Origin of the sequence: Variovorax sp. UC122_21, from assembly GCF_044056785.1 — a bacterium.
GTDB lineage: Bacteria > Pseudomonadota > Gammaproteobacteria > Burkholderiales > Burkholderiaceae_C > Variovorax.
On sequence record NZ_CP172004.1, the window covers coordinates 4,490,522 to 4,546,452 of the forward strand.

42 protein-coding genes, 4 tRNA genes and 8 pseudogenes (2 of these 54 running past the window's edge) are annotated in these 55,931 nt (G+C 70.1%); 12 read left to right on the top strand and 42 right to left on the bottom strand.

Going from position 1 to position 55,931, the window contains the following annotated elements; translation table 11 throughout:
• The 3 genes and pseudogenes from ACHMXE_RS33835 to ACHMXE_RS33845 form a co-directional block, all read left to right on the top strand.
• Positions 1–788 (top strand): annotated as a pseudogene (locus ACHMXE_RS33835) (ABC transporter permease); it begins 161 nt to the left of the window's first position.
• Positions 785–2,419, top strand: coding sequence for a dipeptide ABC transporter ATP-binding protein (locus ACHMXE_RS33840; protein ID WP_395348381.1), 1,635 nt, complete (start codon positions 785–787; stop codon positions 2,417–2,419). Before ACHMXE_RS33835 ends, ACHMXE_RS33840 begins: the two are co-directional and overlap by 4 nt.
• A gap of 57 nt (positions 2,420–2,476) precedes the next feature.
• A pseudogene (locus ACHMXE_RS33845) lies at positions 2,477–3,861 on the top strand (amidase).
• A gap of 12 nt (positions 3,862–3,873) precedes the next feature.
• Here ACHMXE_RS33845 and ACHMXE_RS33850 read toward each other — a convergent pair.
• The 5 genes from ACHMXE_RS33850 to ACHMXE_RS33870 all read right to left on the bottom strand — a co-directional run bounded on the left by ACHMXE_RS33850 (position 3,874) and on the right by ACHMXE_RS33870 (position 8,022).
• Positions 3,874–4,107: a hypothetical protein gene (locus ACHMXE_RS33850; RefSeq protein WP_203204985.1), complete on the bottom strand. Its 234-nt coding sequence runs from the start codon at positions 4,105–4,107 to the stop codon at positions 3,874–3,876.
• A 117-nt stretch (positions 4,108–4,224) separates the two neighbouring features.
• Positions 4,225–5,196, bottom strand: coding sequence for a ZIP family metal transporter (locus ACHMXE_RS33855; RefSeq protein ID WP_395348382.1), 972 nt, complete (start codon positions 5,194–5,196; stop codon positions 4,225–4,227).
• A 124-nt stretch (positions 5,197–5,320) separates the two neighbouring features.
• Positions 5,321–6,232 carry a dienelactone hydrolase family protein gene (locus ACHMXE_RS33860; RefSeq protein WP_395348383.1) on the bottom strand — a complete coding sequence of 304 codons (912 nt, stop codon included), beginning with the start codon at positions 6,230–6,232 and terminating at the stop codon, positions 5,321–5,323.
• Positions 6,233–6,364: 132 nt separating this feature from the next.
• Positions 6,365–7,108, bottom strand: a complete 744-nt coding sequence (locus tag ACHMXE_RS33865) for an aspartate/glutamate racemase family protein (RefSeq protein WP_209541201.1) — start codon at positions 7,106–7,108, stop codon at positions 6,365–6,367.
• Positions 7,109–7,134: 26 nt separating this feature from the next.
• The gene (locus ACHMXE_RS33870; RefSeq protein WP_203204981.1) at positions 7,135–8,022 is read right to left on the bottom strand and encodes a transporter substrate-binding domain-containing protein; all 888 of its coding nucleotides are present in this window, start codon (positions 8,020–8,022) and stop codon (positions 7,135–7,137) included.
• A 247-nt stretch (positions 8,023–8,269) separates the two neighbouring features.
• Between ACHMXE_RS33870 and ACHMXE_RS33875 the strand changes: the two are divergent.
• A pseudogene (locus ACHMXE_RS33875) lies at positions 8,270–9,482 on the top strand (D-amino acid dehydrogenase).
• 4 nt (positions 9,483–9,486) lie between these two features.
• Here the strand turns inward: ACHMXE_RS33875 and ACHMXE_RS33880 are convergent.
• From ACHMXE_RS33880 to polA, 4 genes are all read right to left on the bottom strand, one after another.
• Positions 9,487–10,395, bottom strand: a complete 909-nt coding sequence (locus ACHMXE_RS33880; protein WP_395348385.1) for a LysR family transcriptional regulator — start codon at positions 10,393–10,395, stop codon at positions 9,487–9,489.
• A gap of 7 nt (positions 10,396–10,402) precedes the next feature.
• Complete coding sequence (locus tag ACHMXE_RS33885; protein WP_395348387.1) at positions 10,403–11,701, bottom strand: M20/M25/M40 family metallo-hydrolase; 1,299 nt, start codon at positions 11,699–11,701, stop codon at positions 10,403–10,405.
• 72 nt (positions 11,702–11,773) lie between these two features.
• A complete protein-coding gene (locus tag ACHMXE_RS33890) occupies positions 11,774–12,616 on the bottom strand; it encodes a DUF1566 domain-containing protein (RefSeq protein ID WP_395348389.1) in 843 nt (280 codons plus the stop codon).
• 255 nt (positions 12,617–12,871) lie between these two features.
• Entirely contained in the window at positions 12,872–15,697 is a 2,826-nt protein-coding gene (gene polA / locus ACHMXE_RS33895) for a DNA polymerase I (protein WP_395348390.1), read from the bottom strand.
• 107 nt (positions 15,698–15,804) lie between these two features.
• Here polA and ACHMXE_RS33900 point away from each other — a divergent pair, with 107 nt between their 5' ends.
• Genes ACHMXE_RS33900 through ACHMXE_RS33910 form a run of 3 tightly spaced genes read left to right on the top strand, consistent with a single transcriptional unit; the run spans position 15,805 to position 18,128 of the window.
• Positions 15,805–16,176, top strand: a complete 372-nt coding sequence (locus ACHMXE_RS33900; RefSeq protein WP_093349026.1) for a hypothetical protein — start codon at positions 15,805–15,807, stop codon at positions 16,174–16,176.
• Between the two features lie 55 nt (positions 16,177–16,231).
• Positions 16,232–17,287, top strand: coding sequence for a homoserine kinase (locus tag ACHMXE_RS33905; RefSeq protein WP_395348391.1), 1,056 nt, complete (start codon positions 16,232–16,234; stop codon positions 17,285–17,287).
• 10 nt (positions 17,288–17,297) lie between these two features.
• Entirely contained in the window at positions 17,298–18,128 is an 831-nt protein-coding gene (locus ACHMXE_RS33910) for a BPSS1780 family membrane protein (RefSeq protein WP_209541208.1), read from the top strand.
• A gap of 18 nt (positions 18,129–18,146) precedes the next feature.
• Here ACHMXE_RS33910 and ACHMXE_RS33915 read toward each other — a convergent pair whose 3' ends face one another.
• A complete protein-coding gene (locus ACHMXE_RS33915) occupies positions 18,147–20,576 on the bottom strand; it encodes a UvrD-helicase domain-containing protein (protein ID WP_395348393.1) in 2,430 nt (809 codons plus the stop codon).
• A 218-nt stretch (positions 20,577–20,794) separates the two neighbouring features.
• Here ACHMXE_RS33915 and ACHMXE_RS33920 point away from each other — a divergent pair, with 218 nt between their 5' ends.
• Positions 20,795–21,772, top strand: a complete 978-nt coding sequence (locus tag ACHMXE_RS33920; protein ID WP_093349288.1) for a GMP reductase — start codon at positions 20,795–20,797, stop codon at positions 21,770–21,772.
• Between the two features lie 4 nt (positions 21,773–21,776).
• Here the strand turns inward: ACHMXE_RS33920 and ACHMXE_RS33925 are convergent, their stop codons facing one another.
• Entirely contained in the window at positions 21,777–22,646 is an 870-nt protein-coding gene (locus tag ACHMXE_RS33925; RefSeq protein ID WP_395348394.1) for an alpha/beta hydrolase, read from the bottom strand.
• A gap of 96 nt (positions 22,647–22,742) precedes the next feature.
• On the opposite strand from ACHMXE_RS33925, the gene ACHMXE_RS33930 reads away from it, so the two are divergent.
• Positions 22,743–22,818, top strand: a tRNA-Ala gene (locus ACHMXE_RS33930).
• A 59-nt stretch (positions 22,819–22,877) separates the two neighbouring features.
• On the opposite strand, the gene ACHMXE_RS33935 is transcribed toward ACHMXE_RS33930, so the two are convergent.
• A complete protein-coding gene (locus tag ACHMXE_RS33935; RefSeq protein WP_395348395.1) occupies positions 22,878–23,582 on the bottom strand; it encodes an SDR family NAD(P)-dependent oxidoreductase in 705 nt (234 codons plus the stop codon).
• A 158-nt stretch (positions 23,583–23,740) separates the two neighbouring features.
• On the opposite strand from ACHMXE_RS33935, the gene ACHMXE_RS33940 reads away from it, so the two are divergent.
• Positions 23,741–23,816, top strand: a tRNA-Lys gene (locus ACHMXE_RS33940).
• A 115-nt stretch (positions 23,817–23,931) separates the two neighbouring features.
• Here ACHMXE_RS33940 and ACHMXE_RS33945 read toward each other — a convergent pair.
• A complete protein-coding gene (locus ACHMXE_RS33945) occupies positions 23,932–24,264 on the bottom strand; it encodes a hypothetical protein (protein WP_395348397.1) in 333 nt (110 codons plus the stop codon).
• Between the two features lie 341 nt (positions 24,265–24,605).
• On the opposite strand from ACHMXE_RS33945, the gene ACHMXE_RS33950 reads away from it, so the two are divergent.
• A complete protein-coding gene (locus ACHMXE_RS33950) occupies positions 24,606–24,782 on the top strand; it encodes a hypothetical protein (RefSeq protein WP_177239453.1) in 177 nt (58 codons plus the stop codon).
• A 62-nt stretch (positions 24,783–24,844) separates the two neighbouring features.
• Here ACHMXE_RS33950 and ACHMXE_RS33955 read toward each other — a convergent pair whose 3' ends face one another.
• The 4 genes from ACHMXE_RS33955 to ACHMXE_RS33970 form a co-directional block, all read right to left on the bottom strand.
• Entirely contained in the window at positions 24,845–25,408 is a 564-nt protein-coding gene (locus ACHMXE_RS33955; protein ID WP_395348398.1) for an HNH endonuclease, read from the bottom strand.
• 47 nt (positions 25,409–25,455) lie between these two features.
• A tRNA-His gene (locus ACHMXE_RS33960) sits at positions 25,456–25,529 on the bottom strand.
• 23 nt (positions 25,530–25,552) lie between these two features.
• Positions 25,553–25,750 carry a short-chain dehydrogenase gene (locus ACHMXE_RS33965; RefSeq protein WP_395348399.1) on the bottom strand — a complete coding sequence of 66 codons (198 nt, stop codon included), beginning with the start codon at positions 25,748–25,750 and terminating at the stop codon, positions 25,553–25,555.
• A gap of 45 nt (positions 25,751–25,795) precedes the next feature.
• Positions 25,796–25,871, bottom strand: a tRNA-Asp gene (locus ACHMXE_RS33970).
• 704 nt (positions 25,872–26,575) lie between these two features.
• On the opposite strand from ACHMXE_RS33970, the gene ACHMXE_RS33975 reads away from it, so the two are divergent.
• Positions 26,576–26,971: a hypothetical protein gene (locus tag ACHMXE_RS33975; protein WP_209541215.1), complete on the top strand. Its 396-nt coding sequence runs from the start codon at positions 26,576–26,578 to the stop codon at positions 26,969–26,971.
• A 13-nt stretch (positions 26,972–26,984) separates the two neighbouring features.
• Here ACHMXE_RS33975 and ACHMXE_RS33980 read toward each other — a convergent pair whose 3' ends face one another.
• From ACHMXE_RS33980 to ACHMXE_RS34100, 25 genes and pseudogenes are all read right to left on the bottom strand, one after another.
• Complete coding sequence (locus ACHMXE_RS33980) at positions 26,985–27,722, bottom strand: hypothetical protein (protein WP_395348400.1); 738 nt, start codon at positions 27,720–27,722, stop codon at positions 26,985–26,987.
• A gap of 128 nt (positions 27,723–27,850) precedes the next feature.
• Positions 27,851–28,852, bottom strand: coding sequence for an alkaline phosphatase D family protein (locus tag ACHMXE_RS33985; protein WP_395348402.1), 1,002 nt, complete (start codon positions 28,850–28,852; stop codon positions 27,851–27,853).
• Between the two features lie 3,341 nt (positions 28,853–32,193).
• Positions 32,194–33,840: pseudogene (locus ACHMXE_RS33990) on the bottom strand (GMC oxidoreductase); the annotation flags it as partial.
• Positions 33,779–33,937 (bottom strand): annotated as a pseudogene (locus tag ACHMXE_RS33995) (FAD-binding protein); the annotation flags it as partial. The pseudogenes ACHMXE_RS33990 and ACHMXE_RS33995, both read right to left, overlap by 62 nt.
• Before the next feature lie 67 nt (positions 33,938–34,004).
• Positions 34,005–35,762 (bottom strand): hybrid sensor histidine kinase/response regulator, encoded by a 1,758-nt coding sequence (locus ACHMXE_RS34000; protein ID WP_203204963.1) that lies wholly within the window; start codon positions 35,760–35,762, stop codon positions 34,005–34,007.
• Entirely contained in the window at positions 35,759–36,403 is a 645-nt protein-coding gene (locus tag ACHMXE_RS34005) for a response regulator transcription factor (RefSeq protein WP_203204962.1), read from the bottom strand. Before ACHMXE_RS34005 ends, ACHMXE_RS34000 begins: the two co-directional genes overlap by 4 nt.
• Positions 36,404–36,518: 115 nt before the next feature.
• Positions 36,519–36,962: an acyl-CoA thioesterase gene (locus ACHMXE_RS34010; protein ID WP_395348404.1), complete on the bottom strand. Its 444-nt coding sequence runs from the start codon at positions 36,960–36,962 to the stop codon at positions 36,519–36,521.
• Positions 36,963–36,965: 3 nt separating this feature from the next.
• A pseudogene (locus ACHMXE_RS34015) lies at positions 36,966–37,497 on the bottom strand (MarR family winged helix-turn-helix transcriptional regulator).
• On the bottom strand, positions 37,494–38,273 hold the full coding sequence (locus tag ACHMXE_RS34020; RefSeq protein ID WP_203204959.1) for an SDR family NAD(P)-dependent oxidoreductase: 780 nt from the start codon (positions 38,271–38,273) through the stop codon (positions 37,494–37,496). The pseudogene ACHMXE_RS34015 and the gene ACHMXE_RS34020 overlap by 4 nt, the downstream one beginning before the upstream one ends.
• A gap of 62 nt (positions 38,274–38,335) precedes the next feature.
• Positions 38,336–39,916, bottom strand: a complete 1,581-nt coding sequence (locus tag ACHMXE_RS34025; protein WP_395348406.1) for an ATP-dependent acyl-CoA ligase — start codon at positions 39,914–39,916, stop codon at positions 38,336–38,338.
• Complete coding sequence (locus tag ACHMXE_RS34030; protein WP_395348407.1) at positions 39,906–40,646, bottom strand: ABC transporter ATP-binding protein; 741 nt, start codon at positions 40,644–40,646, stop codon at positions 39,906–39,908. The genes ACHMXE_RS34025 and ACHMXE_RS34030 overlap by 11 nt, the downstream gene beginning before the upstream one ends.
• Entirely contained in the window at positions 40,643–42,427 is a 1,785-nt protein-coding gene (locus tag ACHMXE_RS34035) for an ATP-binding cassette domain-containing protein (protein WP_395348409.1), read from the bottom strand. Before ACHMXE_RS34035 ends, ACHMXE_RS34030 begins: the two co-directional genes overlap by 4 nt.
• The gene (locus ACHMXE_RS34040) at positions 42,424–43,479 is read right to left on the bottom strand and encodes a branched-chain amino acid ABC transporter permease (RefSeq protein ID WP_093348977.1); all 1,056 of its coding nucleotides are present in this window, start codon (positions 43,477–43,479) and stop codon (positions 42,424–42,426) included. The genes ACHMXE_RS34035 and ACHMXE_RS34040 overlap by 4 nt, the downstream gene beginning before the upstream one ends.
• Positions 43,480–43,554: 75 nt before the next feature.
• Positions 43,555–44,715, bottom strand: a complete 1,161-nt coding sequence (locus ACHMXE_RS34045; protein ID WP_395348410.1) for an ABC transporter substrate-binding protein — start codon at positions 44,713–44,715, stop codon at positions 43,555–43,557.
• A 47-nt stretch (positions 44,716–44,762) separates the two neighbouring features.
• Entirely contained in the window at positions 44,763–45,236 is a 474-nt protein-coding gene (locus ACHMXE_RS34050; RefSeq protein WP_395348411.1) for an aromatic-ring-hydroxylating dioxygenase subunit beta, read from the bottom strand.
• Positions 45,233–46,564, bottom strand: a complete 1,332-nt coding sequence (locus ACHMXE_RS34055) for an aromatic ring-hydroxylating dioxygenase subunit alpha (RefSeq protein ID WP_395348412.1) — start codon at positions 46,562–46,564, stop codon at positions 45,233–45,235. The genes ACHMXE_RS34050 and ACHMXE_RS34055 overlap by 4 nt, the downstream gene beginning before the upstream one ends.
• 22 nt (positions 46,565–46,586) lie before the next feature.
• Positions 46,587–47,727, bottom strand: a pseudogene (locus ACHMXE_RS34060) (ABC transporter substrate-binding protein).
• 55 nt (positions 47,728–47,782) lie between these two features.
• Positions 47,783–49,021, bottom strand: a complete 1,239-nt coding sequence (locus ACHMXE_RS34065) for an ABC transporter substrate-binding protein (protein ID WP_395348413.1) — start codon at positions 49,019–49,021, stop codon at positions 47,783–47,785.
• Positions 49,022–49,073: 52 nt separating this feature from the next.
• Entirely contained in the window at positions 49,074–49,805 is a 732-nt protein-coding gene (locus ACHMXE_RS34070) for an SDR family NAD(P)-dependent oxidoreductase (RefSeq protein WP_395348414.1), read from the bottom strand.
• Positions 49,802–50,614 (bottom strand): cyclase family protein, encoded by an 813-nt coding sequence (locus ACHMXE_RS34075; RefSeq protein ID WP_395348415.1) that lies wholly within the window; start codon positions 50,612–50,614, stop codon positions 49,802–49,804. The genes ACHMXE_RS34070 and ACHMXE_RS34075 overlap by 4 nt, the downstream gene beginning before the upstream one ends.
• A 28-nt stretch (positions 50,615–50,642) precedes the next feature.
• Complete coding sequence (locus ACHMXE_RS34080) at positions 50,643–51,899, bottom strand: SDR family NAD(P)-dependent oxidoreductase (RefSeq protein ID WP_395348416.1); 1,257 nt, start codon at positions 51,897–51,899, stop codon at positions 50,643–50,645.
• Complete coding sequence (locus tag ACHMXE_RS34085) at positions 51,896–53,065, bottom strand: thiolase family protein (protein WP_395348417.1); 1,170 nt, start codon at positions 53,063–53,065, stop codon at positions 51,896–51,898. Before ACHMXE_RS34085 ends, ACHMXE_RS34080 begins: the two co-directional genes overlap by 4 nt.
• 295 nt (positions 53,066–53,360) lie before the next feature.
• Positions 53,361–54,989, bottom strand: coding sequence for an AMP-binding protein (locus ACHMXE_RS34090; RefSeq protein WP_395348418.1), 1,629 nt, complete (start codon positions 54,987–54,989; stop codon positions 53,361–53,363).
• A 16-nt stretch (positions 54,990–55,005) separates the two neighbouring features.
• Positions 55,006–55,491 (bottom strand): aromatic-ring-hydroxylating dioxygenase subunit beta, encoded by a 486-nt coding sequence (locus tag ACHMXE_RS34095; protein ID WP_209541232.1) that lies wholly within the window; start codon positions 55,489–55,491, stop codon positions 55,006–55,008.
• Positions 55,491–55,931: pseudogene (locus tag ACHMXE_RS34100) on the bottom strand (aromatic ring-hydroxylating dioxygenase subunit alpha); it runs 877 nt beyond the window's last position. The gene ACHMXE_RS34095 and the pseudogene ACHMXE_RS34100 overlap by 1 nt, the downstream one beginning before the upstream one ends.

Sequence of the window (55,931 nt, forward strand, 5' to 3'; positions counted from 1 at the left end):
GCTGCACACCATCGATCCCGAATGCGATGGACCCCGCGAGCTCGCACCTGCCGCCGGGCGCGCGCGCCGAGTTCGTGACGCTCGCGGGCGACAGCTTCGTGCGCTTCTTCCCGCTGGGCACCGACAGCATGGGCCGCGACCTCTGGAGCCGCACGGCCTACGGCGCGCGGATCTCGCTGTCGGTGGGCGTGGCGGTGGCGCTGGGCTCGGTCGCGTTCGGCCTGGTGGTGGGCATGGTCGCGGGCTACTTCCGCCGACTCGACGGTTTCATCATGCGCGTGATGGACGGGATGATGGCCATCCCCGGCATCCTGTTCGCGATCGTGCTGGTGGCCGTGTGGCGGCCCAGCCTGCTGACCGTGATCCTGGCTATCGTGGTGCCCGAGACGCCGCGCGTGGCGCGGCTGGTGCGCTCGGTGGTGCTGTCGGTGCGCGAGGAGCCCTATGTCGAGGCCGCGGTCGCGCTCGACACGCCGACCTGGAAGCTGATGCTGCGCCACATCCTGCCGAACACGGCGGCGCCGCTGATCGTTCAGGGCACCTTCATCTGCGCGGCCGCGATGCTGGTGGAGGCCGTGATGTCCTTCCTCGGCATCGGCCTGCCATCCGATGTGCCGACCTGGGGCAACATCATGTCCGAGGGCCGCACGCACTTCACCTCGCATCCCTCGACCGTGCTGCTGCCGGGCGCCTTCCTCGCGCTCACGGTGCTGGCCGTGAACATGCTCGGCGACGGCCTGCGCGATGCGCTCGATCCCAAGTTCAAACAGCGCGGAGGCCGGGCATGACATCCAGCGTCACTCCCTCTTCCATCGCGCCCTGCCTCTCGGTGCGCGACCTCGCCATCGACCTGCCGGCCGGCGCCGACCGTGCGCATGCGGTGCACGGGATCTCCTTCGACGTGATGCCGGGCCAGGTCGTGTGCCTGCTCGGCGAATCCGGCTCCGGCAAGTCGGTGATCGCGCAGGCCGCGATGGGCCTGCTGCCGGCCTCGCTGCGGCCCTCGGCCGGCTGCATCGAGGTGCAGGGCGAGAACGTGCTGGCGGCCGACGCGAGGCGGCTGCGCGCGCTGCGCGGCGCCCGCATGGCGATGGTGTTCCAGGAGCCGATGACCGCGCTCAACCCGGTGATGCGCTGCGGCGCGCAGGTCGACGAGATCCTGGCCGAGCACACGACGCTGAAGGCCAGCGAGCGACGTCGGCGCGTGCTCGAGATCTTCGAGCGCGTGCGGCTGCCCGAGCCCCAGCGCATCTACGACGCCTATCCGCACCAGCTCTCGGGCGGGCAGCGCCAGCGCATCGTGATCGCCATCGCGCTGATCCTGCGCCCGGCGCTGCTGATCTGCGATGAGCCCACCACCGCGCTCGACGTGACCACGCAGGCCGAGATCCTCGCGCTGATCCGCGAGATGCAGCAGGAGAACGGCACCGCGGTGCTGTTCATCACGCACGACTTCGGCGTGGTGGCGGACATCGCCGACCGCGTGGTGGTGCTGCAGCTCGGCCGGCAGGTCGAGAGCGGGCCGAAGGACGAGGTGCTGCGGCGCCCGAAGGAGGCCTATACGCGCATGCTGCTCGCGGCGGTGCCGCAGCTCGCGCCGGTGCAGCGCCCGCCGGTCGACCGGCAGGCGCCGCTGCTCGATGCGCGTGGCGTCGGCAAGGTCTACCGCAGCGGCTCGTGGCCCGGCAAGCGCCGCTCGGTGCATGCGGCGGCCGACGTGTCGCTGCGGCTGCATGCGGGCGAGACCGTGGGCATCGTGGGCGAATCGGGCTCGGGCAAGTCGACCGTGGCGCGCTGCATCGCGCGGCTGATCGAACCCACCGACGGCGACATCCGCGTGCCCGGGATCGCGCAGCACGGCGGCCGTGCGGAGCGCTCGGCCTTCCGCCGCCTGGTGCAGGTGGTGTTCCAGGATCCCAACCGCTCGCTCAACCCGCGCCGCACCGTGGGCCAGTCGATCGTCGAGGGGCCGGTGAATTTCGGCGTGCCGCACGACCAGGCCTGGCAACGCGCCGAGGCGCTGATGGCACTGGTGCGGCTCAGGCCCGAGGTGCTGCACCGCTATCCGAGCGAGTTCTCGGGCGGCCAGCGCCAGCGCCTGTGCATCGCGCGCGCGCTGGCCTGCGAGCCGCGCGTGCTGATCGCCGACGAGGCCGTGTCGGCGCTCGACGTGTCGGTGCAGGACCAGATCCTCAAGCTGCTGGCCGAGATCCAGCAGCGGCTGTCGATCGGCATCCTGTTCATCACCCACGACCTGCGCGTGGCCAGCCAGATCTGCGATCGCCTGATCGTGATGCACAAGGGCCGCATCGTCGAACAGGGCACGGCGCATGAGGTGCTGCTGTCGCCGCAGGAAGCCTACACGCGCACGCTGCTGGCCGCCGCGCCGGGCCAGGGCTACGCCTTCGGGCGCGGCTGAGCGCCGTCACGCATGACCACCCCGCCCCATTCATCCATCCACAAGGAGACCGAAGACATGACCACACCGCTGCACGAGATGAGCGCCGTCCAGTTGCTCGAGCACTACCGCGACCGCGTGCTGTCGCCCGTCGAAGTGACCCAGGCCGTGCTCGCACGCATCGAGCGCTGGGAGCCGAGCATCCGCGCCACCTACGCGCTCGACGCCGAAGCCGCGCTCGCGGCGGCCCGCGCTTCCGAGGCGCGCTGGGCCCAGGGCCGGCCGCAGGGCGCGCTCGACGGCGTGCCGATCACGCTGAAGGAGAACATCGGCACGCGCGGCACGCCCAAACCGGTAGGCAGCGCCGCGACCGTGCTCGCGCCCGAGACCTCCGACGCCCAGCAGCCGCGCGCGTGCGCGAAGCGGGCGCAGTCATCGTCACCAAGACCACGATGCCCGACTTCGGTTTCCTGGGCGCGGCGCCATCGAGTTTCCATGCGCTCACGCGCAATCCATGGAACCTGGCGCACAACACGGGCGGCTCGAGTTCGGGCGCCGGTGCCGCGGCGGCCGCCGGCTACGGCCCGCTGCACCTGGGCACCGACATCGGCGGCTCGGTGCGCATTCCCGCGAGCTTCTGCGGCGTGTTCGGCCTCAAGCCCAGCCATGGCCGCATTCCGGTCGATCCACCCGCGGCCGCGCGCGTGATCGGTCCGATGACGCGCACCGTGGCCGATGCCGCGCTGCTGATGCAGGTGGTGTCGCAGCCCGATGCGCGCGACTACATGAGCCTGCCGCCGAACGACATCGCGTGGCACCAGCTCGAGCGCAGCGTGAAGGGCCTGCGCATCGGCCTGTGGACCGAAACCATGGGCGGCTGGCCGATCGATGCGGAAGTGAAGGCGGCCGTGCTGGCGGCCGCGCGCCTGTTCGAGCAGGCCGGCGCCATCGTCGAGCCGCTGGCAGACTGGACCACGCCCGAGCTGCGCCTGGGCATGGCGCACTTCTTCACCATGCGCTGCCGCGTCGACCTGGCCGCGATGGCACCCGAGCGCGCGAAGCTGGCGGCCGACTACATCCACCATGCCGCCGAGTTCGCGGCCTCGCACACGCCCGAGGAGGTGTTCCTGTCCTTCACGCGCCTGCAGGCGCTGCGCGCGGCCACCGTGGCGGCCACGCAGCCCTTCGATTTCGTGCTGTCGCCGGTGTCGCCCGGGCTGCCGTTCGCGGCCGAGGCCATCAACAGCGGCTCGCAGAACCTGCTCAAGGATTCGCACTTCACATCGGTGTTCAACCAGTCGGAACAACCGGCCGCGTCGATCAACTGCGGTCATTCGAAGAGCGGCCTGCCGATCGGCCTGCAGATCGCGGGGCGGCGCTTCGACGATCTGGGGGTGCTGCAGATGGCGCGCTTCTACGAGTCGGTGCGCCCGCAGCAGGCGGCCTGGCCGGAGCCGGCCTGACCGCGGCCCGGTTCAGTCGGGCGCGTTCATCACCCGGTCGAACTCCTCGTCGGCCGGCACGTTGTCGGCATCGAGCTCGCTGGCATCGGTGAGGTCGATGCCGGTTTCCTCGGACAGGGAATCGGCGGCCTCAGCGTCGACGGCATCGAAGTCGTCCTCGGGCAGGCCGTCGGCATCGAGGTCCTCGTCGACTTCCTCGGGGATCGGCGCGGGGCGCGCGCTGGTGACGGCGGCTCGGGTGGTCATGGTCTTTTCCTCACGGATGGCTGGGCGAAGCAGGCCCCTATGTTGCGCCGATTTCGCGTCATCCGGAAGACGGTGCGGGTGACGGGACGTATCGCCCGCCCGCACCTGTTCAAACGATCAGTTCTTGTTCGCCTCGGGCTTGGCCTCGCCTTCGTGCGCATGGTCGTGGTCATGCCCTTCCTCGTGCGCATGCGCGGCGTGGTTGTGCCCGTGGTCGTGGCCATGCTCGCCGCTGTGCGCGAGGCGGCTCACGCCCGTGACCAGCGCGATGCCCGCGATCAGCCAGGCGATCTGCCCGAGGGTCTGGCGCATCGGCAGGCGCTTCTGCAGTTGCGGGATCAGGTCGGCCAGCGCGACGTAGACGAAGCTGCTGCCGGCGAGCACGAGGAAGTACGGCAGCCAGCCATGCAGCTGGTCGACCAGCCACCAGCCGGCGATGCCGCCGAGCATGGTCATGGTGCCGGCCAGCGACACCTTCACGAGCGCGGCGCGCTGGTTGGCCGAACTCTGGCGCAGCACCACGAGGTCGCCGATGTGGTGCGGCACCTCGTGCGCGAGCACGGCGAGGGCGGCGACCAGGCCCAGGCGCAGGTCGGCGATGAAGGCCGAGGCGATCAGGATGCCGTCGCCGAAGCAGTGCACGCTGTCGCCGGTGAGCACGGCCCAGCCGCCGGCGCGCGGGCCGTGGTCGTGACCGTGGTGCGCATGGCCGTGGCCGTGCGCGTGGTCGTGATGGCCGTGGTTGTCGTAGATGGGACCGAGCTGCACCTGCTGCTCGGGCGTGTCGCCGCCGTGGTGGTGCTCATGCCCGTGGTGCCACAGCTCGGCCTTGTCGAGCAGGAAGAAGAACACCACGCCGAACAGCAGCACCGCGAACAGCAGCGCGGGCTCGATGCGGCTTTCGAAGGCCTCGGGCAACAGGTGCATAAAGGCGGTGGCGAGCAGCGCGCCCGCCGCCAGGCTCAGCAGGTGCTGCGGATTCACGCCGCCCGAGCCGCTGCGCACGCCCACGCGCAGCAGCAGCGCTGCGAGCCACACGCTGCCGATGCCGGCGACCAGGGTCGCCAAGATGATCACTATCAAGTTCATAGCTGCTTACGCAATAAGGACGCCCGATGCGCCCAGTTCCATTCATTAAAAGCAAAAAGGCCGCCCCTTGCGGGGACGGCCTTCGGCGGGAGCTGGCTCTGGGGTCGTCCTGGGCGCTGATCGCTCAGGCGACACCGTTGGCTTTGAACCAGGCGGTGGCTCGCTGCCATCCGTCGTCGGCCGCGCTCTTGACGTAGCTGGGACGGTAGTCGGCATGGAACGCATGGCCTGCTTCGGGATACACGACGAAGCTCGAAGCCTTGGCAGCCGGAGAGCCATTTGCCAGGGCCGATTTCATCTTATCAACGGTGTCAAGGGGGATACCCTGGTCTTTTCCGCCGTACAGGCCGAGCACCGGCGCCTGCAGGCTGGCGGCGATGTCGACCGGGTGCTTCGGCGTCAGGTCGCTGGCCTGGCCGACCAGCCGGCCGTACCAGGCGACGCCGGCCTTGACCTTGCCGGTGGCGGCGTAGAGCCAGGTGATGCGGCCGCCCCAGCAGAAGCCGGTGATGCCGGCCTTGGAGGTGTCGCCGCCGTTGGCCGCGGCGTACTGCAGCGCGCCGTCGAGGTCGGCCAGCACCTGCGCGTCGGGCACCTTGCTCACGATGTCGGCCTGCAGCTTGGGAATGTCGGTGTAGCCGCGCGGATCGCCCTGGCGCGCATAGAGCTCGGGCGCGATGGCGAGGTAGCCGAGCTTGGCGAAGCGGCGGCAGGTGTCGGCGATGTATTCGTGCACGCCGAAGATCTCCTGCACCACCAGGATCACCGGCAGGCCGGTCTTGTTGGCCGGCGCCGCGGCATAGGCCGGCACCTCGAAGCCGTTGACCGTGTACTTGATCGGGCCGGCCTTCAGGCCGTCGGCCGGGGTGCTGATGGCGGTCTGCGCCATCACCGGCATGACGGCGGCGGCGTAGCCCACGCCGATGGCGGCCTTGAGCGCGGTGCGCCGCGTCGCGCCCTGCTCGGTGCTGTCGCCGGGGCGCAGCGAGTCGAAGTCGGATTGCAGGTCGGAACGGCGGTCGTCGAGTTGGGGCATGAAGAGGGCTCCAGGTGAGGGATCGTCGGACAAGGGGCAGATGCGAAAAAACGCACGCCGCAATGTAGGCGATAACGGCCCGTCCTCCCTGTTCGCGGGGTTGATGACCCCGCGCGGACGCCCTTTTGCCGCTCAGCGCGGTTCGTAGGCCCGGCGCGCCAGCGCCGCCGCCAGCACCTGCGCCGGATCGACCAGCCGCAGCCCCGCCACCGCGCTCGAGCCCGCGAGCCCCAGTGGCACCTCGGTGCAGCCCATGATGATGGTGACCGGCCCGTGGCGCTCGGCCAGCCGCAGCGCGACCTCGGAGAAGCAGCGCTCGGCCAGCGCCATGTCGCCGGCCTTCACGCCCTCGAAGATGCCGCGCGCGATGGTGCGTCGCTCGTCCTCGCTGGGCACGTGGCAGCCCAGGCCGGCCTCGGCCAGCGCCTGCTCGTAGAGGCCGATGCGGTAAGTGCCCTCGGTGGCCATCAGCGCCACCTCGCCCGCGCCCTGCGCCGCCAGGTGCTGCGCGGTCTCGCGCGCCATGTGCAGCAGCTCGACCTGCGGAAAGCGTTCCTGCAGCCGCGCATGCCAGGCATGGGCGGTGTTGCAGGCGATCGCCACCGTGCGGCTGCCGAGCGCCGCCAGCCGGCCCAACGCCTGCAGCATCGGCTCGAGCGGCTGGTGCGCGCCGTTCTCGGCGCTCGACAGCAGCGCGCCGGTGCGGTCGGGCACCGGCACCTGCGCGAGCCAGTGCTCGGGAAAGGACTGGTCGCGCACCGGCTCGCCGCGCGCGCGCATCTGCTGCGCGCAGGCCTGCACGAACAGGCGCACGAAGTCGGCGCCCGCGGCCGGGCCCATGCCGCCCAGGATGCCTACGACCTGCGTGGAGACCATGTCCTCGTGTCCGATCGGCGAGCGGCTCAGGTCGCCGGCTTGTCGCTGAATTCCTTGAGGTTGTCCTTGAGCTGCGGGCTCATCGGCAGGTTCAGCGGCAGGTTCTTCGGCGGGATCGGCGACATGAACCACTTGGTGTAGAGCTTCTCGAACTCCCCGCTCTTCATCATGCCGATGAAGGTGTCGTCGACCAGCTTCTTGAAGGCCGGGTCGTCCTTGGGCAGCATGCAGGCATAGGGCTCGACCTGCAGCGACTCGCCCACCACCTCGTAGTCGGCCGGGTTCTTCGAGTTGGCGATCAGGCCGAACAGCAGGATGTCGTCCATCGCGAAGGCGACGGCGCGGTCGCTCTCCACCAGCAGGAACGCGTCGGCGTGGTCCTTGCCGAGCACGATGTTCATGTCGAGGTTCTTCTCGGTGTTGTACTTGCGCATGACCAACGCGTTGGTGGTGCCGGTGGTGCTGGCCACGGTCTTCTTCGCGAGGTCGGCGTAGTCCTTGATCTTCGAGGACTTCTTCACCAGCAGGCGCGTGCCCGTGTAGAAGTGGTTGACCGCGAAGGACACGTCCTTGCCGCGCGCGGTGTTGTTGGTGGTGGAGCCGCACTCGAGGTCGATGGTGCCGTTGGTGATCAGCGGGATGCGGTTCTGCGAGGTCACGGCCATCAGCTGCACCTGCAGGTTCGGCTTGTTGAGCTTCTTCTTCACCGCCTCGACCACCGCGTTCGACATCTCGACCGCGAAGCCGATCGGCTTGTTGGGGCCGTCGAGGTAGCTGAACGGCACCGACGACTCGCGGTAGGCCAGCGTGATCTTGCCGGACTCGGCGATCTTGGCCAGCGTGTCGGCGGCCTGGGCGCCGGTGGCAGCGAGCAGGACCGTGGCGGCGGCGGCCATCAATGCGGAGAGTTTCATGCGAGCCTTCTTCGAGGGAGGTTGAACAGGAGGACCAGTGTAAGAAAGAGTGACTCAGGACGGCAATTCCAATAGCGGGCTGGGCCATACCCAAAGGTTATGGGCAGGGAAAACCCGGGCGGCGGGGCATGCCCTTTGGCTATGGGCCACGCCTCTTTTTGCATTTCCGCGCCGGCGGCGGCGCGCCTACAGTCGAGGCTCACCTCTTCCCTCCCCTTCCCTCTCTCGTTCCCGAAAGTTGCCTCTCATGCATGTGTGCGTGCTCGGCGCCGGCATCGTGGGCCTGGCCACCGCCTGGCAACTCGAACGCCTGGGCCACCAGGTCAGCGTCGTCGATCGCGCCGCCCCCGGCGCGGGCGCGAGCGGCGGCAACGGCGCGCAGCTCAGCTACTCGTACGTGCAGCCGCTGGCCGATCCCGCGATCTGGCGGCAGTTGCCGAAGCTGCTGCTCGCGCCGAATTCGCCGCTCAAGCTGCGCCCGCAGCTCGATCCGCTGCAATGGCGCTGGGGCCTGGCCTTCCTCGCGGCCTGCAATGCACGCACCTCGCGCGACACCACCGAGAAGCTGCTGGCACTCGCCGCCGAAAGCCGCGCCGGCTTCGAGGCCATGCAGGCCGACGCCGCGCCCGACTGCGACTTCTCGGCCACCGGCAAGCTGGTGCTGTATGCGAGCGAGGCCGCGCTGGCCGGGGCGCGCGCGCAAGTCGAGCTGCAGCGCACCATGGGCAGCGAGCAGCGCATCGTGCGCCCCGACGAGTGCGCGGCCATCGAGCCCGCGCTCGCCGACTACGCGCGCGGCATCGCGGGCGCGGTCTACACGCCCAGCGAATGCGCGGCCGACTGCCTCAAGGTCTGCGCCGAGCTGATGCGGGTGCTCGCGCGCGCGCGGCGTGCGCTTCGAGCTCGGCACCGAGGCCCGCGGCTTCGCGCAGGCCGGCGGTCGCATCGCCGCGGTTCGCACGGCCGCGGGCGACATCGAGGCCGATGCCTTCGTGATGGCACTCGGCACCGCCTCGCACAAGCTGGGTCGCGCGCTCGGCGCCTACCTGCCGGTGTATCCGCTCAAGGGCTACAGCATCACGCTCGACGTCGATCCGGCACCGGGCGCGGCGCCGACCGTGAACGTGACCGACAGCGCGCGCAAGGTGGTGTTCGCGCGCATCGGCTCGCGCCTGCGCGTGGCGGGCATGGCCGAGCTCGTGGGGCACGACGCGCGCATTCCAGCCACCCGCATCCAGACCCTGGCCGAGGCCACGCGCGCCGTGTTCCCGCGCGCGAGCCGGCTGGCCGAGCTGCATCCCTGGACCGGCATGCGCCCGGCCACGCCCACGGGCCTGCCGATCGTCGGCCGGCTCGAGGGCGCGCCCTCGAACATGCTGTTCAACACCGGCCACGGCGCGCTGGGCTTCACGCTGGCCTTCGGGTCGGCGCGTCGCGTCGCTGCCGCGCTGGCCGCCTGAAAAGCTAGACCACCCCCGCCTCGACGATCGCCTGCTGCATGCAGCGCGTGATGCCGCGCACGGCCACCGAATCGGGCCGGCCGGTGAAGCGCAGCGCGCGGATCGGCACCGGGATGTGCGGCTCGAGCGTGAGCACGTCGACCTTGGAGGTATCGGCCGAGCGCGCGGTGCAGCCGTCGACCAGCGCCACGCCCAGGCCGTGGTGCGCCATCGCCAGCGCCGCGTGGTAGGTCTGCACCGTGACCACCGCCTGCTGGAAGCCCACGCCGGCCTGGCGGCAGGCCTGGCTCAGGCTGGTGCCGACGGGGTCGCGGCTGTCGAGGCCGATCACCGGCCGCTCGGCCAGGTCGTGCAGCGCCACCGAGCCGTTGCGCACCAGCATGCGCGGCAGCATGCCCTTGGGCGCGATGCAGACCATGCGGCTGTCGGCCACGGTCTCTTGCGTGAGCGAGGGATGCACGGCCGGGCTGAACGCGAAGCCGACATCGGCTTCCTGCAGCAGCAGCGCCGACATGATCTGCGGCGAATGCAGCGACTCCACGCTGATGGCGTAGCCCGGATGCTTCTCGCGGAAGGCCTTGAGCGCGCGCGGCAGGATCTCGTAGCTCAGCGCCAGCACGCTGAGGATGCGCAGCTCGCCGGTGTCGGCGCCCGCGCGCAGGTTGGCCGCGAGCCGCTGCACCTCGTCGAGCTGCGCGAACAGCCGCTCGATGTGCGGGTACAGCGTGAGCGCCTCGGTGGTGGGCGTGAGCCGCCCCTTGGCGCGCTGGAACAGCGGAAAGCCCAGCTGCAGCTCGGCATGCTGCAGCGTGCGGCTGACGGCCGGCTGCGTGATGTTGATGAGCCGCGCCGCCGCGCTCACGCTGCCGGTGAGCATGATGGCGTTGAAGACCTCGATGTGGCGCAGCCGCATGGCGGGCTCAGCGCACGCTGGTCTTGCCGCGCGCGATGTCCATCACCATGCGCGTGGCCAGGTACAGCCGCGGTTCGATGGAATCGATCAGCACGTACTCGGCATCGGCCGAGTGCGCGCCGAAGCCCTGCAGGCCGAAGCGCTCGATCACCGGCGCCTTGGTCTTGAGCGAGGCGAAGGCCGCGTCGGTGCCGCCGCCGGCGGCCTTGTCGTCGGCACCCAGCGGGCGGCCGAGCTCGTCGCTGTAGATCGCCTGCGCGTGCCTGGCGAGCGCGCGCGAGGCATCGGTGGCCTCGAGCGGCGGACGGCGGCGCTCGAACTTCAGCTCGACCTTGGCCTCGGGAATCAGCTGCTTCTTCACGCGCTCGTTGACCTGCTGCTCGATGCGGTCGTAGTCGGCGACCTTGAGCACGCGCACGTCGGCGCCCGCGGTAGCCGAGGCCGGGATCACGTTGCGGTTGCTGCCCGACTTCGAGATGGTCCAGTTCATCTTGAGGCCGGTGGCCGGGTCGGACAGGTCGCGCATCTGCAGGATCTGATGCGACAGCTCGTAGAGCGCGTTCACGCCGAGCTCGGGCGCCGAACCGGCGTGCGAGGCCTTGCCGCTGACGTTGAGCGTGACCGAGGCGATGCCGGCGGTGGCCAGCGAGAGCTTGTCGTCCTTGACCGAGGCGCCCTCGAAGGAGAGCACCGCGTCGTGCTCGCCGCCCAGGCGCGTGAGCAGCGCGCGCGAGCCGGGCGAGCTGATCTCCTCGTCGCCGTTGATCAGCACCGTGAGCGTGCCGTACTCCTTGAACTTGAGCGCCTGCAGCATCGCCACCGCGTGGAGGATGACGGCCACGCCCTGCTTGTCGTCGGCGATGCCCAGGCCGTAAGCCTTGTCGCCCTCGACGCGGAACGGCTGCCTGTTGAGCATGCCGATGGTGTAGACCGTGTCCATGTGGGCGATCAGCATGATCTTCTTCGTGCCCGTGCCCTTGAAGGTGGCGCGCACCACGCGGCCGATCTTCTCGGGCGTGTCCTCCATGCGGTAGGCCTCGGCGCTCGGGTCGATCAGCTCGACCTCGCCGCCGAGCGCCTTGAGCTTGGCGGCGATCAGGTCGGAGATCTTTTCCAGGCCCTCGAGGTCGCGGCTGCCGGACTCGATGGCCACCAGTTGCGAGAGCGAATCGAGCAGCGGCTGCTTCTGCGCGGCGGCGAGCTCGGCGATGCGCGCGTCAGGCGCGGCGGCGGCCGTGGCGGCGGCACCGGCCAGCAGCATCGGCAGCAGTGCGCGCGCGAAGAAGCGGGAGGGGTGGAAATGCATGTTCTGGTCTCCTGACGATGATGGCGGTCGAACGGCGGATTCAAGCACGGGCGCGGTCGCGACGCGACCCTCTCATTCGCGCACGAGCCGCACGCCGAGATGCATGATGCGTGCCTCGCAGTAGATGGCGCCCTCGCGGCTCAGCACCCAGGCACTGATCGATGCGCGGGCCGTCGATGTCTCCGGGCTCGAGTTGCAGACGGTGGAAGACCACTGGCCCGCGCGCAACGCCTCCTTGCCCTGCGCCGGAAAGTCCGATGGGGGCAGCTCGAAGCGATCGACCTCTCGCTGCGCAAGGCTGTTGACCTCCTTGATGGTGGGCAGGCGCCAGCCGGCCTGCTCGCCGGCGCGCTGCAGCGCCTGCACGTAGTCGTAGCGCTTCGCGCTCCAGGTGCAGCGCTTGCCGTTCCAGGTCTGCGGCTCCTCGCAGCGGCGCCACACCAGGCCGGTGTGGCGGTCCTCGACCGCGCCGCCCGCCACGCCGCGCTCGTCGGGCAGTTCGCGCCAGCGCCCGGCCTTCGGCGCCTCGGGGCCACGCACCAGGCGCACGAAGAGCGGCGGCTCGCGCGACATGTCGGGGTCGCAGTCGTAGACGAAGCCGTTCGCGAAGTTCACGCACCACGGACTCGTGGGATCGCGCATGTCGGAGGTCAGGTAGAGGGCCGGCACGGTGTTCGGAAACCAGCGCGCGTCGATGACCGACTGCTCCGCCAGCGGCCGGTCGGCGCGCACCTCGGGCACGCGTTCCTTACCCAGGTCGACCAGGCCGTGCAGCTCGGCCACGCTGGGCAGGCGCCAGTCGGCGTAGCCGCACAGCCGGCTCGCATTGACCTGCGCCACGTAGGCCACGGCATCGGCGGGCCGGCCGTTGTCGCGCTTGCCCTCCCAGACCAGGCCCGACACGCGGTCGCGCACGCAGGCTGTTCTCGGCTGGCCTGGCACGGGCTCGTAGGCCAGCGGACCAGCGCCCTGCCGGCCGTCCTGCTTGGGAACCAGGGCCAGCGGCCCGGCGTCGGTGCAGGCCTGGGGCGTGGGCCAGCCTTCCTTTCGTCAAGCCCAGGCAGATGCGCACGCCGGTGGGCGGCACCTTGGACGGCACGGGCTGCGCGGCCGCGGGCGACGCGATGCACCCGGTGAGAACGGCCGCCGCGACGAGGGCCCGCGCCAGGCTCAATGCGCCTTGTCCCAGTTCGGTCCCACGCCGATCTCGGCCAGCAGCGGCACCTTGAGATCGGCCACGCTGGCCATGATGCGCGGGATCTCGGTGCGCACCCATTCGACCTCGGCCTCGGGCACCTCGAACACCAGTTCGTCGTGCACCTGCATGATCATCTTCGTGCCGCGCCTCTCGGCATCGAGCACGTCCTGCACCTTGACCATGCTGAGCTTGATGAGGTCGGCCGCCGTGCCCTGCATCGGCGCGTTGATGGCCGCGCGCTCGGCGCCGCCGCGGCGCGGGCCGTTGGGCGAGTTGATCTCGGGCAGGTACAGGCGCCGGCCGAACACGGTCTCGACGTAGCCCTGCTCCTTGGCCGAGGCCTTGGTCTCGTCCATGTAGGCCTTCACGCCCGGGTAGCGCGCGAAGTAGCGCTCGATGTAGGAGGCCGCGGCCTTGGTCTCGATGCCGAGGTTCTTCGCCAGGCCGAAGCTGCTCATGCCGTAGATCAGGCCGAAGTTGATGACCTTGGCATAGCGGCGCTGCTCGCTCGACACCTGGTCGGGCGTGGAGCCGAAGACCTCGGCCGCGGTGGCGCGGTGCACGTCGATGCCTTCGGTGAAGGCGCGCAAGAGCGACTCGTCGCCGCTGATGTGGGCCATGATGCGCAGCTCGATCTGCGAGTAGTCGGCGCTCGCGATCACGCTTCCCGCCGGCGCCACGAAGGCCTCGCGCACGCGCCGACCTTCGGGCGTGCGGATCGGGATGTTCTGCAGGTTGGGGTCGTTGCTCGACAGGCGCCCGGTGACGGCCACCGCCTGCGCGTAGTGCGTGTGCACGCGGCCGGTGCGCGGATTGGCGAGCTGGCCGAGCTTGTCGGTGTAGGTGCCCTTGAGCTTCGACAGGCCGCGATGCTCGAGGATCTTCGCGGGCAGCGGATAGTCCTCGGCCAGCTTCTCGAGCACTTCCTCGTCGGTGCTGGGCGCGCCGCTCGGCGTCTTCTTGACCACCGGCAGGCCGAGCTTGGTGAAGAAGATCTCGCCGATCTGCTTGGGCGAACCGAGGTTGAACGGCTGGCCCGCGATCTCGTAGGCCTCCTGCTCGAGCGCCATGATGCGCGTGCCGAGCTCGTGGCTCTGCGCGGCCAGGGTGGCGCTGTCGATCAGCACGCCGTTGCGCTCGACGCGGTAGAGCGCCTCGCTCGAATCCATCTCGAGCTGGTAGATGAAGCGCAGCTGCTCGTTCGTTTCGAGCTGCGGCCACAGCGTGCCGTGCACGTCGAGCGTCTGGTCGCTGTCCTCGCACGAATACTCGGCGGCCTTGGCGATGTCGACCTGGCTGAACGGGATCTGGTGCGCGCCCTTGCCGCAGAGGTCCTCGTACGAGATGCCGCTGCGGCCCAGGTGGCGCTCGGCCAGGCTGGCCAGTCCGTGCGGCCGGTGCACCTCGAGCACGTAGCTCTGCAGCATGGTGTCGTGCGCGTAGCCCTGCACCTCGATGCCGTGGTTGGCGAACACGTGGCGGTCGTACTTGATGTGCTGGCCCAGCTTCTTCTTCGCGCCGTTCTCGAGCCAGGGCTTGAGTTTGGCGAGCACCTCGTCGATCGGCAGCTGCGCGGGCGCGTCGGGATAGTTGTGCGTGAGCGGTATGTAGGCCGCCTCGCCGGGCTTCACGCTGAAGCTGATGCCGACGATCTGCGCCACCATCTCGTCGAGCGAGGTGGTCTCGGTGTCGATGGCCGCGAGCTCGGCGGCCTCGAGGCGCGCGAGCCAGCCGTCGAACTGCTCCCAGGTGAAGATGGTGTCGTATTGCAGGTTGCTCGCGGGCGCGGCGGCTTCCATCGCGGCGCCTTCCTCCGACGGTTCGTCGAACAGGCCGCTCTGGTCGTCGTTGGCCTTGGCCGCCTTCGAGGCCCTCTTCTTGAGGTTCTCCTCGATCAGCTCGGGCGGAACCGCCTGCGCCTCGAGCGACTTGACGAGGCTCTTGAAGCCGAACTGCTCGTAGAAGGGCTTGAGCGCGTCGGTCTGCGGCGCGCCGACCGGCAGGCCTTCGAGCGAGGGCAGGCCCTCGACATGGCCGGCCAGGTCGCAGTCGGTGCGGATCGTCACGAGCCGGCGGCTCAGCGGCAGCTTGTCGAGCGCCTTGCGCAGGTTCTCGCCGGCCGCGCCCTTGACCTCGGCCGCGCGCTCGACCAGCGCGTCGAGCGAGCCGTATTCGAGCAGCCACTTGGCAGCGGTCTTGGGGCCGACCTTCTCGACGCCGGGCACGTTGTCGACCGAGTCGCCCACCAGCGTCTGGTAGTCGACCATCAGGTTCGGCGGCACGCCGAACTCGGCCGTGACGCCGGCCACGTCGCGCTTCTTGCCGTTCATCGTGTCGATGATGGTGATGTGCTCGTCGACCAACTGGCTCAGGTCCTTGTCGCCGCTGGAGACGATCACCTCGATGCCCTGCGCGGCCGCCATCTTGGCGAGCGTGCCGATCACGTCGTCGGCCTCCACGTCGGGCACGCTGAGCACCGGCCAGCCCAGCAGCTTGACCACCTCGTGGATGGGGTCGATCTGGCTGCGCAGGTCGTCGGGCATCGGCGAGCGGTTGGCCTTGTACTCGGGATACCAGTCGTCGCGGAAGGTCTTGCCGGGGGCGTCGAAGATGCAGGCCGCGTAATCGGCGCGCACCTCGCGCCGCAGCGCCGTCATCATGTTGATCATGCCCCGGATCGCGCCCGTGGCCGGGCTCTTCGGATCGCCGGGCACGGCCCGCAGGTCGGGCATGGCGTGGAAGGCGCGATAGAGGTAGCTCGATCCATCGACGAGCAGCAGCGTTTTCTTGTCGGTCATCGGGGCATTTTGCCTGCCTCCACGCGCCCCCGAATGTCCTTGCGGACCACGCCGCCACGGGCCCTGCGACGACAACCCCGGCACGGCGCGCCGCCTACAATCCATGCATGCCCGACTCCACACTCCTGGTTGCCCGCCGCCTCCTGCTGGCGCTGGCCCTCGCCACCCCCTTCGCCGCCGTGCAAGCGCAGAACGCGCCCGCGGCGGCACCGGCTGCAGCGGATCCCTCGCTACAGAATCAGGAGCAGCAGGCCGACGGTCGGCGCAACCAGAAGATCGAGCACCTGCACACCGAGGACAGCGGCGCCTCGGTCGACGAGGTCCGCTACGGCGGCCGCACGCAGAGCATCAACGTGACGCCCAAGGCCAACATGCCCGGCTACCAGGTGCTGCCGAACGATCCGTCCGGCGCGCGTCCCAACGCGGCCGACGGCCCCGCGGGCACCTCGCCCCGGGTCTGGAACGTCATGAAGTTCTGACCGTGCGACGCATCGCAGCGGCAGCCGCATCCCAACCGCGCTGAGGGCGCTTTCCATGGCAGTCTTTACCGAAGTCGAATTCGGCGAGGCCGACGCGCTCGTGCAGCGCCTCGGCCTGGGCCCCCTGCGCGAGCTGCGCGGCATCGAGGGCGGCATCGAGAACACCAACTACTTCGCCACCACCGAGTCGGGCGAGTACGTTCTCACGCTGTTCGAGCGCCTGAGCGCCGAGCAGCTCCCCTACTACCTGTGCCTGATGCAGCACCTGGCCGCGCGCGGCCTGCCGGTGCCCGAGCCGGTGGCCGACCCGGCCGTGCAGCCGATCGACGCCCAGGGCGCGCATCCGCTGTCGGTGCCGGCCAATGCGCCCTGCGAGCTGCTGCTCAAGGTGGCGGGCAAGCCGGCCGCGGTGGTGCGCAAGCTCGCGGGCCGCAGCGAGCTCGCACCGGGCACCGCGCACTGCGCCGAACTCGGTTCGCTGCTGGCGCGCATGCACTTGGCGGGGCGCGACTTTCCGCGCATCCAGCCCAACCTGCGCGGCCTGCCGTGGTGGAACGACACGGTGCCGGTGGTGCTGCCCCACATCGACGAGGCCCAATCGGCCCTGCTGCGCGGCGAGCTCGCGTACCAGAACCACGTGGCCGAGTCCTCGGCCTATGCCGCCCTGCCGCGCGGGCCGGTGCATGCCGACCTGTTCCGCGACAACGCGATGTTCGAGACCGGCCATGAGGAAGGCGCGGCGCCGCGCCTGACCGGCGTGTTCGACTTCTACTTCGCCGGCACCGACACCTGGCTGTTCGACCTGGCCGTGTGCCTGAACGACTGGGCCATCGACCTGCCGACCGGCCGCCACGACGAGGAGCGCGCCGAGGCGCTGCTCGCCGCCTACGAGAGCGTGCGCGCGCTCAACGCCTCGGAACGCGCCCTGCTGCCCGCGATGCTGCGCGCCGCGGCGCTGCGCTTCTGGATCTCCCGCCTCTGGGACTTCCACCTGCCGCGCGAGGCCAGCATGCTCAAGCCCCACGATCCCACGCACTTCGAGCGCGTGCTGCGCGAGCGCGTGCGGCGCCCGCACGTCATGGCCCGCGCCCTCGAGCCCGTGGCCGCCTGACCCGTACCCCATGAAACTCCATCTCGTGCCGGCCAAGACCGGCGCCCAATGGGTCCGCCTCGGACTCAAGACCTTCTGGCGGCAGCCGCTGGCCTTCGTGTCGCTGTTCTTCCTGCTGATGGCGCTGATCTCGACCTTGTCAGTGGTGCCGCTGCTGGGCAGCGTGCTGGCGCCGGTGCTGCTGCCGTTCATGACGCTGGGGCTGATGGTCGCCACCGCGGTGGCCTATAACGACGAGCAGGCCGGCAACGACGGCGTGGCCGGCGCGCGCCGGCCCACCGGCTCGGCGATGTTCGTCGAGGTCTTCGCCGCGCTGCGCGCCGAATGGCGTCCGCTGGTGGTGCTGGGCCTGATCTCGGCCGTGTACTTCGTGCTCGCGGTGCTGGCCACCGCGCTGGTCGACGGCGGCCAGCTCGCGCGCGCCTACCTGCTCGACGAGGCGCTCTCGCCCGAGGTGCTGGCCAGCAGCGAGTTCCAGGTCGCGCGCATGGTCCACCTGTGCCTGAACCTGCCGCTGTCGCTCGCGATGTGGCATGCGCCCGCGCTGGTGCACTGGCACCGCGTGGAGCCGGTGAAGAGCATCTTCTTCAGCATCGTGGCGCTGTTCCGCAACTTCGGCGCCTATGCGCTGTTCGGCATCGCCTGGTTCGGCGTGTTCCTTTTGGCCGGCATCGCGGTCGGCCTGATCGCCACCGTGCTGGTGGGCGTCGGCGCCGTGGGCGCGGGCTCGGGCGCCACCGCGATCGGCACCGTGCTGATCGTGGGCACGGCGCTGGTGCTGGCGGCGATGTCGCTGGCCTCGACCTGGTTCACCTTTCGCGACAGCTTCGACCCGAACTGAGCCGGGCCGCGCCGCGGCTCAGACCGGCGTGAGCTTGGCCACCGACAGCGCCAGCCACTTCACGCCGTGGCGCGTGAACTTGACCTGAGCGCGTGCATCGTCGCCGGTGCCCTCGAGCGCGGTCACCGTGCCCTCGCCGAACTTGTTGTGGAACACCTGCATGCCCGAGCGCAGGCCGTGCGAGGGCGCGCTCTTCTGCGGCGGCACCGGCGGGCTCGCGAAGGTCTCCTTGGCGGCACCACCGCCATAGGCCTTGCCGCCGCCGTAGCCACCACCGCCTCCTCCACCCGCGCCGCGCGTGCTGCCGTAGCCGTTGCCATAGCCGAAGGCGGAGTTCCCGAAGGCCTGGTTCTTGGGCGTGAGCCACTTGAGCGCGCCCTCGGGCAGCTCGTCGAAGAAGCGGCTCTTGACGTTGTAGCGGGTCTGGCCGTGCAGCATGCGGGTCTGCGAGTGGCTCAGGTACAGCCGCTTGCGCGCGCGCGTGATCGCGACATACATCAGGCGGCGCTCTTCCTCGAGGCTCTCGTAGTCGCTCATCGAGTTCTCGTGCGGGAACAGGCCCTCTTCCATGCCGGTGATGAACACGCAGTCGAACTCGAGGCCCTTGGCGGCGTGGACCGTCATCAGCTGCACCGCGTCCTGCCCGGCCTGGGCCTGGTTGTCGCCCGACTCGAGCGCCGCGTGCGTGAGGAAGGCCGCGAGCGGGCTCAGCGTTTCGCCGGTTTCGGCGTCGGGCGCCAGCGGCTCGTCGAGCAGCGGACGGCCCGGGTCGATGCCCTGGCTCGCGGGCGACTGGCGCAGCTCGTCGACCGGCAGCGCCACCGCATCGCGGCCGAAGCCTTCCTGCGTGACGAAGCTCTCGGCCGCATTCACCAGTTCTTCCAGATTCTCGATGCGGTCGGCGCCTTCGCGGTCGGCACGGTAGTGCTCGACCAGGCCGCTGTGGTCGAGCACCAGCTCGATGATCTCGCGCAGGCTCGCGCCCTGCGTCTGTTCGCGCAGCACGTCGATCTTGGCGACGAAGGCCGTGAGGTTGGAGCCGGCCTTGCCGCCGACCGCGTGCACCGCGTCGTGCAGCGAGCGGCCCGCGGCGCGCGCGGCGTCCTGCAGCTGCTCGAGCGTGCGCGCGCCGATGCCGCGCGGCGGGAAGTTGACGACGCGCAGGAAGCTGGTGTCGTCGTCCTTGTTCTCGAGCAGGCGCAGGTAGGCCAGCGCATGCTTGATTTCGGCGCGCTCGAAGAAGCGCAGGCCGCCGTACACGCGGTACGGCACCGAGGCATTGAACAGCGCGGTTTCGATCACCCGGCTCTGCGCGTTGCTGCGGTAGAGCACGGCCATCTCCTTGCGGTCGATGCCGTCGCGCACCAGCTGGCGCATCTCCTCGACCATCCACTGCGCCTCGGCGAGGTCGCTCGAGGACTCGTAGACGCGCACCGGCTCGCCCGGCCCTTGATCGGTGCGCAGGTTCTTGCCCAGGCGCTTCTTGTTGTGGCTGATGAGCTCGTTGGCCGAGTCGAGGATGTTGCTGTAGCTGCGGTAGTTCTGCTCGAGCTTGATCTGGTGCGTGACGTCGAACTCGCGCACGAAGTCGGCCATGTTGCCCACGCGCGCGCCGCGGAAGGCATAGATGCTCTGGTCGTCGTCGCCCACGGCCACGACGCTGTTCTCGCCCGGCACGAACTGGCCCGCGACGGTGTTGCCCGCGAGCATCTTGATCCACGCGTACTGCAGCCGGTTGGTGTCCTGGAACTCGTCGATCAAGATGTGGCGGAAGCGCCGCTGGTAGTGCTCGCGCACCGGTTCGTTGTCGCGCAACAGCTCGTAGCTGCGCAGCATCAGCTCGCCGAAGTCGACCACGCCCTCGCGCTGGCACTGCTCCTCGTAGAGGCGGTAGAGCTCGACCTTCTTGCGGTCGTCCTCGCTGCGGATCTCGACCGCGTCCGGGCGCAGGCCGTCCTCCTTGGCGCCGGCGATGAACCACTGCGTCTGCTTGGCCGGAAAGCGCTCGTCGTCGACGTTGAACTGCTTCATCAGCCGCTTGATGGCCGAGAGCTGGTCCTGCGTGTCGAGGATCTGGAAGGTCGACGGCAGGTTGGCCAGCTTCCAGTGCGCGCGCAGGAAGCGGTTGCACAGGCCATGGAAGGTGCCGATCCACATGCCGCGCACGTTGACCGGCAGCATCGCCGTGAGCCGCGTCATCATCTCCTTGGCGGCCTTGTTGGTGAAGGTCACGGCCAGGATGCCGCCGGCGGACACCTGGCGCGTCTGCAGCAGCCAGGCGATGCGGGTGGTGAGCACGCGGGTCTTGCCCGAGCCGGCGCCCGCGAGGATCAGCGCGTTGCCGGCCGGCAGCGTGACCGCTGCGAGCTGCTCGGCGTTGAGGTTGTGCAGCAGCGGCAGGTCGACCGGCGGCGGGGTGCGGTCATCGGCCGCGAATTCTTCAAACATCCGTCGATTGTAGAAACCACGGCGTATGCGGGTTATATGAAGTTCCGGAAGACCTCCCCACGGGAGGCTGCGTAGAATCAATCACCGGGCCCAAGTTTTTGTGCCCGGTTTTTGTGCGCGTCGCCCGCCCCCGCAGGGGCTTTCGCAGCGACGCCGCCGAAGCCGGCCAGACCAAGCGCTCACTCGTTTTCAACGACTTCCTCCAGGAGCTTGGTTTCATGCAAATCTTCGATTACGACAACATCCTGCTGCTGCCGCGCAAGTGCCGCGTGGAGAGCCGCTCCGAGTGCGACACCAGCGTCACGCTCGGCGGCCGCAGCTTCCGCCTGCCGGTGGTGCCCGCCAACATGAAGACGGTGGTGGACGAGTCCATCTGCCTGTGGCTGGCGCAGAACGGCTACTTCTACGTCATGCACCGCTTCGACCTCGACAACGTCGCGCTCGTCAAGCGCATGCAGGGCCATGGCGTGTTCGCCTCGATCTCGCTGGGCGTGAAGAAGGCCGACTACGACACGGTCGACCAGCTCGTCGCGCAGGGCCTGGTGCCCGAGTACGTGACGATCGACATCGCGCACGGCCATGCCGACAGCGTGAAGAACATGATCGGCTACCTCAAGCAGAAGCTGCCCGCGACCTTCGTGATCGCCGGCAACGTCGGCACGCCCGAGGCCGTGATCGACCTCGAGAACTGGGGCGCGGACGCGACCAAGGTCGGCATCGGCCCGGGCAAGGTCTGCATCACCAAGCTCAAGACCGGCTTCGGCACCGGCGGCTGGCAGCTCAGCGCGCTCAAGTGGTGCTCGCGCGTGGCGACCAAGCCGATCATTGCCGACGGCGGCATCCGCGACCACGGCGACATCGCCAAGAGCGTGCGCTTCGGCGCCTCGATGGTGATGATCGGCTCGCTGTTCGCGGGCCACGAGGAGTCGCCGGGCCAGACGGTCGAGGTCGACGGCGCGCTGTTCAAGGAGTACTACGGCTCGGCCAGCGACTTCAACAAGGGCGAGTACAAGCACGTCGAGGGCAAGCGCATCCTCGAGCCCATCAAGGGCAAGCTGGCCGACACGCTGGTCGAGATGGAGCAGGACGTGCAGAGCTCGATCAGCTATGCGGGCGGCCGCACGCTGATGGACATCCGCAAGGTCAACTACGTGACGCTCGGCGGCGACAACGCAGGCGAACACCTGCTGATGTAAGGCGTCAGGCTTCCAGCAGCTGCACCGCGAGCCGGTGCAATCTGTGCGAGGAATCTGCCAGCGCGTCGACCACGCCGAAGTGATCGAGGCCGGGCAGCACCTCGCACACCGGCACCGCCCGCGAGCCCCAGGCCTCGCGGATCATCGCGTTGTGGCGGATGAACTCCTCGCTCTCGTTGCCGCCCGCCACCGCGTAGAGCCGTCCGCGCTTCGGCGCCGGCCAGTACGCGGGGCTCGCGCGGTGCACGTCGTCGTCGCTTAGTCGCAGCACCTGTTCGAGGAAGGGCGTGCGCTGCAGCGGCGCGAGGTCGTACAGGCCCGAGATCGACAGCGCATTGCGCACCAGGTGTTCGGGCAGGTCCGGCGCCACGGCCTTCCAGTCGCAGGCCAGCAGCGCCGCCGCCATGTGGCCGCCGGCCGAATGCCCCGCCACCGTGATCCGCGCCGGATCGCCGCCGTGCGCCGCCACGTTGCGCCAGGTCCATGCGAGCGCACGAACCATCTGCAGCACGATGCTCGGCACCGTCACCGGTTGCTCGGGCGTGCCCGGGCACAGCGCATAGTTGGGCTGCACCACGCAGATGCCGCGGTCGTTGAAGGCGGGCGCGATGAAGGAATGGTCCTTCTTGTCCATCGCGCGCCAGTAGCCGCCGTGGATGAATACCAGCACGGGCGCGTCGGGCACGGGCGCCGGGAACACGTCGAGCGTTTCGTTGACGCCCTCGCCGTAGCGCAGGTCGATCCGGCTCGGCAGCGCATCGCGCGCCGCGGCGGATTCGCGCGCCCAGCGCGCGAAGTACGCCGGATGCTCCTTCACGCGCGCGAGGTTGTTGTACATGCCTTCGAGCCAGGCGGGATCGCGCGTGGGAGTCATGGGATGGCCGGGGTCCGGTGCTGTTTCTGGAAGGCGCGCATCTTGGCATGCGGCGAGCACGCCGCCGCGAGTTCCGGCTAAAATTCGCCTCGCGTTGGGGGGGTAGCTCAGCTGGGAGAGCGCCGCGTTCGCAATGCGGAGGTCGTGAGTTCGATCCTCATCCTCTCCACCAACCGACAGAAAAGGGCCTTGGCATCCGCCAAGGCCCTTTTGCTTTGGAAGCGCCGAAGCTCAGTCGAGCGCCAGGTGCTGGCCGTGCAGCGCCGCCGCGCCAGGCGAGGCGAGAAAGCCGATGGTCTGCGCGGCGACCGAGGTCGACACCCATTCGGCCGGATTCGCATCGGGCATCGCCTGCCGGTTGGCCGGCGTGTCGAGCACGCTGGGCGCCACGCTGTTGATGTTGACGCCATGCGGCGCCGCCTCGGCCGCCATCGCCTCCACCAGCCGCTGCAGCGCGCTCTTCGAGGCGATGTACGACGCCATCGCGGGCAGGCCGCGCGCCGCGACCTTCGCCGTCACCGCGACGATGCGGCCGGCGCGGCGCTCGATCATCGAGGGCAGCAATGCCTGCGTCACGGCCACGAAGGACCAGGCGTTGAGGTTCATCATCCGGTCCCAGCTCTCGCGCGTGAGCGCGTGCGTCGCCTCGCCCATCTCGAAGCCGCCGGCGATGTGCACCAGCGCGTCGACACGGCCGAAGGCCTTGACGATCTGTTCGGACAGGCCGGCCATCGAGGCGGCCGAGGTCACATCGCCGGCCAGCAGCAGGTGCTGCGAGTTGTCGAGGCCTGGGAACACCTCGGACAGGCGCCCGGCGTGGTGGTCGATCAGCGCGGTGCGCGCGCCCTGCGCGAGGAAGTGTTGTGCAACGGCGCGCCCGAGTGCGCCCGCGGCGCCGGTGATCACGACATGCGGCGCGGTGTTGGCATCGCTCATGGAAGTTCTCCTGAATGGGGAAAGAGAAAGGGGCGAACCCCCTTCGTCGGTGCCGAATGCTAATCCGCCACACACGCCGCACACAAAAATTTTGAGAAAGCCGAATTTCTACGCTATACTCGCAGACTTGCCTGAAAACGAATATGTTTTCAACGCAAGGGCTCTTAGCTCAGTTGGTAGAGCAGCGGACTCTTAATCCGTAGGTCGAGTGTTCGAGTCACTCAGGGCCCACCACCAACAACGCGGCAACGCTGAAAAGCCCGCTACCTCACCGGTAGCGGGCTTTTTTCATTCATGACCGCGCGATGACATCGGTGCGATCCACGCGTGGCCTCGCATACGCGAAGCCTCACCCCACCGATCGCCGCTCCAGCCAGTCGGACGCATAGGCCGCGAGCAACGGCCCGTCGGCCACTTCGGACTCCAGGTACTGCCGCGCGTGCGCCTGCGCCACCTCGCTCTCGAGGAACCAGCGCTCGCGCTCGACGCTGCCCAGCGGCGGCGGCGTGCCCCATGCCGGACTGCCCGCGCCGCGGAAGGCTTCGGTGATGGGCAGCCGCCCGCCCGTCATGCCAATCTCCGACAGCATGCTGCGTGGACCGTCGAGCTCGATGCGCACGCGCACGTCGTCGCCGTCGACCTCGACGATTGCCCCGAGTCCCCCACCTGATGCAGCCGCCACAGCTGCGCTGGCGAGGCGCTGCGGATCCAGTTCTGCATCGCGGCCTTCAGCGCCTTGAGGAGGATTTCCTTGTTCATTTCCGCACTATTTCACATTTTCGAAGGACGGCTGCATCGCCGATCCTGCCCCTGCAGTGGCGGTTCACGCACCGCATGGCATCTTGCTGCTGCTGTCACACAGCGCCCGATAACAATGACCACAGGGACCAGAAACCGAAGCCAGAAAGCTCGTTGCACACCCGCCTCGGCGGGTATTTTTTTGTCCGCGCACGCGTCGGCGAAATGCCGTCCGATGGGCCGCCGCGAGGGCGGCCTTCGGGGCCTACGCTATATTCCCGCCCCATGGAAAAGGCTCCCGACATCGGCAAACCCACCGTGCCCATCGACCTGATCGGGCCGGAGCACTGGCAGCGCTCCAGGCGCCGCAACGGGCGCACCGCCAGGGTCCTCTTCGCGATCGTTGGCGGCCTCGCGGCGGCCGGTGCGATCGCCTACCGCTACTTCGGACTCGGCCGCTGAGCGGCGCACATGAAAAAGGCCCGCTGTCCGCGAGGACAGCGGGCCTTTGCATTGGCGCCGCTTCATTGCAGCCGCAATCCCTTCGGCAGCCGGCTGGCCAGCCATTCGTGCACGTCGGCGCGGATGTTGCGGCCCTCGAGCAGGAAGCTCTCGAAGCGGCTCGGCACGTACGGCAGGTACAGGAGCGGCATGCCGGCCTCCTCGGGCGTGCGCGCTGCCTTGCGGCCGTTGCATGCGGCGCAGGCGGTCACGAGGTTGGTCCAGCTCCAAGTGCCGCCGCGCGATGCGGGCAGCACGTGCTCGCATTGCAGCACCTGTTCCGGGAACACGCCCGCGCAGTAGGCACAGGTGTGGCGGTCGCGGCGCAGCAGCTTGCGCTTGGTGAGACCGGGCACGACGTCGAAGAGATTGATCTTCGAGGCGCCACGCAGCGCGATGATCGGCGCGACCTCGATGCGCGACTGCACACCGCGCGCCACGTTGAAGCCGCCGCGCAGGGTGGCCAGCGGCGCGTCGCCGTCTTCCCAGGCCACGTCGTCGCAGGCGTAGTGCAGCACCGCCTGCTCCAGCGAGACCCAGGCTTGCGGCGTGCCCTGGATGTCGAGTTGCAGGACGTGTAAATGCATGGCTCGCCTCCCTTCGCGGCGATGTCGAACGACAGTCAAGAAAAGTCTGGGGTACACGAACGGAATCGAACCGTCGTCAGCGGGATCACAACCCGCGGCTCTGCCATTGAGCTACGCGCACCATGGAAAAAAGAGAAAGACCCGCTACCACTCCCCGACTTCTCGCACGCGCTGGTCGAGGTCGAGTTGATCGAGCCGCAGCTCGCGCCGCGAACCCGACTCGCGCAGGACAGCGGTCTTGCGACCGAAGCCCAGGCGCCGCGCCAGCGCGGACACGAAGGGCTTGCGCGCCGGTGCGGGATGCACGGCGACCATGCGGATGGGGCTGTTGCGCTTGCGCATGCGATGACTCCTTGTTGTATGGGTTGAGCGATGTGGTGACAGCATTGGCGTTCCGCAGGGGACTCGAACCCCTGGCTTCCTCCTGGACAGGGAGGCACTCTGGCCGCTGAGTTAGCGGAACGTGATCGTGGGAAAAAGGCGCTTTCCATTTCGGTTGTGTCCTCACGCGACAGGCCCCGCGCTCTCGCTCGAGGCCCCGTGCGACATCGCCGCACAGGAGTGGTCCACGCTCCTGCACATCCCGCCAGACCGTCCACGCGGTTGATCCTGGCGGTGTGGTGAAGGCACACCCGAAATGGCGAAGCTGCGCGCCGCTCCAGTGACGGCTGCGCCTCGCGGCACGTTGTGGAAGAACACCGGCGGCATCCGTGGATGCCACCGCCGCGGCGCGATGGCCGCGAAAAACAAAAGGCCCGGAACCTTTCGGTGTCCGGGCCTCTGGTGAGAGAGCTGGGGAGGGCAAGCGCCTAAGCGCAACCTCCACCCGGTGGCAGTCGATCCTCGAATGCATCAACGCGCGCTTTCGCGTGGTTCGGCGAATGCATGGCGTACGAGCGACCCAGGTTCGCAGCGGGCGACGGCAGGTCGAATCCTTTGCTGAAACCCGCGCGCACGAGCGCCCGGCCCGAGACGGGTCGAATGCTGGAGAGTTGGCGTGCGGTGTTCACGATGGGACCTTGGTTGAAGCTGTCGCGCTTTGAAAAGGGGTGGAGGGATCTGGCCTCTCGCGGCCTGGGCCTGCGATTGCCTTGCACTGTAAAGAGTCTTTACGAGCGCGTCAACAACCGGGACAATCTTTTTTTGTCTTGTTGTTGTTTTTGAACAGTGCCCAATCTCACCGTCGCACGCCGCCGCAATGTGCTCGCGCTGCACCGCCGCTTCCTCGAAGCGTCCGTGGCCGCCGGCCTGCCCGCCAAGGGACTCGACCAGGCCTTCGCCCGGAAGATCGAGGTGTCGCCGAGCATGTGGAGCCAAATCAAGAGCGCGCGGCCGATCGGCGACAACCTCGCGCGGCAGATCGAGCGGCATTGCGAGGTCGAGGCCGGCTGGCTCGATGAGGAAGACCGCCCCTCGGAGGTGCCCGACGAGGCCGAGGAGCGCTTCGTCGCGCTGGCGCGCGAGGCCTGGCGCGCCGCCAATGCCAAGGGCAAGCGCGAACTGGGTGGTTGGCTCAAGAAGAAGATCGCGGAAGCTGCGGCGCCCGTCGCGGCCGACAAGTAGCAGCGCCCCGAGCCTAGGCCGCAAGCGCCGTCTCCACCGCCACCTCGTCCCCGTACTCCGACGGGTACATCCCCCGCAGCCACCATTCGACGCCACTGAGTTGCGCTTCGAGCGACAGGCCGTCGAGCGCCAGGGCGCGCAGCGCGCGCATCGAGCGGAAGCCGATCAGGCCATCGATGCCGCCGATGTCGTACCCCAGGCGGATCAGGCCGCTCTGCAGGCGCGCCTCGTCGGCGTTGTGGACGAACAGGTCGTGCGGCAGGCCGGCCGCGAGGATCGCGCTGGCGGCCATCGCGAGGTACGGCGTCCTGAACAGGCCCGCGGACCTCGACGCATGCTGCTCGTACACGCGCTGGTGGCTGCCGCGGCATTCGAAGTGCCAGGCCTCGCTGAGCGCCGGATCGGGCGTGCGGTGGATCGGCACCACGCCGAAGCCGCGCGCCAGCGTCCAGAACTCGGCCAGCGGCATGCGCAGCGCGCCGAGGTCGACGTCGAAGGCGCGGCCGGCCTCGTGCATGCCGTCGCCCGTGCAGGCGCCGAAGGACGACGACCGGGTGGTGCCGGAACTCCGGCCATGGAACAGGTCCGACAACAGCAGGCGCCCGCCGCGGCGCTCGACCTCCTGGCGGATGCCGGCGAGCGCGCGCCGCGTGTCGGGCGTGCACCAGGCCATGGGCCGCGGCAGCGCGAGCCACTGACCCGCCACCTTGTAGATCGAGGGCACATCGATCGAAACCAACCGTCCCGGCATGAGCGCTTTCGTTGAAGACTGCAATGCGCCGCACGCGGGGCCCACGCGGCCCTGTCACGGCATGCGGGGATTGGAGTTCATCGTCGTGCCGCGCGCATGCCCCAATTGGAGGAGAACGCCGCGCGGCGCTACCGGAGGTCGACGCTGGGCCAGTCGAAGCGCTTCCTGGTCGCGCCCTCCTCGAGCACCAGCAGGTCGGTCGACAGCGCCGCCGACCAGCCCTCGGCGCGCCGCTCGAAGCGCAGCAGCCCGTAGCCCGATCCGCGCTGCGGCAGTTCGCCGTCGATCGCCTCGAGGCGCAGCGTGCGGCCGCCGGGCAGCGTCAAGGCCTCGTCGAGCCACAGGTCGCCGGGCGAGCAGTTGGCATACGGCAGGGGCGCGTAGAAGGCCGGCGCGAGCATCACCGCGCCGACGCGAACGCCATCCACCGTGACCGCGCCTGAGAAGCTCAGGTGGTAGTCGCCCGAGATGCAGGCGAAGCGCCCCGGCACCGCATCGGCCAGTTGGCCCAGCAATTCGGCGCGTTCGGTGGGCGCGGCCTGCATCGAATCCGGCGGACCGGGGTTCGCGGGATCGCAGCCCGGCACCAGGCCCGGCAGCAGCACGCTGCCCGTGAGCAGGCAATGGAAGTCGTCGCCATCGCGGCCCTCCTCCAACCAGGCGTGGAAGGCCGCGCGCGCCTCGTCCGACAGCGTGCGCGCCGCGACCGGCCTGCCCGGCTCGCTGTGCGCCGCCGCCTTGCGCCAGCGCCGCGTGTCGGCCACGAAGAAGCGCACGCCGCCGCGCTCGTAGCGCGCGAAGCCGAAGCGGCGCATGCTCTCGCTGCCATGCATGAGCTGGTAGGCGGTCAGCGCGTTCTGCGCGGCCTGCAGCGCATGCGCCTCGCGCAGGCGGCTGTAGCCGCGACGCGCCAGATGCGGCTTGAACAGCGGGCGGGCCAGCGGATAGTTGTCGGTGAACTCGTGGTCGTCGACCGTGCACACCGACGGCACCCGCGCCAGCAGCTTCTGCAGCGCGGGCCGCGCGAAGGCCCGCTGGTGGCGGTCGGTGTAGCGCTCGACGGGGTTGGTCGAATCGATAATGCCGCCGGTCGCGTCGGCATAGATCTGGTCGCCGAGCATGAACAGCATCTGGGCCCGTCCGCCCCGAGCCTGCACACCGTCTTCAGCAGCCGCTCGAACGAGGCCGAGGCCGGCTCGCTGTCGAAGGAGAAGCCCGGATAACTGCAGCTGCCGAGGGCGACGCACAGCGCGCCGTCGCGCGCGGCCAGCATGCGGGGCCGCAGGCGGATCCAGCGGTGCTCGGCCAGCGGCGCGTTGCGGCGCTGGTGCGACAGCGAGGCGGGAAAGGGCCCGCGCCCCACCTCGCGCTCGCGCAGCGCCGCTTCGGCCGCGAAGCGGATCGAGCCCTGCAGCGCCAGCAGCTCCGCCGCCTCAACGGCCGCCGAGAACGCCACCGGCGGCCCTTCCACCACCTCGTCCGGCAGCCGCTGCAGCGGCCGGCTGGCGGTTCGCGCGTCGAGCGCGGGCGCATGCGACACGCATTCGATGCGCGCGCGCTCCCACGCCCCGCCCTCGGGCAGCGGAATGCTGCCGCAGGCCACGCGGATCGCGCTGCTGCCGTCGGTGCGGCCCTGCGCGCTGCCGAGCACCCAGGGCCGCCGCGACGGCGGCAGCAGGAAGCCGTCGCGCGCCACCATGGGCGCGGGAAAGTCGACGATCTCCAGCGGCACGCGGTAGGCGCGCGGCCCCAGGTGCACGATGGCGCTGGCCGCCAGTCCGCGGCTCAGCAGCGCGTCGGCGGCGGTGTCGTCGACCACGAAGGCCACGCGCACGCTGCGCGCCGGGCCCGGCGGCATGGCGCAGTACAGGGCCAGTTGCGGGTCGACCTCCATCGGCTCCATCGGCCCGACCCAGGGGCCGGCGCGCGGAAAGCGCACCTCGTGGTTCGGATGCGGGCTCGCCGGCGGCAGCGCCTCGCCAGCTTCCGACGGAGAGAGGGCCGGACCATGTTCCTCGGCCCCCCAGGCCTGGTTCAGCAAGGCGGCCAGCCGCTCGTAGGGGCTGGCCTCGCCGTCGATGCGATCCATCGCCGCCTGGCCGATCAGCGGATCGAGGTGGCCATAGCCCGCGATCAGGTCGCACATGTGCGGCGGCTGTCCGTCGGCCGCCTTGCCGAACAGCGGCACCCACTCGGGATGGATCTGCGCGAACTGCAGCGACGAACGCAGCGCCCCTTCCTTGTCGAACAGCTCGTTCTCGCAGCCGTGCACGAAGCGGATCGGCAGCGCCATGTGGCGCGCGATCGCGCTGTCGTTGGCGTAGACGTTGAAGCCGTCCTCGCTGACCAGCCGCTCGTATTCGACGAAGCGCGCCGCGTGCGCGAACACGCGCACCGAGGCATTGCCGAACAGCTTGGGCAGCTCGCGGTGTGTCTTGGCGTTGAGGTTGCGGTGCTTGAACAGCTCGGCGTCGAGAAAGCGCACGCGCCGGCAGGTCGCGCAATCGTCGTCGTGCGGCCGGCCCAGCGTGCCCTCGCCCGGGCAGTGCTCGCCGGGCGGCACCGGCAGCGCGGCGAACAGGCGATCGACCAGCGATTCGACCAGCGACTCCACCGGCCCGCGCACCGCCAGCGGCACCGTGGTGCGGCCGGCCAGGTTGCGGATGAAGGCCGGCAGCCAGGTCTTGCCCTGAGAAGAGCGCGACCCGACCGTGAACAGGTGCGTCTGCGCGCTCACCAGGCCGGCGAGCTTCGGCAGCAGCGGGCGCACGCCGGTGGCCGACACGTAGCCGGCGCTCTCGATCGGATAGGACAGCCGCCCCGCCAGCAGCGCCATCTGGAAGGCCGCCGCGCCGAGGCACTGGCCGAAGGCATAGAGCTGCAGCGGCAGTCCGGCCTCGGGCCCGACGACCCGGTCGCGCTCGCCGCGCAGCAGGTCGAGCACGAAATCGACCGCCTCCGGAATGTCGACCATCGCGACCTGGTCGGCCGTGCCCGGCTCCTGCGAGGCCCGCGAGCGCGGGCTGAGGCGGGTGTCGAGCACCCAGACCTCCCAGCCCAGGCCGTACAGATGCTCGGCGAAGTTCTGCCTCGTGCCCTTGAAGCTGAAGGTGTGGCCCGACATGCCGAAGGCATGGGTCAGCAGCACCGAGCGCACGCGCCGCACGGGCACGCCGCACCACTGGCCGCCGAGGACCTCGGGCAACCCGTCGGCACCGGGCCGCCGGTAGCGCCACAGCCGCAGCTGCACGTTCTCCACCGCCTCGGTGCCGTCGTCGCTCGACGAGCGGCCGCGCCGCACCCACAGCGAATGCGCCTGCGGATGGACGTCGCCCTGCGTGCCGCCGCAGGCCTCGCCGCGCAGCTTCAGATCTTCGGGGCTGGCCATGTCGACCAGCGGGCTGCCGCCGTAGTCGGGCAGGCGGAAATCGAGCATGCGTGTCTGCAGCGCGAAGCGCGCCAGCAGCGCCGGATAGGCCACCAGCGTGCCCATGGCCGAGCTGGCGTCGGCGCCGCCGAGCAGTTCGATCGGGGTGTCGCGCACCGCACGCGCCACGTCGAACGCGAAGCGCGCTTTCGCGGCACGGTTGCGCCACGGCGACCACCACGGCGCGGGCCGGTCGTCGGCATCGAGCGTGATGACCGGGCAGGTGAGCTGGGTGAACAGGTCGGGCCGCAGGTCGGCCGGCACGACCTTGCCCGGACGATCGGCGGGCCAGTTCCACTGCCGCAGCCGCCGCAGCCCGTGCCCCGCGAGCTGCGCCCAGCTCGCGGCATAGACGACCTCCTTGGTGCCGCGCAGCCGCAGCCGCCGAACCGGATCGGGCGTCGGCATGCCGCCCGGGCGCAGCGTCAGCTTGAGGTCGTATTCCACGTGCCGGATCTCGGTGGCGGCCCACCAGGCCCAGAACATGTTGCGGCTGCGCTCGAGGGTGATCTCGGTGTCGCCGCGCTGCCAGTCGAGGTAGCCGCGCAGGGTGAACAAGGTCAGCACGGTGCGCGGCATGCTGGCGATGCGCCGCAGGGTCGCGAGCGGACCGCCGGGCTCCACCGCGAGGATGGAGACCTCGCCGCCGCGGATCCTGTAGTTGACGAAGCGCTCGCCGGCGGGCCTGGCATCGGGCGCCACGCCTTCGACCAGGGGTTCGAAGCGCAGCAGCCCGCGCACGCCCGTGAAGCGATGTCGCGCATCGTTCCACAGCTGCTGCCAGTCGAAGGTGTGCATGCTGACCACCATGTCGCAGTCGGCGGTGGGCGTGCCCAGCATGCGGCGCAGCGGCCCCCGCAGCGGCAGCGCGCGGCACTCCAGCCGCTCGCGCGCGCGTGCCTCGACCCGCATCGGTCCGGGCCGCGACCAGCCCGCGGTGGAGCGCGGCAGGCCGCGCTGCGGCACGGGCGTCGGCGTGGCGGTCGGGCCGGCCACGCGCAGCCCGGGCGCCAGGTGCGCCATCGCGCGTTCCGCCAGCGCGGTGATGGTCCACAGCGGATTGCAGCCCAGCGAGGTCGGGACGATCGAGCCGTCGAGCACGTAGAGGCCGTGCCAGAGCTCGTTGTCGCCGCGCCAGACCCGACCCAGGTGGTCGACCACGCCCGCGTCGTGGTTGTCGCCCATCGGGCAGCCGCCGAGCGGATGCACCGTCATCGCGAGCGCGTCGGGCTTCGGTCCCGACAGCAAGGTGGCTGCGCCCGGCGGCAGCGCCTGCCAGGTCGGCAGGTGCATGTGCACGCCGTCGCGCTTCGTGCCCGCGTCGAAGATGCGCTGCTGCGCGGCGTAGGTGGGCGCCTCCTGCGGCCGCGGCCAGTAGGGGGCGATGCCGTCCATCTCGGGCACCCAGACCGCCCGCCCCTGCGAGTTGTCGTGCCCCATCGCCAGCAGCAGCTGGCTGTGGGCGGCGAGTTCGGGCGAGGCGGCCAGCGGGTCGATGCCGCGGCCGTGCGCGCGCGGCGACGGCGCCCGCGCGCCGATGTGGCGCAGGGTCCAGGCGATGGCCAGCATCTCCTCGTACAGACGCGACAGCGGGCCGGGCACGGCGCCGTCCTGCAGCATCACGCGGTCCTGCAGCGGCGGCCGGTCGTCGCCGCTGCCGCGCAGGTCGAGCAGGGTCGTGATCGTCGGTCCCACGGGCTGGCCCGCCTTGGCCTCGGGAAGCGCGCCGCGGCCCACGTTGTCCACCGGCGTCTCGAGGTCGGCGATCACGCTGATGCTGTCGCCGTTCGCGCTCACGCGCGTGCCCAGCGTGGGCGACAGCGTGAAATGCTCGTGCACCTTCTGCGAACGCATCAGCAGCTCGGTGCTGCCGAAGGTGCCGGCCGCGACCACCACCAGCGCCGCCTCGAAGGTTCGGCCGTGCTGCGTCACCAGGTCGCCCATGTTGCGCAGGTCGCGGCTGCGTTCGGTCTCCACCGCGGTGAAGCGCCAGCGGCCGGTCTCGCGCTGCGGCTCGAGGGCGTAGACCGTGCAGCGGCTCACGAACTGCACGCCCCGCTCGCCCGCCTGCTTCAGGTAGGTGGTGGGCAGGGTGTGCTTGGCGCCGGGCGTGTTGCAGCCGGTGAAGCAGTCGCCGCAGTGGCTGCAGCGCGCCGGGTCGATGGTGAGCACCGCCGCCTGCACCCGCGGCGCGTGCTTGCGCAATGTCTCGTCGCGCTGCAGCGCCTCGCCGAGCTTCGCGAGCGCGCGCGACTTGGGCAGCGGGCCGGCCTCGGTGCCGTCCGCGGCGCGGATCGAGAAGCGCGTGCCCTGCAACTCCTCGCGGGCGCGCGCGAAGGCCGACGGCAGGCGCAGGCCGGGCCTGTCGTCGTCGAGCGCATGGCGGATCTGGGCCGGCCACGCGGGCTGGGCGAAGACGTCGTCGTCGGGCTGCACCAGCACGCCGGCATTGATCAGGCTGCCGCCGCCGAAGCCGTTGGCCACCATCGAAGCCATGCCCGGCCCGAGACGCCATTCGAACAACCCGCAGGGGCTGCCCATCGGCCCCTGCGGCCCTTGGAAGCGCAGGTACTCGGGCAGCTGGCCCACGTCGTTGGCGAGACTCGCCCGGCAGGAACTCCGAGCCGCGCTCGAGCAGCACCACGCGCCGCCCGGCCTGCGCGAGCCGCAGCGCGGCCACGCTGCCGCCATAGCCCGAACCGATCACGACGGCATCGAGCTGCAGCGGCTCGGGAGGCTTCCATTCGTCGAAGGGAATGGACAGCGGCTGCGCGGTGGGCGAGGACATGGGACGGCGGGAACGGGAAGAGAGGAAATCGTGGCCCGCCGACGGTGGACCTGGGGCGGATCCGGACTCAGAGCAAGGCGCGCACCTGCCTTGCGAGCTGGAGTTCGTCCACCGGCTTGTGCATCAGCGGCCGGCCGGTGCGGGTCGCCTGCTCGATGCGCGCGGGGGCCGTGTCGCCCGTGATAAAGACGATCGGCAGGTCGGGCGCGTCGCGGTTGAGCCGCGCCGCCGTGGAGATGCCGTCCTCGCCGCCGCGCAGGCGCAGGTCGCACAGGCACAGCTGCCAGTTGCCGGGCGGCCCGAGCGCGAGCGCGGCATGCAGGCCGTCGGCGGTGTCGACGTCGGCACCCCAGGTCTGGAGCAGCGCGCTCAGGCTGTTGCTCACCATCTGCTCGTCGTCGATCACCAGCACGCGCCGGCCGCGCAGGTCGGGCATCGGCACCGAGGGGCGCGGCCGCAGGTCGGATTCGTCGGGCGCGCGCGTGAACAGCGCGGGAATGGTCAGCGTGAACTTCGAGCCCTTGCCGGCCTCGGACTCCACCTTCACCCCGCCGCCGAGCATGTGGATCAGCCGGCGCACGATCGACAGCCCGAGGCCGAGGCCGCGGGCCCGGTCGCGCTCCTTGTTGTCGACCTGGAAGAACTCCTCGAAGATCAGCGTCTGGTGCTCGGTCGCGATGCCCTGGCCGGTGTCCTCCACCTCGAAGCGGATCACCGGGCCGACGATGTGGGCGCGGATCGCGATCAGTCCCGAGGTGGTGAACTTCACCGCGTTGCCGACGATGTTGCGCAGCGCGCGCTCGAGCAGCACCGGGTCGGTCTGGGCCACGAAGGCGCCGCCCTCCACTTCCACCCGCACGTTGCGCCCGGCCAGCATGGCACGCGCCTCGGTGCCTTGGCGCGCCAGCATCTGGCCGATGTCGACCGCCTGGGCGCGCGGCTGGACCGCGCCGGCATCGAGGCGCGACATGTCGAGCAGGTTGTCGAGCAGGTCGCCGAGCACGCGGCTGGCCTCGGCGATGCTGCGCGCGATCTGGCGCTGCTCGTCGGTCTCGGCGTTGTGCGTGAGCACCGCCGTGTAGAGCGCGAGCGCCTGCGCCGGCTGGCGCAGGTCGTGGCTGGCATTGGCCAGGAAGCGCGACTTCGAAACGCTCGCTTCTTCCGCCGCGTGGCGCGCCTCCTCGGCCTTGCCGCGCTCCTCCTCTGCGATCACGCGCATCCGCTCGGCCTGCTCGCGCTGCGCGTCGGCCTCGAAGCGGATCAGCACCGAGCGCTCGAACACGCTCGCCAGATAGGTCGAGAAGCGCGCCATCACCACCGCGTACATCAGCAGCGACAGCACCACCGCCCAGGCGCGCGGGCCGCCATGCAGCCCCCAGCCCAGCGCCACCAGCGGCACCCCGACCAGCAGGAAGCACAGGTAGCCGCGCGCGAACGAGGCATAGGTGGCGGCGCCGCCGGCCGCCGCGAGCAGCACGATGATGGTGAGCGCGAGCCGCGACTCGTCGGGCAGCACGCCGAAGAACATCACGGGCAGCAGGCCGATCCAGATGCCGTTGACCAGCGCGATGTAGAAGAACTTGCTCAGCGCCGCGGCGTCGCGCGGCTCGCGGTCGCTCAGCAGGCGCGCGCCCAGCCGCATGCGGTAGGCATTGGCGCCGATGAACAGCGCGAGCCAGGCGCCGATCAGCACCCACGACACATGCCGCGCGAGGATCGCGGAAACGAAGGAGCAGCCGACCAGCAAGCCGAGGACGGCGTTGCGCGACTGGGTCGCGAGCAACCCGACCTGCTCGGCGACCAGCGCCGCGGCCCGGTTCCTCATCCGGCTTCCATCGCGCGCCAGCCGAGGCGGGAGAGCTCGTACATGGCCTGGGTGCGGCTGTGGACGTCGAGGATCTCGAACACCACCTTCAGGTGCGACTTCACGGTGGTGTCGGAGATGTTGAGCTCGCGCGCGATCGCCTTGTTCGACTTGCCGTGGGCCAGGCGCAGCAGCACTTCTTCCTGGCGCGGCGACAGCCGCAGGCTCGCGAGCCGGTCGGCCGGCGAGGGCTCGTCGGTGCGCGGCGGCTCGAGGCACACCGGTGGCACGTAGATGCCGTCGTCGAGCACCACGCGCAGCGCCTGCATCATGGTCGCCGGATCGAGCGACTTCTTGACATAGCCCATGGCGCCGTCGTCGATCGCGCGGCGTACCGTGTTGGGGTCTTCATTGGCCGACAGCACGACCACCGCCTGCTCGGGGAACTGGCCGCGGAACAGGTGCAGCGTATCGAGCTCGCGCATGCCGGGCATCTCGAGGTCGAGCAGCACGATGTCGAACGGGCCGTGCGTGCGCATCGCCGCGATGGCATCGTGGATGTCCGCGGTCTGGTGCACGCCGATCTTGGGATCGAGCGAGCGCAAAAGAAGTGCCACGCCCTCGCGCACGAGGCCGTGATCGTCAACCAGCAGGATTCTCATCAACCGTTCCCATTCAACTCCGCCTTATTTTCCCAGGCCCGGAATTGTGGGAGCAGTACGCTGGTAGTACAAGCCGGGGGAACTCCTCCTTTGGAGGGATCGACATTCCCGGGGCTTAGGAAGGCAGCGCGCCCTTCAGGATCGCCGCGCGCAGGTCGGCCGGAATCTCGATCGCCTTGTGGGTTTGCAGCGAAGTGGTCACCAGCACCTGGCCGACCTGCATGCGCACCTCCCCCGACACCGGCTCGAAGCAGCGCAGCCGCAAGCTCAGGGAGCGCGAGCCGAGGCGCTCGACCGAAAGCCCCAGCGCCACCCGGTCTCCCATGCGGCTCACGGCGCGGAAATCGGCCTCGATCTTGACGGTCGGCAGGCCGACGCGGCGGCCGGTGACCAGCGCGTCGTAGCCGATGCCGAGTTCCTCGTTGACCCAGTCCTCGACCAGCCCGTTGAGCATCACGAAGTACTGCGGGTAGAAGACGATGCCGGCCGGGTCGCAGTCCGAGAAGCGGATCAGCCGCGGCCGGCTGAATTCGGCGAAGCGCGCGGGCGTCTCGGCCATGGCTCAGCCCTCCTCGCCCGCGGGTTCGCTGCGCATCACGTGCACGCGCAGCTCGCCGAGCTGGGCATGCATCTGCTTGATGGTCTTCATGTCCAGGCCCGAGAACATCTCGAGGATCCACTGTTCGTGCTCGCTCGCCATCGCCTCGAAGCTGGCCCGGCCCTTGGGCGTGAGGCTCACGATCCAGGCCCGGCGGTCCTCGGGGCTGGGCGCGCGCGCCACCACGCCCTCGCGCTCCAGTTCGTCGGTGAGGCCGGTGACGTTGCCGCCGGTCACCATGAGGTAGCGCGAGAGCACGCGCATCTTCAGCCCTTCCTTGTGGCGGTAGAGCTGTGCCATGTAGTCGAAGCGCGCCAGCGAGATGCCGAAGCGCTCGCGCAGCCGGCGCCGGATCTCGGCCTCGATCTGGGTGGTGCTGGCCAGCATGCGCAGCCACAGCTTGAGGGCCGCATGGTCCTCGGTGGCGCGCGCGCGCCTCGTGGCCCAGTTCCTCGGCGTCGCTCAGCGCGGCATGCGAGGCATCGTTGTGCTTCATGTGACCTCCCCGCCCGAGACCGAGATCGACTGCCCGTTGACCGAGGCCGCGCCCTCGCCGCACAGCCAGCGCACCGCGTCGGCCACCTCGGAGGGCTGCACGATGCGGCGCTGCGGATTCACGCTCGAGAACTCCGCCAGCGCGTCGGCCTCGCTGCGGCCGGTCTTGCCGACCACGTTGGCGACGCTGTTGCGCAGGATGTCGGTGTCGGTGTAGCCCGGGCAGACCGCGTTCACCGTCACGCCCTTGCGCGCCACCTCGAGCGCCAGCGAGCGCGTCAGCCCGATCACGCCGTGCTTGGCCGCGGTGTAGGCGGCGACGTAGGCATAGCCCTTCTGCCCCGCGGTGCTCGCGATGTTGACGATGCGGCCCCAGCCGGCCTCGAGCATGTCGGGCAGCGCCGCCTGGGTGCACAGGAAGCTGCCCGTGAGGTTGACCGACAGCATGCGCTGCCAGAGCTCGACCGAGGTCTTGAGGAAGGGCGCGCTCTCGGCCGCGCCGGCGTTGTTGACCAGGATCGCGAGCGGCCCGAGCGCGGCGCGCGCCTGCGCGAAGGCCTGCTGCACCGCCGCCGGGTCGGCCACGTCGGCCGCCACCACGCGGTGCGAGGCGGAAGCGGGCAGCGTGTCGGCCACGCGCTGCAGCGCCTCGCGGTCGCGCCCCAGCAGCGTGAGCACCGCGCCCTCGGCCGCGAGGGTGCGTGCGATCTCGGCGCCGATGCCGCGCGCGGCACCGGTGACCAGGGCATGGCGGCCGGAAAGAGAATTTGCTTGCATGGCAATAATATTTAGTCCTAAACCATTCTAGCGTTTTGACGCCCTGGACACCGGCCGCCGGCCTAGGTGGGCCGCGCCGGCTGCCGGTCCCAGGTGCCGGGCGTCACGCCGCGCTCGCGCAGCTTGTACTTCTGGACCTTGCCGTTCTCGGTGCGCGGCAGGTCCTCGAGGATGTCGATGTAGCGCGGCACCGCGAAGTACGGCAGCCGCGCCTCGCAGAAGGCCGCGAGCTCGGCGGGTTCCACCGCCGTGCCGGGGCGCGCGATCAGCGCCGCCATCACCTCGTCCTCGGCCAGCTCCGAGCGCACCGGGTAGACCGCCACCGCCGCCACGCCCGGATGGCTCAGCAGCACCTGCTCGACCTCGAAGGAGGAGATGTTCTCGCCGCGCCGGCGGATCGCGTCCTTGAGCCGGTCGACGAAGCGGAAGGCACCGTCGGCATCGCGCACCACGCGGTCGCCGGTGTGGAACCACAGGTTGCGCCAGGCCTCGACGGTCTTGGCCGGCAGGTTGAAGTAGCCGCTCGCGAAGGCATGCGGCTCGCTCGCGCGCAGCAGCAGCTCGCCGGCCTCGCCGTCGGGCAGCTCGACGTCGTGCGCGTCGGCCACGCGCGCCTCGAAGCCCGGGCGCACCCAGCCCATCACGCCGCCGCGCGGCGAATCGGGCGCGGTGCTGATGACGAAGTTGGTCTCGGTCGAGCCGTAGCCCTCGAGCAGCCGTACGCCCGTGCGCACCAGGAAGCTCTGCATCGCATGCGCCGGCACGCCCGGCCCCAGGCCCACGCGCACCCGGTGCGTGCGTTCGCCCGGCCCCTCGGGCTGGGCCAGCAATATCGGCACCATCGCGCCCAGCAGGTAGACCACGGTGGCCTCGTGCGCGCGCATCGACTCCCAGAAGCCCGAGGCCGAGAAGCGCGCCTCGAACACCACGCGGCAGCCGGTGATCGCGGCCTGCGCGAAGGTGTTGAGCGCATTGATGTGGAACAGCGGCAAGGTGGTGCACAGCACGTCGTCGGCGCCCACGCCGAGCACGGCTGCGCTGTTCACGCCCCACCAGTAATACTGCGCATGCGGGCAGGTCACGCCCTTGGCCGGGCCGGTGGTGCCCGAGGTGTAGAGGATCGCGAGCGTGTCGCCCGGTTGCACCTCGGCCGCGGCGATCGCCTCGCCATCGGCCGGCCAGGCCTTCACCTCGATGCCCTCGAGCGCGATCTCGCCCTCGCCGATCACCCACACCGTGCGCAGCGCGGTGCGCGCGAGGTCGACGCCGGCCAACCGGTCGAGGAAGGCGCTCTCGATCACCAGCAGCCGCGCCGCGCTGTCGGCCAGGAAGTATTCGATCTGCGGCGCCATCGAGGCGGTGTTGATCGGCACCATCGCAGCACCCAGCCAGCCGCAGCCGCCGAGCGTCTCGAGCACCTCGAGCCGGTTGCCGCTCATCAGCGCCACGCGGTCGCCACGTTCCACGCCCGCCGCGGCCAGCGCGCCGGCGCGCGATGCGGCGGCCGCGCGCGCATCGGCATGCGCCCATTGCCGACCGGCGATCGACAGCAGCGGCTTGTCGCCGAACAGCGCCGCTTGCCGCTCGAGCATCGCCGGCAAGGTGCGGCGCGCGGGCGGCAGCGCGTGCGGCTCAGTCGTCATCGTGCGTGCCCCCGCCGAGGTAGGTGGCCTGCACGCGTGGATCGCAGGCCAGGTCCTGCGAGGCGCCATCGAGCGCGATCTCGCCCGTTTCCAGCACGTAGCCGTGGTCGGAGGATTCGAGCGCCGCGCGCGCGTTCTGCTCCACCAGCAGGATCGACACGCCGTCCTCGCGCAGCTTGCGCACGATCGCGAGGATGTCGCGCACGATCAGCGGCGCGAGCCCGAGGCTGGGCTCGTCGAGCATCAGCAGGCGCGGCGAGGACATCAGCGCGCGCCCGACGGCCAGCATCTGGCGCTCGCCGCCCGAGAGCGTGTCGGCGCGCTGCGCGCGGCGCTCGGCCAGCCGCGGGAAGCGGTCGTACACGCCCTGCAGCCGGCCCTTGAGCACGCTGCCGCGCAGCCGGCGCGAGAAGGCGCCGAGCTGCAGGTTGTCGAGCACCGAGAGCTCGCCGAACAGCTCGCGCTTCTCGGGCACCAGGCACAGGCCGCGCTCCACGCGCGCCTCCACGTCGAGGCCGTGCAGGTCCTCGCCCTCGAAGCGCAGCACGCCCTTCGAGGGCAGCAGGCCCATCGCGGCCGCGAGCAGCGTGGTCTTGCCGGCGCCGTTGGGGCCGATCACCGAGACGATCTGGCCGGGCCGCATCGCGAGCGACACGCCGCGCACCGCATCGACCTGCCCATAGGAAACGTGCAGGTCGCCGATCTCCAGCATCGGGGTCGTCGTGCTCATGCCACGCTCCCGAGATAGGCCGCCTGTACCCGCTCGTCGGCACGCACCGCGGCCGGCGCGCCCTCCACCAGCTTGGCGCCGAAGTTCATCACCACCAGGCGGTCCACGAGTTTCATCACGAAGTCCATGTCGTGTTCGACGATCAGAATGGTCACGCCCTCGTCGCGCAGCTTGCGCAGCAGCTCGCCCAGGGCCATCTTCTCCTTGCGGCGCAGGCCGGCCGCGGGCTCGTCGAGCACCAGCAGCACCGGGTCGGCCGCAAGCGCGCGCGCGATCTCGAGAATGCGCTGCGTGCCCAGCGGCAGGCTGCCCGCGAGCTCGTGCGCGCGGTCGCCCAGGCCGATGCGCTCGAGCTGGCGCTGCGCCTCCTGCAGGATCTGCCGCTCCTCGGCGCGATCGAGCCGCAGCCCCGCGCGCAGCACGCCCGAGCGCGTGCGCGAATGCGCGCCCAGCGCCACGTTGTCGAGCAGGCTCATCTGCGGGCGCAGCTTCACGTGCTGGAAGGTGCGCGCCAGCCCGAGCCGCGCCACCTCGCGCTGCGGCATGCCGGCGATGTCCTGGCCCAGGAAGCGCACGCTGCCCGAGCTCATCGGCAGGGTGCAGGTCAGCAGGTTGAACATGGTCGACTTGCCCGCGCCGTTGGGCCCGATCAGGCCCACGATCTCGCCGGCCGCCACGTCGAAGCTCACGTCGTTGACCGCCACCAGCCCGCCGAAGCGCTTGACCGCGCCCTGCACCGAGAGGATCGGCGCGCCGCGCGCCGGCAGCGCGCGATGCGGCAGCGGTTCGACCGCCGCCAGCGGCGCCGCGGGTGGGCGCGCCGCGCCCGAGCCCTTGCGCCCGCGCAGCCGCCGCACGAAGCCCATCAGCCCGCCGCGCGCGAAGTGCAGCAGCGCGATGAACAGCACCGCGAAGGCCACCGCCTCGAGCTGACCGGCGCGCTGGGTGATCAGCGGCAGCACGTCCTGCAGCCCGTTCTTGAGCACCAGCACCAGGCCCGCGCCCACCAGCGCGCCGACCAGGCTGCCGAGCCCGCCGGCCACCGCCATCAGCAAGTACTCGATGCTCGCGCGCACGTCGAAGGGCGAGGGGCTCACGAAACGGTTCATGTGCGCATAGAGCCAGCCCGCGAGCCCGGCGAACAGCGCCGCCGTCACGAACAGCGACAGCCGCACGCGGTAGGCGTCGGCGCCCACGCTCGCCAGCAGGGTCGCGCCGCCGCGCAGGCTGCGGATCGCGCGGCCCGGGCGCGAGCGCAGCAGGTTGTGGCTGAACAGGAAGGCCAGCCCGACGATCGCCCAGATCAGGTAGTACATGGCGCGCGGATCGGCCAGCGACCAGCCGCCGATGAACAGCGGCGGGATGTTCGACAGCCCGGTGTGACGGCCCAGCGCATCGACGTTGCCGAACAGCATCGCGATCGACAGCCCCCAGGCGATGGTCGACAGCGGCAGGAAATGCCCGCCCAGGCGCAGCGTGAGCAGCCCGATGGCCAGCGCCGAGAGGCCGGTCAGCAGCAGCGCGAACAGCAGGCCGATCCAGGGCGAATAGCCCTGCGTGGTGCTGAGCCAGGCCGTGGCATAGGCCGCGATGCCGACGAAGGCCGCCTGCCCGAAGGAGGTGGCGCCGCCCACGCCGGTGAGCAGCACCAGCCCCAGCGCGACCAGCGCGCCGATGCCGATGTCGTTGAGCAGCGAGACGGTGAAGCTGCCGAACAGCGCCGGCACCACGGCCAGCACGGCGATCACCACGGCGCAGAGGATCAGTGGACGGCGGCTCATTGGTCCACCTCCTCTTCTTCCTCTTCCACGTGCCGCGCCATGAACGAGCGCAGCATCAGCACCGGGATCAGCAGGCTGAACACGATCACGTCCTTGAGCGCGCCGCTCCAGAACGAGGCGAAGCTCTCGACCACGCCGACGGCCAGCGCGCCGATGGCGGTCATCGGGTAGCTCACGAGCCCGCCGATGATGGCCGCCACGAAGGCCTTCAGGCCGATGATGAAGCCCGAGTCGTAGTACATGGTGGTCACCGGCGCGATCAGCACGCCGATCAGCCCCGCCAGCAGCGAGGCGCAGCCGTAGGCCAGCAGCGCGGTGCGCGCGGGCCGGATGCCGACCAGCCGAGCGCCGACGCGGTTGACGGCCGTGGCGCGCAGCGCCTTGCCCATCACGGTGCGTTCGAACACCAGGAAGAACAGGCCGCTGAGCACGATCGCCGAGCTCACCATCAGGATCACCTGGCCGCTGACGGTGAAGCCGTCGCCCAGCGTGAGCGTGCCCGAGGCCAGCGGGCTGGTGCGCGAGCCTTCCGGCCCGAAGAACAGCAGCCCCAGGCCCGACAGCAGGAAGTGCAGCGCGAGCGAGACGATCAGCAGCACCAGCACCGAGGCATCGGCGATCGGCTGGAACACCACGCGCGCCAGCAGCGGCGCCACCGGCACCACCAGCAGCACCGACACCGCGAGCTGCACCGGCGCCGGCACGCCGGCACTCGCCGCGGCCCAGGCGATGGCGCAGGGCACCAGCGGCAGCACGCCCCAGGCCAGCACGGCCTTCGGAATGCGCCGCGCCTCGCCGCGCCGGATCAGGCTGCCGACCTCGGTCAGCACGGCCAGCGCCGCGAGCACGGCCACCAGGCCGATGGTCGGCGGCAGCTTGCCGGTCTCGAAGGCCGCCAGCGTCAGCGCGGCGAAGGCCGCGATGTCGCCGAAGGGCACGAAGACCACCCGGGTCACCGAGAAGATCAACACCAGGCCGAGCCCGGCCAGCAGGTAGATGGCCCCGTTGGCCAGCCCGTCGATGCCCAGGATGAGGGCCACGTCCCAGGTCATTGCACAGTCCTTCGCTTCGTCATCGCTCTCGCTTCTCGCTTGCTGTGGGTGGATGGAGGGTCGGAGGCAGCGCGCTCAGGGAGCGAGCTTCCACTGGCCCTTGTCGAGCTTGACGATCACGCGCGCGCGCTGGTCCACGCCGTAGAGATCGCCGGGCTTGAAGTTGTAGACGCCGTGGGTGCCCACGACCTCCTTGGTGCTGAAGATCGCATCGCGCAGCGCGACCCGGAACTCGGGCGTGCCGGCCTCGGCCTTCGTGAGCGCGCGCGCGGCCGCGTCGGCGAACACCAGGTAGCCGTCGAAGGAATAGGCCGAGAAGGCGTCGCTGGTGGGCGCGTTGTTGACCTTCTGGAAGACGCTGCGGAACTCCAGGCCGATCTTGCGCGTGGGATGGTCGGCCGGCAGCTGCTCGGCGACGATGATCGGGCCCGTGGGCATCAGCGCGTCCTGGCCGGCGGCACCGACCACGCGCACGAAGTCGGGGTTGATCAAGCCGTGCTGGCCGTACACCTTGCCCTTGAAGCCGCGCTCCTGCAGCGCGAGAAAGGGCAGCGCACCCGGCGTGCCGGCGCCGCCGGTCATCACGGCCTCGGGCTTCATCGCGAGCAGCTTCAGCACCTGGCCCGTGACCGAGGCGTCGGCGCGCGCATAGCGCTCGTTGCCCAGCACCTGGATGCCGGCGGCCGGCGCGGCCTTCATCAGCGCGGTGTAGACCAGGTCGCCCCAGGCGTCGGAGAAGCCGATGTAGCCGACCGACTTCACGCCGTCCTTCTTCATGCGCTCGACCACCGCGTCGATCATCAGCTGCGTCGGCTGCGCCACCGTCATCACCCAGCCGTTCTCGGCCGGGTCGAGCAGGATCGGCGTGAGCCCGATCATCGGCACCTTGGCATCGCGCCCGACCTGCGCCATCGCGATCGCGGCCGGCACGCCCGAGGTGCCCATCAGCACGTCGACCTTCTCCTCGTCCACCAGCTTGCGCGCGTTGCGGCCCGCGGTGGTGGGGTCGGAGCCGTCGTCGAGCACGATCAGCTGCACCTTGCGGCCGTTGATCTCGCCCTTGTAGGCCAGCGCGGCCTGCATGCCCTTGGCATAGGGCACGCCCAGCGAGGAGTTCGGGCCCGACAGCGACACGCTCAGGCCGACCTTGAGGTCGGCCGCGAAGGCGGCGGCGCCGAGGCCGGCGGCCAGCGCGAGCACGGCGGCGTGGCGAAGGGACTGCATCAAGCGGGTCATGTCGAAGCTCCTGGAGGAAAGGGTGGGGAGTGGAACGAGGGAGGGAACTAGATGAAAAGCTGGATGGCCGGCAGGGCCTGGCCCGGGTTCAGCAGGTCGACGCGCTTCTCGCGGATGCGCCAGCCGTCTTCGATGCGAACCAGTCGATGGCGGTAGCTGCCGGTGAGCAGCACCTGCGACTCGCCACGCGCCTCGATGTAGATGAATGGAGTGCGCAGCACGGCCTCGCCGCTCTCGCCGGCCTCGTCGGCCTCCGCCACCGAGCGCTGCAGCACATGCTGGCAATGGCTCGCGGGATGCTGCGAATGCGCGCGCGGGTTCTTCAGCCGGTCGACGCGTAGCTGCAGCAGCAGCCGGTCCTCGCAGGCGATCGCGTTGTGGCTGCGCGGATCGGACTGCGCCGCGCCGAGCAGCGGCACCCAGTAGAGGCATTCGGCGTCGTACAGCGCGAGCCAGTCGTCGAAGCGGCGCGCGTCGAGCAGCGCCGCCTCCTGCACCACCAGATCGATGGCGTCGTTCATGCGCCCTCCCCCGGCTCGCCCATGAACTTCGCCCAGGCGCGGAACTGGTTGCGCATCAACAGCTCGTTGGTGCCGTTGGTCTCGGCCGTTCCCTGCCCGAGTTCGGCCGGATCGAAGTCGCGGTGCAGGCTCACCCATTCGTTGCCTTCCCCGCGCAGGCCCTTCTGCATGCTCTCGAACAGGTGCACGTCGTCGTGCGCCACCACCGACATCGGCGAGAACACGAGCCGGTTGTAGTTCATCGAGCGCTCCAGCAGCAGCTCGGGCGCGCCCTCGGCGCGGAAGCTCCAGGCCTCGATCAGCGTGCGGTCGGCCGCGAGCGGGCGGATCACGCGGATCGCCTGCGGCGAGCCCTTGACCGAGAGGCTCGGAAACAGCACCGAGTTCTGCGGCGAGCGCTGCAGGATCTCGGTGGCGCGCTCCTCGCCGTGCGCGGCGCGCATCGCGGCCTCGTAGCCCGGCAGCTGGGCGTAGTTCGAGTGGATGCTGAAGTGGATGCCCAGCACGCTGTGGCCGTTGGGATAGACGCGCCCGCCCATGCGGTCGAAGAAGTCGTAACCCGCGCCGAAGGGCAGGATCTGCTCCATCGCCATCGGCTTGGCCGCCTCGGGCTCGGCCGCCGTGATGCCGGCCCACAGGCCCTCGGCCGCGGCGGTGGCCGACTCGTGCGTCGACATCGGATGCACCGTGTCGTTGATGTTCTCGAGATACATCTTCCAGTTGCAGTGGACGATGTTGCGCAGCACGCCGCCGGCCACCGTGAGCCGGCCCTCGGGCGAGCGGTCGACCATGTTGTCGATGGCATGCAGCACGCCGCCGAAATAGTCCTCGAAGCTCGGGCCCTGCGGCGACAGGCGCACGAACACGAAGTCGCGGTAGACCGCGAGGCCCGCCACGGGCGAGAGCCCGCGCCCCGACTCGCATTGCGCCAGGCCGGTGTTCTCGTAGCCCGACTTCAGCGGCAGCGCGAGCGGCGCGCCGTCGAGCTTGTAGGTCCAGGCGTGGTAGGGGCAGCGGAAGAACTTGCCGGCGTTGCCGCGCTCATCGCTCACGAGCTGGCTGCCCTTGTGGGCGCAGCGGTTGTAGAACACCCGCAGCGCGCCATCGGCCTGCCGCACCATCACCAGCGGCCGGCCCGCGAGCTCGAGCGTGCGGTAGTCGCCGGCCTTGGGCACCTCGCTCGCATGGCCCGCGAACAGCCAGGTGCGCGCGAAGAAGCGCTCCTGCTCGAGCGCGAACAGCTCCTCGCTCAGGTAGACGTCGCGGTGCACGCGCCGGTCCTCGACCAGCGCGCGGATCGCCTCGGGGTGTTCGCGGTAGCGGCTCATGGCGTGCGTCAGGTGCGGGCGCTCAGGGCACCAGCTTCCACTGGCCCTTTTCCATGCGCACGATCACCACCGCGCGCTCGTCCGAGCCGTAGCGGTTGTCGGGCTTGAAGTTGTAGATGCCGTGCGTGCCGACCAGCTCCTTGGTGCTGTTGATGGCATCGCGCAGCGACGTGCGGTAGGCCGGCGTGCCCGGCTCGCCCTTGGCACGCGCCGCGGCGTTGGCCAGCAGCAGGTAGGCGTCGTAGGTGTACGAGGAGAAGGCATCGACCGGCGCCGCACCGTGCGCCTTCTGGTAGGCCGCGCGGAAGTCCATCGACACCTTGCGGATCGGGTTGGCCGCATCGAGCTGCTCGGCCACCAGCACGGGGCCGCTGGGCACCTGCAGGCCTTCGATGGACTTGCCGCCCACGCGCACGAAGTCGGCATTGATCAGGCCGTGCGTGCCGTAGATCTGGCCCTTGTAGCCGCGCTCGGCCAGCGCCAGGTAGGGCAGCGCGCCGGGGGGTGCCCGAGTTGCCCGCGAACACCGCGTCGGGCTTGGCGGCCACGATCTTGAGCACCTGCCCGGCCACCGAGGAGTCGCTGCGCGCATAGCGCTCGTTCGCCACCACCTTGATGCCGGCCGCGGCCGCGCTCTTCATCAGCGAGTCGTAGGCGAGATCACCGAGCGCGTCGGAAAAACCGATGAAGGCCACCGACTTCACGCCGGCCTGCTGCATGCGCTCGACCACCGCCGCCACCATCAGCTCGAAGGGCTGCGAGACCGACACCGTCCAGACGTTCTCCGGCCCCGGCAGCGACACCGGCGTGGGCGAGATCAGCGGCGTGCCGAGCTCGCGCGCCACCGCCGCGATCGCCATCGCGCCGGGCACGCCCGAGGTGCCGATCAGCACGTCGACCTTGTCCTCGGTCACCAGCTTGCGCGCGTTGCGCCCGGCGGTGGTGGGATCGGAGGCATCGTCGAGCACGATCAGCTCGACCTTGTGGCCGGCGATGGTCGGCTGCTGCGCGAGCGCGGCGCGGATGCCCTTCTCGTAGGGAATGCCGAGCGCCGATACCGGGCCCGAGAGCGAGCTGATGACGCCGACCTTGAGGTCGGCGGCGAAGGCCTGGGCCGCGGCGAGCGAGACGGCCGCGAGCGCGGCGATGCGAGCGAGTTTCATGGGTGGGTGGTGTCTTGGGGAGAAAGGAAGGAATGCGCCGCGCGAAGGGCCGTGCTCAGGGCACCAGCTTCCACTGGCCCTTGTCGAGCCGCACCACCACGCGCGAGCGGTCGTCGGAGCCGTAGCGGTTGTCGGGCTTGAAGTTGTAGACCGAGTGCGTGCCCACCAGCTCCCTGGTGCTCACGATGGCGTCGCGCAGCGCGAGGCGGAACTGCGGCGTGCCGGGCTCGGCCTTGGTGGGCCGCCGCTGGGCCGCTCCCGAGGCGGCAGCGCCCCCTTGGGGGGCCGACGCCGAAGGCGTCTCGGGGGCCGACAACACGCGCTGCGCGGCGTCGAGGTAGATCAGCCAGGCATCGAAGCTGTAGGCCGAGAAGGTGTCGGTCGGCGGCGCGCCGTTGGCCTTCTGGAAGGCGGCGCGGAAGTCGAGCGCGATCTTCTTCATCGGGTTGGTGTCGGGCAGCTGCTCGGCCACCACCACCGGGCCCGTGGGCGCGAGCAGGCCATCGACCGAGGGGCCGCCGACGCGGATGAAGTCGGGGTTGATCAGCGAGTGCATGCCGTAGATCTTTCCCTTGTAGCCGCGCTCGGTCAGCGCGAGGTAGGGCAGCGCGCCAGGCGTGCCCGAGGCACCGGTGATGACGGCGTCGGGACGCAGCGCGACGATCTTCAGCACCTGGCCGGCGACCGAGGAGTCGCTGCGCGCATAGCGCTCGTTGCTCACCACCTTGATGCCGGCCGCGGGCGCGGCCTTGTTGAGCGCGTCGTAGACCAGGTCGCCCCAGGCGTCGGAATAGCCGATGTAGGCCACGGTCTTCACGCCCGCCTGCTTCATCTTCTCGACCATCGCGCCCATCATCAGCGGCGCGGGCTGCGGCAGCGTCACCATCCACGCGCCCTCCTCGCCCGGCAGGTCGGCGTTGGCGATGGAGATCAGCGGGGTCCTGGTCTCGCGCGCCACGCCGGCGATGGCCAGCGAGCCCGGCGCGCCGGCGGTGCCGATGATGACGTCGACCTTGTCCTCCTCGATCAGCTTGCGCGCGTTGCGCGCGGCGGTCGAGGGATCGGAAGCATCGTCGAGCGCGATCAGCTGCACCTTGCGCCCGCCGACCTCGGACTTGTAGGCCTGCGCGGCCTTGATGCCCTTGTCGTAGGGAATGCCGAGCGAGGACACCGGCCCCGACAGCGAAGTGATGAAACCGACCTTGAGGTCTGCCGCCCAGGCGTTCGATACCGCGAGTGCACCCGCGGCCACGGCGAGGCCCGCGAGGGCACGGATTCGGGTCATGACTGTCATGCTTCTTCTCCTGGAGTGAGGGTGTGGGTGACGGGAACTCGGTGGTGGGGATTCAGAGCGCCAGGCTGCCGACGCTGGTGCCGCCGCAGACGTAGAGCACCTGGCCGGTGACGAAGCTGTTGGCGGGGTCAGCGAAGAAGCGCACGGCGCGCGCCACGTCGGCCGATTCGCCGAGGCGGCGCACCGGCACGCTGGCGGCCAGCGCGCGTTCCTTCTCGCTGCCGGCCTCGACCACGTCGTAGAACATGTCGGTGCGTATCGGCCCGGGCGCGACCACGTTGACGGTGATGCCCTCGGGCGCGAGCTCGAGCGCCCAGGTGCGCGCCATGCCCAGCATGCCGGCCTTGGTGGCCGAATAGCTGGTGCGCGTGGCCAGGCCCAGCGCGGCGCGCGACGACAGCAGCACCACGCGGCCGAAGCGGCGCGCGCGCATCGCGGGCAGCGCGGCCTGCACGAGCTGGATCGCGCAGCCCAGGTGCAGGTCGACCAGCGCGTCGAGGTCGGACAGCTGGACCTCGGGCAGCAGCGCGGCGCGGATCACGCCGGCGTTGTGGACCACGGTGGTCACCTCGAAGCGCGACACGAGTTCCTTCGCGGCCTCGGCCGTGGCGGCGCGGTCGGCCAGGTCGACCTCGATGCTGTGCAGCTTCGGATGGTCGATCTCGGCCTTGCGGCGCGCGAGCGAGACGACCTCGTAGCCCTGCGCGAGCAGGTCGTGGCAGATGGCCTTGCCGATGCCGGCGCTGCCGCCGGTGACGACGGCGGTCTTCGGTGCGTCGCTCATGCGTTTGCTCCCACCAGCGCGAGCACGCGCAGCGGACTGCCGCTGCCCTTCTCGATCTTCAGTGGCGGGCAGATCAGCATCGCGCCCGCGGGCGGCAGCAGGTCGAGGTTGCTTAGGCACTGCAGGCCGTAGCGGCCCGCGCCGTGCATGTAGTAGTGGCAGGGGTACGGCGGGCGCAGGTGGTAGCCCTGGCCGGCATCGGTGCCGATGGCCTCGGAGCCGAAGCCCAGCACGTCGCGCTGCTCGACCAGGAAGCGCACGGCCTCGGTGCTCGGGCCCGGCGTGTGCTGGCCGGTCTCGTCGAAGTTCTGGTAGGCCTCGGGGTCGTGGCGCTTCGACCAGTCGGTGCGCATCAGCACCCAGGCGCCGGCCGGAATGCGGCCGTGCTTCGCTTCGTAGTCCTCGATGTCCGCGGGCGTGAGCAGGTAGTCGGGATCGTCCTTGACCTGCGGCGAGCAGTCGATGACGCAGGCCGGCGCCACGAAGTGCTGCACGGGAATGGTGTCGACCGAGTTGTTCGGCAGGTCGCGGCCCGAGATCCAGTGGATCGGCGCATCGAAGTGGGTGCCGGTGTGTTCGCCGCAGGAGAAGTTGTTCCAGTACCAGCCGGGCCCGCGCTCGTCGTACTTCGAGACCTCCTCGATGCGGAACGGCCAGCACTGGCCCATCTCGGGCGGCAGCGCGATCTGCGGGAACTCGGGCGTCAGGGTCTGGGTGAGGTCGATCACGCGGATGCCGCCGCCGGCCAGGGCGCCGGCCAGGCCCGCGAGGATCTGCGCCGGGGTGAGCGTGGGATTGCTGGTGGTCATCGGGGAGCGCTCCTGTCTCTGTCTGTCTTCAGCTGCCGCCGGCCGCGAGTTCGCGTTCCAGCACTTTGGGGTTGTCGCGCCAGCGCTCGAGCCATTCCTGCGCCACGTCGCCGGGGTAGACGTCTTCCACGCCGTCGCGCAGCGCCTTCACGATCGCGCTCGCGAGCGCCGGGGCGCCGAGCTTGGGCGGCGGCATGTGCTGGTTCCACTCGTCGTCGATCGGGCCCGGGAACACGTTGACGACCCGGATGCCGGCCGGCCGCATCTCGGCGCGCAGGCACTGGGCGAGCGAATAGGCGGCGGCCTTCGAGGCGCTGAAGGTGCCGTGCGCCGGGTAGTTGCTCAGCGCGTAGATCGACAACAGGTTGACCCAGGCGGTGGCGCCGGTGGCGCCGTCGGCCGAGCGGCCCTTGAGCGCGGGACCGAACTCCTGCGCCAACCGCAGCGCGCCGAAGTAGTTGATGTCCATCTCGGCCTTGGCCACGTCGGTGCCGCGCCGCGAGGCGATGCCGAAGGTGCGGTGCACCTCGGCGTTGTTGATGACGATGTCGACCTTGCCGCCGATGGAGCCCGCGAGCTCGGTGACCTGCCGGCCGTTGGTGAGGTCGAGCGGCACCAGCGTGACCTGCGGCAGCGCGCCGATGTCGTCGAGGCCGTCGCCGAGCTTCTTCCAGGGTTCGGCATGGCCGACCCAGACGATGTCGGCGCCGGCCTTCACGAGGGCGCGCACGATGGCCTGTCCCACCTCGGTCTTGCCGTCGGTCACCAGCACCTTGCGGAACTTGGGGTCGCTGGTCATTTCTCTGAGCATCCTGTCGTCGGCCATGTGTGCACTTCCTTGGTTCGGGAATCCGATCAGTACCGCCTGTCCCGCGCGGTCGAGCCGCGCGCCCACCTTGACGCGCGAGGGCGCCTCGCCGACCTCGCCGTGCAGGTGCACCATCAGCGTCGGGCCGGCATCGAGGTGCACCAGGCCCAGTCGCCAGGGCAGGCGTTCGCGAAAGAACAGGTCGTTGCTGTGATGCAGCGTGGTGCTGCTCAGCAGCTCGCCCGCGCCGTCCTGCTCGCGCCAGACGAGGTGCGGCGACAGGCACTTGTGGCAGGCCGCGCGCGGCGGGTACTGCACGGTGCCGCAGTCCTCGCAGGTCTGCAGCTCGAAGCGGCCCTCGGCCGCGGCGGCGGTGATGCCCAGCGCGATGCGGCCGCGCTGCCAGGGCGGCAGGTTCATCTGCCGCGTGCGCAGCACCGGGTTCTTGCGCGGGGGGCGCATGAGGGGCATGGTCATTGGCTTCTCCCCAGGAGGACGGCGCCGGTGCACAGGCAGCGGTCGTAGGTCACCATGCCGAAGCCGGCCACGAGGCCCAGCTTGGCGTCGGGCACGCGGCGCGCACCCGCGGTGTCGGTGAGCTGGCGGATGGTCTCGGTCATGCCGAGGAAGCCGCCCGCGGCGCCGGCCTGGCCCGCGGACAGCTGGCCGCCGCTGGTGTTGTTGGGAAAGCTGCCTTCGCAGGTCATGGTGTGCGAGCGCACGAAGGCCGGGCCCTCGCCCTTCTCGCAGAAGCCCAGGTCCTCGAACTGCATCATGGCGATCACGGGGTAGTCGTCGTAGGTCTGGATGAAGTCGACCTGCGCGGGCGTAGCAGCGGCCTGGGCATAGAGGTCGTCGCGGTCGCGGCGCCAGCCGCCCTGCACCATCACCGGGTCTTCCGAATAGGCGTTGTGGCGTTCGATGGCGCCGCGGATCGCGACGTGGGCAAGGCCCAGGTCACGCGCACGCTCCTCGCTCATCACGAGGAAGGCCTCGGCACCCGCGCAGGGCATGACGCAGTCGAACAGGTGCAAGGGCTCGGCGATGGGCCGCGCGTCCATGTATTCGTCGAGCGTGAGCGGCTTCTTGAACATGGCGTTGGGATTGCGCAGCGCATTGGCGCGCTGGTCCACCGCGATGCGGCCGAAGTCCTCGCGCTTGGCACCGAAGCGCCGCATGTAGTGCGCGGTGATCATCGCGAAGATCGAATTGGGCCCGCCCGATCCATAGGGATAGGTGGCATCGCGCGCGAAGTTGCTGAAGCTGCCGAGGGTCTGGCGGAAGGAGTCGACATGGTTGGTGTCGGCCGCCACGCAGGCCACGACATCGGCATCGCCGCTCTGCACCGCGCGCGCGGCACGGCGCAGGCACATCACGCCGGAGGCACCGCCCGTCGGTACGTGGTCGAGCCAGCGTGGCGAGAGGCCCAGGTGCTGGGTGACGCCTACTGCGGTGTCTGGGGCGAGCGAGAAGCTGCTGATGCAGAGGCCGTCTATTGCGTCTTTGTCTATTCCGCTGTCCTTGACGAGAGCCTCGATGGCCTGGCCGAGGAACCAATGGGCGGTGAGCGTGGAGTAACGCTGGTAGGGTACCGTGACGGGGACCGCTACGGCTACGCCTTCGTAGGATTGGCGGTGGGTCATTGCTGGGGCTCCACTTTGTTCGGGCTGGGGCGCGTGCACAGGACAGCGGGTACTTCCCTCCGCGAATGTCCCCCGCCCTTCGGGCTCCTCCTTAATTTCGCTGCGGGAAGCACCCACTGCCCTGTGCACGTGGGCGCAGTCGTTGTGCAGCCGGTTCGACCACCGTGTCCAGGCTCACGCCGATGGGGTACTCCCCGCAGCGAAATCAAGGAGGAGGCCGCAGGCCGGGGGACATTCGCGGAGGGGAGTACCCCATCGGCGTGAGCCCGCCCCGAACGAATCAAGCGCATGTCCATCACCCCTGCCTCTTCTTCAACCCACGCGTATCGATGCAATGCACCTGCCCAGGCAACCCCTGGGCCAGCACACGCAACTCCCCGCGTTGAATCTTCTGAGAAGCCGTGAGCGGCAAGGCATCGACGAACGCCACATAGCCAGGCGCCTTGTAGTAGGCGAGCTGGTCGAGCGCATGCGCCACGATGCTCAGCGCCATCGCGGAACGGGCACCCTCACTCACCGCCTCGTGCAGCACGATGCAGGCCAGCACCTCGTCCCCGCGCACCGCATCGGGTGTCGCGGCCACGGCCGAGCTCTTCACCGCCGGGTGCTGGTTCAGCACGCTCTCGACCTCCACCGCCGAGATGTTCTCGCCGCTGCGGCGGATCACGTTCTTCTTGCGGTCGACGAAGCAGAGGCTGCCGTCGGACTCGCGGCGCACCATGTCGCCCGTGTGGAACCAGCCATCGGCCCAGGCCTCCTGGGTCGCTGCCTCGTCCTTGAGATAGCCCGAGAAGAAATAGCGGCGCGGATCGGGGCCCGCGCTGCGCACCAGCAGTTCGCCCGGCGTGCCCACGGGCACATCGGCGCCGGCCTCGTCGACCAGCCGCAGCTCGACGAAATCCTCGGGCCGCCCGAAGCAGCTCGTGCCGATGTGGCGCGGCTCGTGGTTCGCCATCACGCAGGCGGCGGCACCGGTCTCGGTCATGGCCCAGGCCTCGACCAGCGGGAAGCCGAAGCGCTCCTCGAACACGCCATGGTTGCGCCGGTCCACGCCGGCGCCGAAAGCCCAGCGCACCGCATGTTCGCGGTCGGAAGGCGACGCGGGCGCGGCCAGCAGCATCGCGGGCATCACGCCGAGGTAATGGACGATGGTCGCACCGGTCTCGCGCACGCTGTGCAGCCAGCTCTTCGGATGGAAACGGTCGAGCTGGATCAGGCAGCCGCCTGCCACCAGGATCACCATGGTCGAGAAGGCCATCGCGTTCACGTGGTTGAGCGGCAGCGGCGTGATGATCCGCTCGCGGTCGCGCCGCACCTCGCACACGCCGTCGAGCCCCGCATACCACTCGCCCGCGCGGACGAAGTATTCGTTGCCCAGCATGCAGCCCTTGGGGCGCCCCGTGGTGCCCGAGGTGTAGAGCAGCGCGCATTCGGTGTTCGGGCCGACGGGTTCCCCCGTGCGCGGCGCGCGGCTGCGGGCCCGCGGCACTTCGGGGTCCGAGGCCTGCATCACGTCGAGCGTGGCACCTTCGCGTTGCGCCGCCGCGCGCAGGTCGTCGGCGCGCTGCGGCAGGCTCACCGCGAGCTCGATCCCGCTGTGGCCGATCAGGTAGGCCAGCTCGGCCGCGCGCATCTCGGCATTGATCGGCACCACGCTCACGCCGAGCGCATTGAGCGCGAACCAGTGGTACAGGAAGGCCGGCCGGTTCTCGAGCAGCAGCCCGACGCGGTGGCCATGGCCGTAGCCCGCGCGCGCATAGGCCTCGCGCAGCCGGTCGACCTCGGCCACGGCCTCGCGCCAGCGGATGCTGCCGGCCTCGATGCCGTAGCTCGCGGCCGTGACCGGCTCCACGCACAGGAACTCGGCCTCGGGCGTGCGCGCCGCCGAGGCGGCGAAGGCGGCATGGACGGTGGGATGCGTCATCGCGGTGTCCGTCCGTTCAGATGAAGAGCTGCACCGCGGGCAGCGCCGCGTCGCAGTTCAGCAGGTTCACGCGCTTGAGCGTCATGCGCAGCGCGCCGTCCTGCCACAGCAGGTGGTGGAAGAAGGTGCCGACGTAGAACTGCAGCTCGTCGCCCTGGCACTCGGTGTAGTGGAACTCCGTGCGCACCACGTAGCGATTGGCGGCTTCGTCGAATTCCTCGACCGTGGGCGCCTGCAGCAGGTGGTGGCAGCGGCTCGGCGGCTGTTGCGAGAAGGCGCGCGGGCTCTTCAGGCGCTCGATGCGCAGCTCGCGCAGCAGCTTGTCCTCGTACATGTGCGAGGTGTGGTTGATGCCGTCTTCCTGGTCGGGAATCAGCGGCACCCAGTAGAAGGCGTCGTCGGTGAAGAGCGCGTTCCACTCCTCGTAGCGCTTGGCGTCGAGCAGGCGGCACTCGCGCACCACGAAGTCGGCCAGCTGCTGGTGCGTGACGGCGGCGCTCATCACATCGTCTCCGTCATGTAGCGCGCCCAGCTGCGGTACTGGTTGCGCATCGGCAGCTCGCTGGTGCCGACGGTGGTGACCTCGCCGCTGCGCTCGGCCTCGCCGTCCTCGAAGTTGCGGTGCAGGCTCACCCACTCGTTGCCGCTGGCATGCAGGCCGGCCTGCATGCCCGCGGTAGGCCTGCAGGTCGTCGTGCCCGACCACCGAGAACGGCGAGTTGATGAGCCGGCTGTACATGGTGGTGCGCTGCAGCAGCTCGGGCGGCGCGCCCTTGAGGCGGAAGGTCCAGCTCTCGACGATCGACATGCCGGCCGAGACCGGCTTGACCACGCGGATCGCCTGGATCGCGCCCTTGATCGTGAGGTTCGGGTAGTAGACCGTGTTGTGGCGCGCCATGCCGAGGATCTGCGCGGTGCGCTCCTCGCCGTAGCGGGCCTTCA

What these genes read in the sequence shown, in the direction of transcription:
- ACHMXE_RS33865 (WP_209541201.1), bottom strand. Translation starts at nt 7,108, where the DNA reads ATGGTCTCCACGCAGGTCGTAGGCATCCTGGGCGGCATGGGCCCGGCC.
- ACHMXE_RS33905 (WP_395348391.1), top strand. Translation starts at nt 16,232, where the DNA reads ATGGCAGTCTTTACCGAAGTCGAATTCGGCGAGGCCGACGCGCTCGTG.
- ACHMXE_RS34075 (WP_395348415.1), bottom strand. Translation starts at nt 50,614, where the DNA reads ATGACCACCAGCAATCCCACGCTCACCCCGGCGCAGATCCTCGCGGGC.
- ACHMXE_RS33935 (WP_395348395.1), bottom strand. Translation starts at nt 23,582, where the DNA reads ATGAGCGATGCCAACACCGCGCCGCATGTCGTGATCACCGGCGCCGCG.
- ACHMXE_RS34055 (WP_395348412.1), bottom strand. Translation starts at nt 46,564, where the DNA reads ATGAGCCGCTACCGCGAACACCCCGAGGCGATCCGCGCGCTGGTCGAG.
- ACHMXE_RS34085 (WP_395348417.1), bottom strand. Translation starts at nt 53,065, where the DNA reads ATGACCCACCGCCAATCCTACGAAGGCGTAGCCGTAGCGGTCCCCGTC.
- ACHMXE_RS33955 (WP_395348398.1), bottom strand. Translation starts at nt 25,408, where the DNA reads ATGCATTTACACGTCCTGCAACTCGACATCCAGGGCACGCCGCAAGCC.
- ACHMXE_RS34095 (WP_209541232.1), bottom strand. Translation starts at nt 55,491, where the DNA reads ATGAGCGCCGCCGTCACGCACCAGCAGCTGGCCGACTTCGTGGTGCGC.
- polA (WP_395348390.1), bottom strand. Translation starts at nt 15,697, where the DNA reads ATGACCGACAAGAAAACGCTGCTGCTCGTCGATGGATCGAGCTACCTC.
- ACHMXE_RS34005 (WP_203204962.1), bottom strand. Translation starts at nt 36,403, where the DNA reads ATGAGAATCCTGCTGGTTGACGATCACGGCCTCGTGCGCGAGGGCGTG.
- ACHMXE_RS33885 (WP_395348387.1), bottom strand. Translation starts at nt 11,701, where the DNA reads ATGCATTTCCACCCCTCCCGCTTCTTCGCGCGCGCACTGCTGCCGATG.
- ACHMXE_RS34010 (WP_395348404.1), bottom strand. Translation starts at nt 36,962, where the DNA reads ATGGCCGAGACGCCCGCGCGCTTCGCCGAATTCAGCCGGCCGCGGCTG.
- ACHMXE_RS33870 (WP_203204981.1), bottom strand. Translation starts at nt 8,022, where the DNA reads ATGAAACTCTCCGCATTGATGGCCGCCGCCGCCACGGTCCTGCTCGCT.
- ACHMXE_RS33860 (WP_395348383.1), bottom strand. Translation starts at nt 6,232, where the DNA reads ATGCCCCAACTCGACGACCGCCGTTCCGACCTGCAATCCGACTTCGAC.
- ACHMXE_RS33880 (WP_395348385.1), bottom strand. Translation starts at nt 10,395, where the DNA reads ATGCGGCTGCGCCACATCGAGGTCTTCAACGCCATCATGCTCACCGGC.
- ACHMXE_RS34030 (WP_395348407.1), bottom strand. Translation starts at nt 40,646, where the DNA reads ATGAGCACGACGACCCCGATGCTGGAGATCGGCGACCTGCACGTTTCC.
- ACHMXE_RS33910 (WP_209541208.1), top strand. Translation starts at nt 17,298, where the DNA reads ATGAAACTCCATCTCGTGCCGGCCAAGACCGGCGCCCAATGGGTCCGC.
- ACHMXE_RS33840 (WP_395348381.1), top strand. Translation starts at nt 785, where the DNA reads ATGACATCCAGCGTCACTCCCTCTTCCATCGCGCCCTGCCTCTCGGTG.
- ACHMXE_RS33925 (WP_395348394.1), bottom strand. Translation starts at nt 22,646, where the DNA reads ATGACTCCCACGCGCGATCCCGCCTGGCTCGAAGGCATGTACAACAAC.
- ACHMXE_RS33965 (WP_395348399.1), bottom strand. Translation starts at nt 25,750, where the DNA reads ATGCGCAAGCGCAACAGCCCCATCCGCATGGTCGCCGTGCATCCCGCA.
- ACHMXE_RS33950 (WP_177239453.1), top strand. Translation starts at nt 24,606, where the DNA reads ATGGAAAAGGCTCCCGACATCGGCAAACCCACCGTGCCCATCGACCTG.
- ACHMXE_RS34080 (WP_395348416.1), bottom strand. Translation starts at nt 51,899, where the DNA reads ATGACCATGCCCCTCATGCGCCCCCCGCGCAAGAACCCGGTGCTGCGC.
- ACHMXE_RS34050 (WP_395348411.1), bottom strand. Translation starts at nt 45,236, where the DNA reads ATGAACGACGCCATCGATCTGGTGGTGCAGGAGGCGGCGCTGCTCGAC.
- ACHMXE_RS33980 (WP_395348400.1), bottom strand. Translation starts at nt 27,722, where the DNA reads ATGCCGGGACGGTTGGTTTCGATCGATGTGCCCTCGATCTACAAGGTG.
- ACHMXE_RS34040 (WP_093348977.1), bottom strand. Translation starts at nt 43,479, where the DNA reads ATGACCTGGGACGTGGCCCTCATCCTGGGCATCGACGGGCTGGCCAAC.
- ACHMXE_RS34090 (WP_395348418.1), bottom strand. Translation starts at nt 54,989, where the DNA reads ATGACGCATCCCACCGTCCATGCCGCCTTCGCCGCCTCGGCGGCGCGC.
- ACHMXE_RS34065 (WP_395348413.1), bottom strand. Translation starts at nt 49,021, where the DNA reads ATGACAGTCATGACCCGAATCCGTGCCCTCGCGGGCCTCGCCGTGGCC.
- ACHMXE_RS33915 (WP_395348393.1), bottom strand. Translation starts at nt 20,576, where the DNA reads ATGTTTGAAGAATTCGCGGCCGATGACCGCACCCCGCCGCCGGTCGAC.
- ACHMXE_RS34045 (WP_395348410.1), bottom strand. Translation starts at nt 44,715, where the DNA reads ATGACCCGCTTGATGCAGTCCCTTCGCCACGCCGCCGTGCTCGCGCTG.
- ACHMXE_RS33855 (WP_395348382.1), bottom strand. Translation starts at nt 5,196, where the DNA reads ATGAACTTGATAGTGATCATCTTGGCGACCCTGGTCGCCGGCATCGGC.
- ACHMXE_RS33900 (WP_093349026.1), top strand. Translation starts at nt 15,805, where the DNA reads ATGCCCGACTCCACACTCCTGGTTGCCCGCCGCCTCCTGCTGGCGCTG.
- ACHMXE_RS34020 (WP_203204959.1), bottom strand. Translation starts at nt 38,273, where the DNA reads ATGCAAGCAAATTCTCTTTCCGGCCGCCATGCCCTGGTCACCGGTGCC.
- ACHMXE_RS33920 (WP_093349288.1), top strand. Translation starts at nt 20,795, where the DNA reads ATGCAAATCTTCGATTACGACAACATCCTGCTGCTGCCGCGCAAGTGC.
- ACHMXE_RS34000 (WP_203204963.1), bottom strand. Translation starts at nt 35,762, where the DNA reads ATGAGGAACCGGGCCGCGGCGCTGGTCGCCGAGCAGGTCGGGTTGCTC.
- ACHMXE_RS34070 (WP_395348414.1), bottom strand. Translation starts at nt 49,805, where the DNA reads ATGAGCGACGCACCGAAGACCGCCGTCGTCACCGGCGGCAGCGCCGGC.
- ACHMXE_RS33850 (WP_203204985.1), bottom strand. Translation starts at nt 4,107, where the DNA reads ATGACCACCCGAGCCGCCGTCACCAGCGCGCGCCCCGCGCCGATCCCC.
- ACHMXE_RS33985 (WP_395348402.1), bottom strand. Translation starts at nt 28,852, where the DNA reads ATGCTGTTCATGCTCGGCGACCAGATCTATGCCGACGCGACCGGCGGC.
- ACHMXE_RS34035 (WP_395348409.1), bottom strand. Translation starts at nt 42,427, where the DNA reads ATGAGCCGCCGTCCACTGATCCTCTGCGCCGTGGTGATCGCCGTGCTG.
- ACHMXE_RS34025 (WP_395348406.1), bottom strand. Translation starts at nt 39,916, where the DNA reads ATGACGACTGAGCCGCACGCGCTGCCGCCCGCGCGCCGCACCTTGCCG.